The sequence below is a fragment of the Streptomyces sp. AC1-42W genome (genome assembly GCF_003248355.1).
Lineage (GTDB): Bacteria > Actinomycetota > Actinomycetes > Streptomycetales > Streptomycetaceae > Streptomyces.
This window is the reverse complement of the sequence record NZ_QKWY01000001.1, coordinates 3,541,351-3,598,724: the sequence shown is the minus strand read 5'-3', so window position 1 is coordinate 3,598,724 and position 57,374 is coordinate 3,541,351. Positions and strand designations below refer to the sequence as shown.

Here is a 57,374-nt window from a genome sequence, read left to right as displayed (position 1 = left end):
TACGCGCGTACAGCGGGCGGTCCGTCATGCCCCGGGTGGCCTCGGCGAGCCGGGCGCGTTCGGCGGTGACGTACTCGCGGGCCGCGGCGGCGGGGTCGTCCTCGGTGCTGAGGTCGATGACCGGGGGCAGGGCGACGGGGTCGGTGCCGACCGCCTGGCGCGGTCCGTCCGGGGTGTCGTACACCCGGAGCCGGAGGCTTTCGGCCTCCTCGGTGGTGGCCCGGACCGCGTGGGCGAGGGCGTTCGTGTCGACCGGTTCGCCGCCGGTGATCTCGATGACGTCGCCGACGACGTAGTAGGGCGAGTCGGGTTCGATGCGCTGGGCGTTCCAGATGCCGAGTTGGGCGCCGGTCAGGGGGAGAAGGCCGTCCGGGGACACGCTCGCGGTGGTCAACTTACTCTCCTTGCAGGGTGGGGACGACCATCGGAGTTCCGGTCACGGGGTCCGGGACGACGACGCTGGGCAGGTCGAACACGTCCTTGATCAGCGTGGCGTCCACGATGTCCGCGGGGTCGCCCTCGGCGACCACGGAACCGGCCTTCATGGCGATCAGGTGGTCGGCGAAGCGGCATGCCTGGTTGATGTCGTGCAGGACGGCGACGACGGTGCGGCCCTCGTTGCGCAGCCGGGCGAGCAGGCCGAGCAGTTGGTACTGGTGGGTGATGTCGAGGAACGAGGTGGGTTCGTCGAGCAGCAGGTAGGGCGTCTCCTGGGCGAGCACCATGGCCATCCAGACCCGTTGCCGCTGGCCGCCGGAGAGTTCCCGTACGAACCGGTCGGCGAGGTCGGCGACGCCGGCCGCGGCCAGCGCCCCGTCGACGGCCGCCTGGTCGCCGTCCGACCACAGGGCCAGCAGCGACTGGTGCGGGAAGCGGCCGCGGGCCACGAGCCGGCGGACCTTGATGTCCTCGGGCGCGGTGGGGTCCTGCGGCAGGAAGCCGAGGTGTTTGGCCAGCGCCTTGGTGCCGAAGGCGCCGACCTCGCGGCCGTCGAACTCGACGTGTCCGGAGTGCGGTTTCAGCAGCCGGACCAGCGCGCTGAGGAGGGTGGACTTCCCGCAGGCGTTGGGGCCGACGACGGCGGTGAACGCGCCGTCGGGTATGTCGAGGGTGAGCCGCGTGGACACGACCCGGTCTCCGTAGCGCAGGGTGATGTCCCGCGCAGTCAGGCGTGCGGTCACGCGCGCCTCACCTCCTTGGTCAGCAGCCAGATCAGGTAGCAGCCGCCGATCGCGGTGCTCACGACGCCCACGGGCAGGGCGACGGGCGCGAGCAGCATCTGGGCCAGCAGGTCCGCGCCCTGGAGCAGGACGGCTCCGGTCAGCGCGGCGGGGAGCAGGGGGATGCCGGCGGCACCCGCGAGCCGGCGGCCGATCTGCGGGGCGGCCAGCGCGATGAACGCGATGGGCCCGGCCACGGCGGTGACGGTGGCGGTGCAGCCGACGCCGACGAGGACCATCAGCAGCCGCAGCCGGTCGAGTCCGACTCCGGTGGTGACGGCGATCGGGTCGCCGAGTGCCGCCTGGTGCATGGCGTGGGCGCGGGTGGTCATCAGGAGCAGCAGTACGGCGATGACGGTGAAGGGGATGCCCAGATCCTCCCAGCCGACGCCGTTGAGCGAGCCGGCGCTCCAGCCGACGGCGGCGATCGCCACCTCCAGTTCGGCGCGGAGCACGATCCAGGAGTTGATCGCGGTGACCATGGCGTTGACGGCGATGCCGATGACCACGAGCCGCAGCCCGGAGAAGCCGTGTTCGAGCGAGAGCAGGTAGATGGCGGCGGCGACGACGAGCCCGCCGGCCACGGAGCCGATCGCGAGCTGTGCGGAGGTGCCCGACAGTACGGTGATGGCGACCAGGGCGCCGGTGTAGGCGCCGGCGTCGAGGCCGATGACGTCGGGGCTGCCCATGGGGTTGCGGGTGAGGTTCTGGAAGACGGCCCCGGCGACGCCGAGCGCGGCGCCGAAGACGAGACCGGCCAGTACGCGCGGCAGCCGCCAGTCCCGGATCACCACGGAGTGCTCCGTACCGGTGAGGACGGCGAACACCCGTGCGGGGGACGACCATGACGCCCCGTAGCAGAGGCCCAGCAGGCCGAGGCCGAGGATCAGGGCGAGCAGTACGGCGACGAGCGCCACCGTACGGCGTTCGGCGCGCAGTCCGAGCAGGTTCACAGCTCCCCCGCCCCGTGGCGGCGGACCGCCCAGATCAGCATGGGGCCGCCGAGGAACGCGGTGACGATGGCCACGGGGACCTCGCCGGTGGGCAGCAGGACGCGGGAGGCGATGTCGGCCACCAGCAGCAGGACGGGCCCGAGCACCATGGTGTAGAGGATCAGCCAGGGTACGGAGCCGGCGGCGGGTTTGCGTACGAGGTGGGGCACGATCAGTCCGACGAAGAGGATGGGCCCGGCCACGGCCGTCGCCGCGCCGCTGAGCACGGTGATGAGGACGAGGGTGACGACCCGGACCCGGCCGACGTGGGCACCCAGGGTGTGCGCCACGTTGTCGCCGAGGGTGAGGGCGTTGAGGGCCCGGCTCAGCAGCAGCGCGCCGGCCAGCGAGACCGCGATCGCGGTCAGCGGCCATTCCAGCGGGGCCTGTTCGCGCCCGGCGAGGGTGCCGACGGACCAGAAGCGGTAGACGTCGAAGGTGTCGGGGAGCATGAGGCGCAGCCCGAGTGAGACGCCGCTGAGCACGGCGGTCAGCGCCACTCCGGTGAGGACCAGGCGCAGGGGCGAGCTCCGGCCGACCGCGGCGACCAGCAGCGCCGCGATCGCGGAGCCGATGACGGCGAAGCCGAGCTGGCCGGTCTGGCCGGAGGCCAGACCGATCGCGGACCCGATGGTGACGGCGAACCCGGCACCCGCGGTGACCCCGAGGATGCCGGGCTCGGCCAGCGGGTTGCGGGCGAGCGTCTGGATCAGCGCGCCGGCCACGGCCAGCGCGGCGCCCACGGCGACGGCGAGCAGCGCGCGCGGTGCGCGTACGTCCCGTACGACGACGTGGTCGTCGGTGCCCGCGTAGTCGAACAGCGCGCGTACGACCTCGCCGGGGGCGACGTGGCGGGCCCCGACGCCCATGCTGAGGACGGCGAGTACGGCCAGCAGCACCAGTCCGCCGGCGAGGAAGGCGGTCCGGGAGACGGCCCGCCGGGTTCCCGCCGTCTCGGACGCGCGGCCCGCGACGGTCACCGGTTCAGCAGCGGAGCGAGCGACTTGTCGATCGCGTCCAGGGTCAGCAGGGCCTCGCCGTAGGTGGCGGCCTCGGTGTAGCGGTACGGGAAGACCTTGCCGGCCTTGACGGCGGGCAGGTTCTTCCAGAGCTTGGAGTCCAGGACGTACTTGACGGACTCCGAGACGCTGCCGTCGGCGTTGACCGAGTACGTCAGGACGTCGGCCTCGCCGAAGGCCTCGGGAAGCTCCTCGATGGAGGGGTACTCGCTGACCGCGCGGGAGCCCGGTCCGGGCTCCTTGACCTTGCCGTAGTAGGTGATGCCCAGGTCCTCGGCGATGTTGGTGCCCCAGGAGCCGTTGAACTCGCGCTGGAAGGTGCCCTTGGCGGTGTCGCCGTACGCTCCGACGTGGCCGAACTTGAGCTTCGGCAGGACGTCCTTGTACTTGTCGGCCAGCTCGGCGGCCTTGGTGTCGTACGCCTTCTTCTGGGCGTCGAACTGCTCCAGCGCGCCGGCGGCGTCGGCCTGCTTGCGGGAGAGGTCGCGCCAGGCGGACGGCACGCTGGGGCCGATCGCGACGACGGGGGCGATGGATTCGAGCCGCTTCATGTCGATGTCGCCGAGCACGGGGGCCGGCACGCCGATGACGATCAGGTCGGGTTCGGCCTCGGCGACGGCCTCGTAGTTGGTCTCGGCCGCCTGCTCGCCCGCCACCTTGGTGAGCTTCTTGTAGGTGGCCAGGTCCTCCTTGTTCATCATCGGTTCGCCGCGCTTCCACGACGAGATGCCGACCAGGGGTGCGTCGGCCTGGATGAGCGCGGGCACGGCGTAGCCGGTGGCCACCACACGCTTGGGGTTCGCCGGGATCTTGATCTTGCCGTTGTCCGCGGTGAACACCCGGGTCTTGCTCTTCTCCGGGGCGGAGTCCGATCCGCCGTCGGAGGACGACCCGCATCCGGTCAGTGCGAGGGCCAGCGCGACGACGCCGACCAGGCCGGACGATCTGCGTATGGACATTCCGAAGCTCCTTGCTACTTAGGTAAGGCTCACCTTAGTTGATGGCCTTTCGGCAGGACAACTCGGGGTGGCGGGGCCCCGGTCCGGCCGGTCGTTCAGTGGTCGTGCCCGTGCTCGTGGTCATGCCCGTGGTCGTGGTCGTCCTCGTCGAAGTCCGCGACGCCGCGCTTCCAGTAGCCGGTGATGTCGTAGTCCGCCTTGTCCAGGCGCAGTTCGTCCCGGACCCAGCGGCGCAGCGGCTTGATCTGCCCGGCCTCGCCGGCGACCCAGACGTAGGCCCGCTCCCCCTCGGGCACGGTCACCGCGGTCACGGCGCGGACCAGCGCGTCGCCGGAGCCGGCGGGCCGCTCGCCCCGGTGCAGCCAGCGCACCTCGAAGCCCTCGGGCGCGTCCAGTTCGATCTGCTCGCGGGCGCCCGCGACCTCGACGAAGGCCCAGCCCCTGGCCGTCCGGGGCAGCTCCTCCAGCCACCGCGCGACGGCGGGCAGGGCGGTGAGGTCGCCGACGAGCAGATAGCGGTCGTAGGTGTGGGGCACGATCAGTCCGCCGGGCGGGCCCGCGACATGGATGGTGTCGCCCGGCTGCGCCTTGCCGGCCCAGTCCGAGGCGAGTCCGCCCTCGTGCACGGCGACGTCGATGTCGATCTCGCCGGTGGCGGGGTCGTAGCGGCGCACGGTGTACTCGCGGGAGGTGGGCACCGGCCGGGGCCAGCGCAGCATCGACCCGTTGCGCTCGGGCAGCCGCAGGGTGCCGTCCGGCTCCCGGAAGATCAGTTTCACGTGCTCGTCGGGCGCGTGGGCCTCGAACCCCTCGGTTCCGGGTCCGCCCAGCGTCACGCGCAGCAGCCCGGCGCCGACGGGGGCCGTGCGTACGACCTCGGCCTCCCGGATGCCGATCGGGTAGCCGACCTTCTCGGCGTGCCGCCCCTCGCGCACCTCGGCGATCCGGGCCAGATGGCGGTCGCGGTGGTCGATCCGACTCATGCGCCCTCACCCGCCAGCAGCGTCTGCCAGTGGGCGAGTTCGGGCTGCTCGAAGAGGTCGGGGAACTCCAGCGTGGTCGCCCCCGCCGCACGCCAGCGCTCGACCAGAGTCATGATCCGCATCGAGTCGAGCCCGAGGTCGACCAGATTGTCGTCGGACGCGATCTCGCCGGGCTCACAGCCCAGCAGTTCGGCGATGTCGGCCCTGACACGGTCGGGCGACAAGGTCGGACTCATCGGGGTACTCCTTCGGGGGTGGGCCGCCGGCAGGCAGCCGAAGCGGCGGTTCTACGGGGCCCGGCGAGCGGTCCGATAAGCGAACGGGCGCCCCGAGCGGGACTGTTCGCGGGATACGGGGGCGGCGGAGGCGCCGGCGGGCCCGCCGGGGAACCGGGGCGCGCGGCGGGAGATCACGGACGCGGCGCAGCGCGGCGCGCGCGGCGTCGCCCGCCATGGGGCGCATCGGCCTCCCCCTGATTCCACGCCCACACAGTCCCCCTCAAGACAAGGCGAGGCTAACCTAACATCGACAGGTACGACACGGGCACCCCGCCCACCAACCGGGCGGCCGGAGTGCGCAGTTCGCGTACCGGACTCCACCGCACGCTTCACGCCATCCTCTGCACGAACAGGCGAACTTAGGTTACCCTCACCTAACCTACCGTAGGGGCTGCTCCGGGTGAAGACCCGCGGCAGGCGTACCGCCGCACGGCCCGGCACAGCTCCTCCCCCGCACCTTCATCCCTGGCTCCGCAGGACGGGGCCATCGAGATCGGAGTCCTCGTGTCGCCGGCATCCCGAGCCGCCACGCACATACCCACGGCCCACCCGGCCACCGGGGCCGCCACCTCCCTCCTGGACGCCTACGCACCCGGCGCGCGCTTCCTCGCCACACCGGGGCGCACCCTGCTGGCCGACGGCCCCGCGCGCCAAGTGCCGCACGGCGCCCGGCCGGTGGACCAGCGGGTGACGGCCGCCCTGGCCGAAGCGGCCGACGCCGGGCAGGACGCACCGGTGGTACTGGGCGCGATCCCGTTCGACCACACCGCCCCGGCCGCGCTGAGTGTGCCCGAGAGGCTGCGCACCGCCCCGCCGCTCTCCTGCGACCCGCTCATCGCACTGCCCTCGTCGCCGGCGGCCTCCCCCGACTGGGGCATCCGCCCGGTGCCGGAGCCGGACGTCTACGCGGCGGGCGTCGCCTCGGCGGTGGCCCGGATGTGGCGCGGCGAGTTCAGCAAGGTCGTCCTGGCCCGCACCCTCGAACTCACCTCCCCCGCACCGCTGGACGTGCCGGCCATGCTCCAGCGGCTGGCCCGCCGCGACCCCTCCGGCCACACCTTCGCGCTCCCCACCGGCCCCGGCCGCACCCTGATCGGCGCCAGCCCCGAACTCCTCGTCTCCCGCCGGGGCCGCCGGGTCGTCGCCAACCCGCTGGCCGGTTCCACACCGCGCAGCGACGACCTCGCCGAGGACGTGCGCCGGGCCGCCGCGCTCCTGGAGTCGGCGAAGGACCTCCACGAGCACGCCGTCGTGGTGGACGCCGTGCACCAGGCGCTCGCGCCGTACTGCTCCGGCATGACCGTGCCGCCCCGGCCGACCCTGACCCGTACCGCCACCATGTGGCACCTGTCCACCACGGTCACCGGCACGCTCACCGACCCGGCCGTCTCGGCGCTCACCCTGGCCTGCGCCCTGCACCCCACGCCCGCGGTGTGCGGCACCCCGACGGACCGGGCCCGGCAGGTGCTGGCGGAGACCGAGCCGTTCGACCGCGGCTACTTCACCGGCATGGTCGGCTGGGGCGACGCGAGCGGCGACGGGGAATGGGTGGTCACGATCCGCTGCGCCGAGGCGGAGGAGCGCACCCTGCGCCTCTACGCGGGCGCGGGCATCGTCGCCGCGTCCGAGCCGGAGGCCGAGACGGCGGAGACCGCCGCCAAGTTCCGCACCTTCCTGAGCGCGGTGGGCGCCGAGCTCTGAACCCGCTCCCCGCGCTCCCCGGTTCGGGGTTCAGGCCGCCAGGGCGGCGGGCTCCCCGAGCCGGGCGGCGGCGGTGCGCCAGGCCGCGGTGACGGCGAGCCGGGCCCGCGCGGTCGCCTCCGGTCCGTCGCCGTCCAGGACGAGCGGCGCGCCGACGTGGACGTGGAGGCGGGGCCGCCGCAGCGGGGCGGTGGCCAGTCCCGCGAGCTGCTTGACCGGTGAGCCGGAGGTGATGCGCCGGGCACCGGCCTGCCCGACCGGGACGACCGGTGCCCCGGTGCGGTGCGCGAGCCGGGCCAGCCCCCGCTGGAAGGCGCCGGGCGCGGCCTCGGCGGCGTCGTCGCGCGGCGGCAGTCCGCCCTCGGCGTAGATGAGGATGTGCCGGCCCTGTTCCAGCGCCCGCTGGGCGAGTTCGACGGACCGGCCGGCGCGGGGGTCGCCGCGGTGGACGGGGATATGGCCTTCGCGGGCGAGCGCCCGGCCCAGCACGGGCACCCGCCACAGCCCGGCCGCCGCCATGACGACGGGACGGGCGCCGAGGAGGCGGAGCGCGGCCAGCACGATCGCCGGGTCCGCGAGCGAGGTGTGGTTGGCGGCGATGATCCCGGCCGGCGGAAGAGCGGCCTCCGGGTCGGTGGTGAGCGTCAGCCGCCCGAAGGCGGGGACGAGTTGGCCGGCGCGGCGGCTGAGCATGGGGTTCTCCGGATTCGTTCGGGACGATGCCCCATCGTCGCGGTGGGCCCCGCCCGCACGCCTGAGTCGCCGTACTCATTCGCGCGTTCCCCCGCGCGTTCCTCTCGTGCCGGGAACTGCGGGCGGGCGTACGGGCATCCCCCTTCATGCCGGGTGATCGCGCGGAATGCCGGAGGGGTGCGGATGACGGTCGGGGACGAGCCGCAGGACGCGGTGCCGAAGGGCTGGGAGGACCGGTCGGGGCCGGAGCCGGAGGACGCGGTGCCCGACGGATGGAAGAACCGTCCGGGGCCGGAGCCGGAGGACGCGGTGCCCGAGGGATGGGAAGACCGTCCGGGACCGCAGGACGCGCCTCCGCCGTCGGAGCCCGAGGACGAAACCGCACCGCCGGAGCCGGAGGACGACGAGGAAGTGCCGCCTCAGCGGGTGGCTCTCGTGATGGTTCACCTGTTCGCCGCGTTCATGGTCTGCTTCATCCCCCGGAGAGTGCTGCGGGCGGGCCACTGCTCCTCGGAACCTGCCACGCCCACCGCCCCACCTGCCGTCATCGCCTCGCCGGCCGCGTCCGCTCCGGCGACGCGCCCCATGCCCCGGTCGGACCTGACCACCCCCGTGCGGATACGCGGGCCCCCGAACTGCCCGTGGAGCTGATCGGCTGGGTGGAGGCGCGCATCGACAGCACCGATACCGAGGTGCGCCGACCGGTGCGCTACGCGTTCTCCGCGCCTCCCTCACCGGATGCGACGGCGCCGACGGGCTGAGGCGGTATGGGCCGCCCGGCCCGCCGGCGTTCGCCGAATCCCCGGTCCCATGATCCCTTGAGGCCCCGCGAGATCCCGTACGGGCTATCGCTTGGCGGCGACGAAGCCCCACTGGTCGACCGGGTCGCCCTCGACCGGCCCCTCCGGACGCCACAGGCTGATCGAGCCGAAGCCCGGCTCCACCAGTTCGAGCCCGTCCGCGAAGGTGGCGACGACCTCCTTGGGGCGCGAGATGTACGGCATGGCGCCGCCGTCGGCGTACTCGTCGGAGCCGGCCCGCGTCTCCGGGGTCTCGATGGTGTCGCAGAGCATCAGATGGCTGCCCGCCGGCAGGGCGTCCAGGTAGCTCCGGAGCAGCGCCGCCGCCTCGTCCGAGTCCGCCACGTGTCCGAGCGTCGAGAGCACCATGACGGCCACCGGACGGTCGAGGTCGAGCGTGCGGGCGGCCTCGCGCAGCACGGTTCCGGAGTCCCTCAGATCCGCGTGCACATAGTCCGTCGCCCCTTCGGGGCGGCTCGTCAGCAGGGCGCGGGCGTGGGCCAGGACGATCGGGTCGTTGTCCACGTACACGATGCGCGAGGTGGGGTCGACGCCCTGGGCGACCTCGTGCGTGGAGTTGGCGGTGGGCAGTCCGGTGCCGAGGTCCAGGAACTGCCGTATCCCCGCCTCACCGGCCAGATAGCGCACCGCCCGCGCCTGGAACGCCCGTGAGGCGCGCGCTATGTCGATGATCTGCGGATACAACTCCTCCATCGTGGCCCCGAGTCGGCGGTCCACCTCGTAATTGTCCTTGCCGCCCAGCCAGTAGTTCCACACCCGCGCCGAGTGCGGTGTACTCGTGTCGATTCCGTCCACCGGCATCCGGCTGTCCCGCCCGTCAGTCATCGGCCCTCTTCACCTCGCGCACGGTCGGCACGGACGTTCGTTCTCCGTGCCGCGCGGGCCCCATGTTTCCTCACCTGCGACGACGGCACCAGGGCGGGGTACCGCACGCCTGCGGAGGCAATCGTTCCGCTCTACTGCGGGACGGTGGGCTCGAACCAGGTGGGTCCGTCGGTCAGTGCCTGCTTGATCCGCAGCAGCGCGAAGTCCGCCAGATCCGGCAGCGCGTCCACGGCGAACCAGCCCACGTCGAGGGACTCGTCGTCGTTGACCCGGGCCGTGCCCCCGGTGGCGCGGCAGCGGAAGGTGACGTCGAGGAACTGGCAGCGGTCGCCGTTCTCGTAGCGCACGGGCGGCAGCGCCTGGGTGAGCACGACGCGCTCCGCCACGCAGCGCACGGCGGTCTCCTCGTACACCTCGCGCTCCGCCGTCGTCGCGGGCTGCTCGCCCGGCTCGCAGATGCCGCCGATCACGGACCACTCGCCGGTGTCGGCCCGCCGGCCCAGGAGGACTCGGCCCTCGTCGTCGAAGACGACGGCGGTGACACCGGGCAGCAGCAGGAGCTGCTGCCCGGCGGTGGCGCGGATCTCTCGGATGAAGTCAGGAATGGCCATGGGTCCGACCCTACGCGGCGGGCCACCCGGTCAGCCGACGCGCCGGGCGCGCACCGCCCGCGCGCCCGCCCAGCCGAACGCGCCGAGCGCGAGGAGCACCAGCACGCCCTCGGGCAGCGGGCCCATCCGGGTCGCGGGGGTCAGCGAGGACCGCAGCGGCACCTCGTCCACCAGGGCGTCCGGGGTGAACATCTTCGTCTTCTCCACCACCGTGCCGTCCGGGCGGATCACCGCGCTGACGCCGCTGGTGACGGGGACGACGACGGACCGGCTGTGCTCGACGGCGCGCACCCGGGACATGGCGAGCTGCTGGTAGGTCATCTCGCTGCGGCCGAAGGTGGCGTTGTTGCTGGGTACGGCGATGAGCTGGGCGCCGTGTTCGACCGTGTCGCGCACGGCGTCGTCGAACGCGGCCTCGTAACAGGTGACGAGCCCGGTGTAGGTGCCCGCGAGGTCGAAGACGCCGACCTTCTCCCCCGGCCCGAAGTCGCGCCGCACGCGGTCCACGTCGGAGCTGAAGAGGCGGACGAAGGAGCGCATCGGCATGTACTCGCCGAACGGCTGGATGTGGCGCTTGTCGTACGTGTCCACCGGGCCCTTGTCCGGCTCCCACTGGATGAGGGTGTTGCGCAGGGGCCCCGATTCGGGTTCGACGACCGCGCCGACGACGGTCGGCACGCCGATCGCCCGCACCGCGTCGTCGATGACGGCCCGCGCGTCCGGGTTGCGGTACGGGTCCAGGTCGGAGGAGTTCTCCGGCCACAGGACGAAGTCCGGCTGCGGGACCTTTCCGGCCTTCACCTCGCGGGCGAGCTGTTCCGTGCGCTTCGCGTGGTTGTCCAGGACGGCGCGGCGCTGGGCGTTGAAGTCGAGTCCGAGGCGGGGCACGTTGCCCTGGATGGCGGCGACGGTCGCCGTGCCGTCCTCGGCCGCGTCGTCGACGAGCGGCAGCGCCGCGAGCGCCCCGGCCACCGGGACGAGCACGGCCGCCGCCGCGACGGCCGCGGCCGTGCGGCGCAGTTCGCCGGTGGTGCGGCGCAGGACGACGCGGCGGACCGCCTCGAACAGGCCGAAACCGCAGAGGACCACGGCGAAGGAGAGCAGCGGGGTGCCGCCGAGCGCGGCGAGCGGCAGGAAGATCCCGTCCGCCTGGCCGAAGGCGATCTTGCCCCAGGGGAAGCCGCCGAACGGCACCCGTGCGCGGACCGCCTCGTCCAGGGTCCAGACGGCGGCCGCCCACAGCGGTCCGCCGGGGAGGCGGGAGACGGCGGAGATGCCGATGCAGCCGACCGCGACGAACAGCGCCTCGGCGGCGGCGAGGGCCAGCCACGGCACCGGGCCGACCTCCTCGCCGGTCCAGTGCAGCAGGGGCAGCATGAAGCCGAGTCCGGCGAGCAGCCCGAGCCCGAAGGCGGCGCGCGCCCGGCGCTCGTACAGCACCCAGCCGAGCAGCGCGAAGCCGGGCAGAACCAGCCACCACAGGGGCCGGGGCGGGAAGCTGAGATACAGCATCGCCCCGGCGAGGACGGCGGCCGCAGGCCGTACGAGGCGCTTCGGCAGACCGCCCGTCCGGGCGGCGGGGGCGGGGCTCTGCGGTTCGCCGACCTGGGCGATGGTGGTGCTCACCCGGCGGAGTCTACGGTGGCCGGCGGGCCGCCGGGGAGTCCCGCCCGGGCGGCGGAGGGATGGCGGAATCCCGCCCACCGCATCATTTCTCCGCATCTTCCGCCCATATGCCCGGTCCGGCGGTTAGCCTGTGCGCCAGTCCCCCGCCGACGGGCCGGTTCCGGCCTTCGCGTACGGGACGGTCACCGCCGGGGGACGGACGTGATGAACGAATCAGCGGGGCGGGGGCACGGCGTCCCGGACACGGTGGACGCGCCGGAGGGTCGCGCTGCCTCCGATGTGGCCGGGGCCCTGATCCTCGCCGCGTGTGCGATCTGGACGCTGGTCAGCGCGGCGGGCCGGGAGACCAGGCCGGAGGGGGTGCTGCTGGCGCTGCTGGCCGTCGCGGCGGGCTTCGCCTGCGGGCGCATCTGCGGGACGCTGCTGCCGGTGGCCGGGGCGGCGGGCGCCGCGGTCGCGGCGCTGTTCCTGGCCCTCGTCTGGCGGCACGGCATTCCGGGGGCGGCGGCCGCCGCGGACCGGGCGCCGGGGCAGAGCGGGGCGGCCGCCGCGCTGCTGGTGCTCGCCGCCGGGGCCGCCTGCTGTGCGGCGGCGGGCGCCCGGCGCGGGCCGCCGCGCGCACTGCTGCGGCTGCCGGCGCTCGGGGCCGTCGGTCTCTCGCCGGCGCTGGGCTCGGTGGCCGGGTTCGCGGCGGCGCTCGGGGTGCTGCTGTGTTCGCTGGCCGCCGACCGGACGCGGCACCGGCGGCTCGGGCTGACCGGCCTGGCACTGGCGGCCGGGCTGGTGGTGGGCGTCTCCTGGGCCGTGGCGGAGGAGACGCTGCCCGAGGGGCTGACGATCACCCTGGAGGGCCGGCTCACGCAGAACCGGGTGGAGCTGTGGCAGGACGCGGCCCGGCTGGCGGAGGGCAACCCGGTGCGCGGGGTGGGGCCCGGCCGCTTCGACGAGCTGAGTCCGACCGCGCGCCGGAGCCTCGGCTCGGACGGGAAACCGCACTCGGCACCGTGGCAGCAGGCGGCGGAGCAGGGGGTCGTGGGGGTGGTGCTGCTGGGCGCCGCTTTCGGCTGGCTGCTGTACGCACTGGGCCGCTCGGCGCGTCCCACGGCGGTGGTCCTGTCGGCGGGCGCGGCGCTGACGGCGCTGGCCGCGCTGGCGAGCGTGGGCAACGCGCTGAGCTTCACGCCGGTGACGGCGGGGGCGGGGCTGCTGGCCGGGCTGGCGTCGGCGCGGCGCCCGATCGGGGCGGGCGGTCAGGCGCCTGCCGGATAGCCGGTGGACGGGAGGCGCAGCCGGGCGCGGATGAACCGTACGCCGGCCTCGGCGTCGTCCACCGTGATGGTGAACGTGCGCCCGTCGCCGAGCCGCAGCACCAGGCCCTCGCCCCGCCGCACCACCACGGCCGTGCCCTTCTCCGGGCGCCAGCGGTAGCCCCAGCCGCCCCACTGGCGCGGGGTGACCCGGGGCGCGAAGTCGGCGGCGACCACCTGGGTGAGCAGGATGCGGCGGCGCGGCAGGCCCATGTGGCCGCAGCGCACCTCCAGGGCGTCGCCGTCCACCCGGACCGCGACGTTCACGAAGGCGAGCGTGCCGAACAGCATGAGCAGCCCGGCCGCCACGCAGCCGATGACCGACATCAGCAGCGGGGCGATGCCGGAGGCCCAGCTGGAGCTGACGGCGAGCTGGATGCCCAGCGCCAGGCAGGCGGCGCCCAGCGCGGCGAGGACCCATTGGGTGCGGTTGGTGGCCCGGCCGACCCAGACCTGCGAGTGGGTTCCGGTTCCGGTGTGCTTCGGTTCTCCGGGGTGCTCCCTCATGCCCAGCAGCGTACTGAAGAACGGGCGCGCGGGACCGGTCCCGAACGCGTCGGCGGGGCCGTCCGGGGGTCAGCGCACGGAGTCGACGGCGGCCAGCCCGCGGCCTTGCGGGTAGGCCAGGGCGGCCCGCGGCAGCTCTGCGGCGCGGCCGCTGAGAATGACCGCGATGGAGGAGGAGGGTTCGGCCGACGGAGCGGGTTCGGCACCGATCCGGCGCAGCGCCTGGGCGGCGACGGCGCCGGCCGACCCGTACAGGGTGACCGGGGGGCCGCCGACGGCGGCGTGGATGCGCTCGGCGAGCAGCTCGTAGTGGGTGCAGCCGAGGACGACGGCCCGTACGTCGGGCGGGGTGAGCGCGGCGGCGGCGGCCACCGCCCTGTCGATGCGGTCCTCGTCGGCGTACTGGACGGCGTCGGCGAGGCCGGGGCAGGGCACCTCGGTGACGGTGGCGGAGCCGGCGAAGTCACGGATCAGCCCGCGCTGGTAGGCGCTGCCGGTGGTGGCCGGGGTGGCCCAGATCGCGACGGAGCCGCCGTCCGCGGCGGCGGGCTTGATCGCCGGGACCGTGCCGATGACGGGCAGGCCGGGCTCCAGCTCGGCGCGCAGGGTGTCCAGCGCGTGCACGGAGGCGGTGTTGCAGGCGACGATCAGCGCGTCGGGCCGGTGGGCGGCGGCGGCGCGGGCGACCGCGAGCGCGTGCTCGGTGACGTCCTCGGGGGTGCGGGGGCCCCAGGGCATGCCGTCCGGGTCGGAGGAGAGCACCAGATCCGCGTCCGGTCGCAGCCGGCGTACCGCGGCGGCGGCAGCGAGCAGTCCGATTCCGGAGTCCATCAGTGCGATCTTCACCCGGTCACCATAGTCGACCGCCCTTGCGGTCCCCGCTCAGTGGTGCAGACTTCCGCCAATGAGCGCCGTTGCCTGGATCGCCGTGGGTTCGCTTGTCGCGTGGGTGTGGCTGTTGCTGGGCCAGGGGTTCTTCTGGCGCGCCGACCAGCGGCTGCCGGGCCGGGCGGCCCCGGAGCGCTGGCCCTCGGTCGCGGTGGTGGTGCCGGCGCGCGACGAGGCGGCGATGCTGCCGGTGAGTCTGCCGTCGCTGCTGGCGCAGGACTATCCGGGGCCCGTCGAGATCTTCCTCGTCGACGACTGCAGCAAGGACGGCACGGGGGACGTCGCCCGCGCGCTGTCCGTGCGGTACGGGGGTGTGCCGGTGACCGTGGTCTCGCCCGGCGAGCCGGAGCCCGGCTGGACGGGCAAGCTCTGGGCCGTGCGCCATGGGATGACGCTGGCCCGGGCGCGGGAGCCGGAGTACCTGCTGCTGACGGACGCGGACATCGCGCACGAGCCGGACAGTCTGCGGGAGCTGGTGTCGGCGGCGGAGACGGGCGGCTTCGACCTGGTCTCGCAGATGGCGCGGCTGCGGGTGGCGAGTGTGTGGGAGCGGCTGGTGGTGCCGGCCTTCGTCTACTTCTTCGCGCAGCTGTATCCGTTCCGGTGGATCAACCGGAACACCGGGCGGACGGCCGCCGCGGCGGGGGGTTGTGTGCTGCTGCGGACGGAGGCGGCGGTGCGCGCGGGGGTGCCGGATTCGATCCGGCAGGCGGTGATCGACGATGTGTCGCTGGCCCGCGCGGTGCGGCGGTCGGGCGGCCGGATCTGGCTGGGGCTCGCGGAGCGGGTGGACAGTGTGCGGCCCTATCCGGGCCTGGGTGATCTGTGGCTGATGGTCGCGCGGAGCGCGTACGCCCAGCTGCGGCACCGTCCGTGGGTGCTGCTCGGCACGGTGCTCGGGCTCGCGCTGGTCTATCTGGTCCCGCCGGCCGCGCTGATCGCCGGGGTGCTGGGCGGGGACGCCGCGGCGGCGTGGGCCGGGGGGCTCGCGTGGGCCGTCATGGCGGGGACGTACATGCCGACGCTGGGCTACTACCGGCAGTCGCTGTGGCTCGCCCCGCTGCTGCCGTTCACCGCGCTGCTGTATCTGCTGATGACCGTCGATTCGGCGGTCAGGCACCACCGGGGGCGCGGTGCGGCCTGGAAGGGGCGTACGTACGCCCGTCCCGAGGCCGCACCGGATCAGTGATTCAGCGCGGGCTCACTTGCGGCCCGGCGTCCAGTTCATGCCCCAGCCGTAGGCGTGGTCGATGGTGCGCTGCGGGCTGACCCCGCGCTGCGGCACCAGGTAGCGGGCCTCGCGCTGCACGGTGAGGTCGTTGCCGGTGTTGGTGATGAGCGCGAGCGCGCAGACCGTGGACGGCACGGTGCACTCGTCGAGCGAGAAGTCGATCGGGGCGCCGTGCTGCGGCTGGAGGGTGACCGTGGCGTGCAGGTCGGCGAAGCTCCGGGCCCCCTCGTAGATGGTGACGAAGATCAGGACCCGGCGCAGCTGTGCCTTGTGGTCGAGGTTGATCGTCAGGTTCTCGCCGGTGCTGACGGCGCCGGTGCGGTCGTCGCCGTCGAGGTGGATGAACGGCGGCTGGTGGAGCGCGCCGAAGGCGTTGCCGAGGGCCTGGACGACGCCCTTGCGGCCGTCGGTCAGCTCGTACAGGGCGCACAGGTCGAGGTCGAGGTCGGAGTGGTTCGCCACGGCCCGGCCGAGCTTGCTGCCCCAGCCCTTGAACTGCTTGCGGACCTCCCAGTTGAGGTTGACGCGCATCGCGCCGGACGTGCCGCCCTGCTTGGTGAGCGAGACGGACGGCGCCTCCTTGGTGAGCGTCACCTTGGTCAGCCGGACGGGCTGGGTGACGGGCGGTGCCGGAGGGGCGGGCGGTACGGGCGGGGCCATCGGGGGCGCCATCGGCGCGGCGATGGTCGGCTGCTGGGGCTGCGGGTAGGACGGGGGCGGCGGGGCGGCCGGGGCCCGGTGGGGCTGCGGGGCCGCCTGGGGCTGCTGGGGCTCGTCCACGGAGATCCCGAAGTCGGTGGCGAGCCCTTCGAGCCCGGAGCCGTAGCCCTGGCCGACCGCGCGGAACTTCCAGGCGCCCTGGCGCCGGTAGAGCTCACCGAGGATGAAGGCGGTCTCCACGGTGGCGTCGGTGCTGTCGAACCGGGCGATCTCGGCGCCGCCCGCGGCGTCCAGGACGCGTACGTAGAGGCCGCTCACCCGGCCGAAGGTGCCGCCGTCCGCCGAGGCGGCCAGCACCACGCGGTCGATGGCCGGCTCCACCCGCGCCAGATCGACGGCCAGGGTGTCGGTCGCCGTGCCGCCCGCCGTGCGCTTGCCCTCGTGGCGCACCGCGCCGGAGGTGTGGGACGGCTGGTTGTAGAAGACGAAGTCCCCGTCGTTGCGCACCTTTCCGGAGCCGAGGAGCAGGAGCGCCGAGGCGTCCACGTCCGGTGCGCCCGGAGCGGTGCGCCACCCCAGTTCGACACGCACGGCCTGGGCCGCCACTGGGACATTGGTTCCCTTTTGCATGGTCATGCTCGCCCCCATCACGAGTCCGCTGCCGAGACCTTTCCGGGTCAACCTAATGCCCACCGCGCCGCTGTGCCCAAAGAGGGGCCGAGGCCGTGCGAAGGAGCCGGCGCGGCCGGGTCCGCCGGGGCTCCGCACGCCATCGCTCCGGGGCATATTCCGGTCGTTTTCGCTGCTCCGGCCCGGTACCGGGTTTGAACCGAACCACGGGCACTTTGGTCCAGACCATTGACCCGTCGTCCGACGTCTCTCTAGCATCTGCGGCATCACGGCCCCCCTCGGACCCCCGTCCCCCCCCTGCTCTCACGTCCCCCGCGCAGGCCGTGCATCCCCATGGTTTCGGCCAGTTCGGCCGGCCGCCCGCAGCCCGGCCCCCAGGAGCGTCATGTCCGTACCGGACCCGCAGCCCCACACCCCGGCACCCGCGGCACCCGCGCCCCCGGCGGGTCCGCACACGGAGGCGGTGCTCTCCGTCGGGCAGGAACGGCTGTGGTTCCTGGACCAGTTCGAGCCGGGGGACCCGGCGTACAACATCCCGCTGGTGCTCCGGTTCACCGGACCGCTCCACGAGGAGGCGCTGAGCGCCGCCCTGGACGCGGTGACCGCCCGCCACGAGGCCCTGCGCAGCCGGTTCCCCGCCGTCGACGGACGCCCGTACGTGGTGGTCGACCCGCCGGCACCCGTACCGCTGGACCGCGTCGACCTGCGCGACCAGCCGGACGCCGATGTCCTGGCGCGGATCGCCGAGTTCACCAACCGGCCGTTCGACCTGGCGCAGGGCCCGCCGCTGCGCGCCGCCCTGCTGCGCACCGGCGAGCACGCGTACACGTTCTGCCTCGTCGTGCACCACATCGCCGCCGACGGCTGGTCGCTCGGGCTGCTGCGCTCCGAACTCGCCGCGCTCTACTCGGCCCACCGCACGGGCACCGCAGCCGAACTGGCCGAACCCGGCTCGTACCTCGCGCACGCGGCCGGGGAGCGCGCCTGGCTGGACGGCCCCGAGGCCGCCGCCGCGCTCGACCACTGGCGGCAGCTGCTCCACGCCGCACCGCCCCTGGCACTCCCCCTGGAACATCCCCGCCCCGAGACGCCCAGCAGTCTCGGCGCCTACCACACCCGCGTCCTGCACGGACTGGGCGGCGCTGTGGAGTCCTTCGCGCGGGCCCGCCGGCTCACCCCGTTCATGGTCCTCGCCGCCGCCTACCAGGCACTGCTGCACCGCTGCACCGGCCAGGACGACTTCTGCGTCGGCGTGCCCACCGCCGCGCGGACCACCGTCGACAGCGAGCGGACCGTGGGCTACTTCTCCTCCACGCTCGTCCTGCGCGCGGACTTCACCGCGGCCCCCTCCTTCGACACCCTGCTGCGCCGGCTGCGGGGCGACTGGCTCCGCGCCCTGACGCACGGCCGCGTCCCGTTCGAGCGGCTCACCGAGGAGCTGCGGCACAACCGGGACACCGGCCGCACCCCCGTCTTCCAGACCCTGCTGACCGTGCACACCCAGAGCGGCGGCGCCCTCGGCGAACACCGCTTCGCCGACCTCGTCTGCGCCGAGGGGGACGGCGGACACACCGCGGCCAAGTTCGAACTGGGCCTGGACATCCGCCCGGACGGCGACGACCTGCACGCCGTCTTCGGCCACCGCACCGACCTCCTCGGCGCCGAACAGGTCGCCCAACTGGCCGCCCGCTTCGAGACCCTGCTCCGCGCGGCCCTGGCGGCGCCGGACACCCCCGTGCACCGGCTGCCCCTGCTCGGCGCGGACGAGGAGGCGCGGTGCCGGGCCGAGGCGACCGGGCCCGCGCTCGCGGCGCACCCGCCGACGGTCCTCGCCGCGATCGACCGGGCGGCGGAGCGGGTGCCCGGCGCCCCGGCCGTCGTCGGCCCCGACGAGAGCCTCACGCGCGCGGAACTCGCGGCGGCCGGCCGGGAACTGGCCGCCCGGCTGCTGGCCCGCGGGGTCCGCCGCGGCGACCTCGTCGCGTTCTGCCTGCCGCGCGGCCCGCGGCCGGTCGTGGCCATGCTCGCCGCCTGGCGCGTCGGCGCCGGCTACCTGGCCCTGGACCCGGAATACCCCGGCGCCCGGCTCGACTTCATGCTGCGGGACAGCGGAGCCGCGGTCCTGCTCACCGCGGACGGCGCGCCCGTGGACGGCATCGACACGGGCATCCCCGTCCTGTCCGTCACCCCCGGCCCCGTCGACCCGGCCGACCCCGCCGGCCCGCTGCCCGGCCCCGGCACCGAGGCGGGCCCGGACGACCCCGCGTACGTCATCTACACCTCGGGCTCCACCGGCACGCCCAAGGGCGTCCTCGTCCCGCACCGCGCCCTCGCGGCCCGGGTCGCCTGGATGCGCGAGGGCTACGGGCCGACCGGGGCGGACCGGGTCCTGCACAGCGCCTCGCTCTCCTTCGACACCAGCGCCGAGGAGATCTTCCCGGCCCTGGCGGCGGGCGCGGTCCTGGTCACCGCACGGCCGGGGGCCGCCCTCGCCGACCAGCTGGCCGAGCCCTACGCGGCCGGGATCACCGTCCTGGACCTGCCGACCCCCTACTGGCACCACCTCGTCGCCGACCTCGACGAGACCCCGTGGCCGGACACGCTGCGCCTGCTCGTCCTCGGCGCCGACCAGGTGCGCCCGGAGGCGGTCGCCGCCTGGCGGGCCCGGTTCGGCGACACCGTGCGGCTGATCAACTCCTACGGCCCGACCGAGACCTCGATCATCGCCACCACGGCGGACCTCGGCGCCGGCGACGAGCGGCGCAGGCCGCCCATCGGCCGCCCCATCGGCGGGACGACCCTGGCCGTGCTGGACCGCGCCGGCAGCCCCGTGCCGCCCGGCACGCCCGGTGAGCTGGTGATCGGCGGCGCCGGGGTCGGCGACGGCTACCTGGGCCGCCCCGGAGCCACCGCCCGGTCCTTCGTCCCCGATCCCGACGGGCCGCCCGGCGCCCGCCGCTACCGCACCGGGGACCGGGTGCGCCGCCGCGCCGACGGACAGCTGGAGTTCCTGGGCCGGCTGGACGGCCAGGTCAAGGTGCGCGGGTTCCGGGTCGAGCCCGGCGAGGTCGAGGTGGCGCTCGCCGCCCTGCCCTCGGTGGCGGAGGCCGTGGTGTCCGTCCGGGGCGACCGGCTGACCGCCCATGTCGTACCGGCCCCGGCACAGGACGCCCCCGACCCCGCCCGGCTGCGCGCCGAGCTGGCCGCCGTACTGCCGCCGCACCTCGTCCCCGACACCTGGGCCGTGCTCGACCGCCTGCCGCTCGGCCCCAACGGCAAGGTGGACCGGGCGGCCCTGCCGGACCCCGGACCCGCCTCGCTCATCCGTCCGGCCTTCGTGCCGCCCCGTACCGAGGCGGAGGAACTGGTCGCGGACATCTGGCGGCAGGTACTCGGCACCGGGCCGGTCGGCGCGCGGGACGACTTCTTCGACCTGGGCGGCCACTCGCTCCTGGCGACCCGCGTCATCGCCCGCGTCCGCGCCTCCGCGGACCTCACCGTCCCCCTGCGCACCCTGTTCACCCACCGCACCTGCGCCGCGTTCGCCGAGGCCGTGGAGGCCGCGCTGCTGGCCGAGATCGACGCCCTCTCGGACGCGGACGCCGAAGAACTGCTGGCCGCGCAGGACGCACTGGAAGGAACCCGGCCCCGCTCATGAGCGCCGACACCGCCCGCCCGGCGGACCCCGACACAGCCCACCCGGCGGACCCCACCGCCGACCGCCCCGCCCACACCGCCCGCCCGGCGGACCACGCCGCCGCACGCCTCTCCGCCGCCAAGAAGGAGCTGCTGCGCCGCCGCCTGGCCGCGCGCCCGACCGCCCGCACCACCATCCCGCGCCGCGACCCGGACACCCCCGTCCCGCTCTCGTTCGCCCAGGAACGCCTGTGGTTCATGGAGCAGTTCGCGCCCGGCACCGCCGCGTACAACATCCCGGTGGTCCGGCGGCTGCGCGGCCCGCTGGACGGCGACGCGCTCCGCGCCGCCCTGGACGCGGCCGTCGCCCGGCACGAGACGCTGCGCTCCCGCTACCCGGCCACCGACGACGGACGCCCACTGCTGGTCGTCGACCCGCCCGGCCCGGCCGCCCTCACCCTGGCGGACGCGGACTCCGCCGACGAGGCCGAACGCCTGGTGGACGAGGCGTCGGCCGTGCCCTTCGACCTGGAACGGGGCCCGCTGCTGCGCGCCCTGCTGATCCGGCTCGCGCCCGACGACCACGTCCTGCTCCTGGTCGTCCACCACAGCGTCAGCGACGGCTGGTCCAGCGAGGTCCTGCTCGGCGAAGTGCTGCGCCTGTACGCGGCGCACGCTGCCGGAGAACCCGACCCGCTGCCCGAACTTCCCGTCCAGTACGGGGACTTCGCGCTGTGGCAGCGGGAGCGGCTGAGCGGGGACCGGCTGGCCGCCGAGGTCGCCCACTGGGCCCGTGAGCTCTCCGGTGTCGAGCCGCTGGAGCTCTCCTTCTCCCGGCCCAGGCCGCCCCGCCAGACCTTCGAGGGCGCCGGCCACGCGTTCTCGGTGGACCGGGACCTGCTGGACCGGCTGACGGCGCTCGGCCGGCGGCACGACGCGACCGTCCACATGGTGCTCCTGGCCGCCTTCCAGCTCCTGCTCGCCCGGTTCAGCGGCCAGCGGGACTTCGCGGTCGGCTCCCCCGTCGCCGGCCGCGGCGAGCCGGAGCTCGAAGCCCTCGTCGGCATGTTCGTGAACGTCATCGCGCTGCCGGCCCGGCTGGAGGGCGACCCCTCGTTCACCGAGCTGCTGTCCCGCACCCGCGAAACCTGTCTGGACGCCTACGCGCACCAGGACCTGCCGTTCGCCCAGCTGGTCAGCGAGCTGAGGGTGCCCCGCGACGTCTCCCGCCCGCCCGTCTTCCAGGCCGTCCTGGCCGTACAGAACTACGCCACCCAGCGCGACGCGGCGGCCGACGGAGCGCTGAGCGCCGAACCGTTCGGGGTCCGGGCCAGCGGCACCCGCTTCGACCTCGAACTCTTCCTCCAGGAGTGGCCCGACGGGCTGCACGGCTCCTTCAACTTCAACACCGACCTCTTCGACCCCGCCGACATCGGACGCCTCGCCGACCACCTCGGCAGGCTGCTGCGGTCGGTGGCCGCCGCCCCCGACACCCGGTTGTCCGGCCTCGCCGGCCCCACCCCCGACGAGGCCGACACCGAGATCCTGCGGTACAACGACACCGGCCTGGACCGGCCGGCCACCACCCTGACCGCCCTGGTCGCCGAGCAGATCGCCCGCACGCCGAACGCGGTCGCGGTGGCCGTCGAGGGCCGGGCCGCCCTCACCTACCGCCAGCTCGACGAGCGGGCCGACCGGATCGCCGCCCGGCTGGCCGCCGAGGGCGTCGGGCCGGGCGGCCTCGTCGCCATCTGCTCCGAACGCTCGCCCGAACTCGTCGCCGGACTCCTCGGCATCCTGCGCACCGGCGCGGCCTACGTCCCGCTGGAACCGGGCTACCCGGCCGACCGCCTCGCATTCCTGCTCGCCGACAGCGACGCGCCCGTGCTGCTCACCCAGCGCGGACTGCCCACACCGCACGGCTGCACCGCGCAGATCATGCTGCTGGACGACCCGGTGGACCCGCCGCGTTCACGGCAGCGGCCGGCCGGGCCCACCCCCGACGACCCCGCCTACCTCATCTACACCTCCGGCTCCACCGGCCGCCCCAAGGGCGTGCACAACACACACCGGGCGATCGCCAACCGCATCCAGTGGATGCAGGACACCTACCGGCTGGAACCGGACGACGCCGTCCTGCAGAAGACCCCGGTCGGCTTCGACGTGTCGGTGTGGGAGTTCTTCTGGCCGCTGGCCACCGGGGCGCGCATCGTCCTCGCCAAGCCCGGCGGCCAGAAGGACGCCGGCTATCTGCTCGACCTCATCGCCGGGGCCGGGGTGACCGTCGCGCATTTCGTCCCCGCCATGCTGGCCGTCTTCCTCGCCGAGGAGGGCGTCGAGCGGTGCGGCACGCTGCGCCGGGTGATCAGCAGCGGCGAGGCGCTGCCCCCCGACGCGGCCCGCGAACTGACGGGCCGGCTGCCGCACTGCGCGCTGGCCAACCTGTACGGACCGACCGAGGCCGCCGTCGACGTCTCCTCCTGGGAGTGCGCCGGGCCCCTGGAGACGGTGCCGATCGGGCTGCCCATCGACAACACCCGGCTGTACGTGCTGGACGACGCCCTGCGCCCGGTGCCGCCCGGCGCACCCGGCGAACTGCACATCGGGGGCACCCCGGTCGCCCTCGGCTACCACCGCAGGCCGGGGCTGACCGCCGCCCGCTTCATGCCCGACCCGTACGGCCCGCCGGGCTCCCGGCTGTACCGCACCGGCGACCTGGCCCGCCGCCTCCCGGACGGCACCCTCCAGCACCTGGGCCGCGTCGACCAGCAGGTCAAGCTGCGCGGCCTGCGCATCGAACCGGGCGAGACCGAGGCCGCGCTGCGCGCCCAGCCCGGGATCGCGGACGCGGCGGTCCTGGTGCGCGAGGACCGGCCCGGCGACCGGCGGCTCGTCGGGTACGTGGTGCCCGCGGCCGGCGCCGACGAGCCCGAGCCGACCCGGCTGCGTACGGCCCTGAAACGGATGCTGCCCGACCACCAGGTCCCCGCGGTCGTGGCCGTCGTCCCCGCGCTGCCGCTCACGCCCAACGGGAAGCTCGACCGCCGCGCCCTGCCCGCTCCCCAGCTGCGGCGCGCGGCGGGCGCCACCAAGCCCGCGACCGAGATCGAGCGCCTGCTCGCCGGCATCTGGGGCGAGGTGCTCGGCGTCACCGAGGTCGGCGCGGACGAGGACTTCTTCGACATCGGCGGCCACTCCCTCCTGGCCACCCAGGTCGTCGCGCGGGCGCGCGGCCGGCTGACCGAGGCCGGCGCCCGGCCGGTCAGCGTCATGGACCTCTTCACCCACCGCACGGTCCGCGACCTGGCCGCCCTCGCCGCACGCGACGAACACGACGACAGCCCGAGGCCGCTGCTGCACCGGCTCACCCCGCCGGTGTCCCCGGCGCACCGCACCCGCACCTTCGTCTGCGTGCCCTACGGCGGCGGCAGCCCCGTCGTCTACCAGCCCGTCGCCGACGCGCTGCCCTCCGACACCGAGCTGTGGGCGGTCGCCGTACCGGGCCACGACGTCGGTGTCACGGAGGAGTCGGTGCCCTTCGACGAACTGGCCGAACGCATCGCCGCCGAGGTGCGGGAGCGGACCGGGGGCCCCGTCGTGGTCTACGGCCACTGCGCCGTCGGCACGGCTCTGGCCATCGCCGTCTCCCGGCTGCTCGAAGCGGCCGGGCATCCGCTGGAGGCCGTCTACGCCGGGGCGCAGTTCCCGTTCGCCCGGCCGCGCAGCCGGGTGCTCAGCGCGCTGAGCCGCGTCGCCTCGCTGGAACCGCTGCTCGGCGACCGGGTCTACGCGAACTGGCTGATCGGGCTCGGCGTGAACACCTCCGACCTCGACAAGGAACAGGCCGCCTTCATCATCGGCAACATGCGCCGCGACACACAGGCCGCCGAGGACTACTTCACCCGGGCCATCGCGGACGTCGCCGCCGGTGCGCCGAGGCTGCGCGCCCCGCTGGTGTGCCTGGTGGGGGACCAGGACCCGGCGGCCGACTTCTACCAGGAGCGCTACCGCGAGTGGCTCCTGCTGGCCGAGCGTTCCGCCGTCGCCGTGCTCGACCAGGGCGGCCACTTCTTCCTCAAGTACCGGGCCCAGGAAGTGGCCGAGGCGATCACGGCGGTGCACCCGGCCGTGCTCGACGGGAGCACCGGCGAGCTGCCCGCCCGTGACCCGCTGAACTCCTGGTGGTTCCAGGGCGACACGGGCCCCGCCGACGCGGTGGACGGCGCCGGTGACGCACCGGGCGAGGCGCCGGACGCGGAGGCCGGGACCGGCCCCGAGCCCAGCATGCGCCGGTTCCTGGCGGTGGCGAGCGGCCAGCTGGTGTCCATCACCGGCTCGGCGCTGACCGAGTTCGCGCTGCCGCTGTGGATTCTCCTCAACACCGGCTCCCTGACCCGTTACGCGCTGTACGCGGTCGTCGCGATGGTTCCCGGCATCCTGGTCGGCCCGCTGGCGGGGGCGCTGGTGGACCGGCTGGACCGGCGCAAGGTGCTCCTCGCCGGCGACCTCGCCGCCTGCACCACCCAGGCCGGGCTGCTAACCCTGCTCGTCACCGGGAACCTGCATTCCTGGGAGGTGTACGTCCTGCTCGGGTTCCTCTCCCTGGCCCTGACGTTCCAGCGGCTCGCCTACGCCTCCGCGGTGCCGCAGCTGGTGCCCAAGCAGTACCTCGGCCACGCCAACGGGATCGTCCAGCTCGCCTTCGGCACCGCGCAGTTCGTCGTACCGCTGGTGGCCGTGGCGCTGCTGGCCGGCATCGGTCTGCGAGGCATCCTCATCATCGACGTGGCCAGCTACGTCCTGGCGATCGGCGTCCTGCTGGCGGTGAAGTTCCCCCGGACCCTGCCGTGGACCCGGCGCGAATCGCTGGTCTCCGAGATCCGGAACGGCTTCGCCTACTCGTGGCGCAACCGGGGCTTCCGGGCGATGCTGCTGTGGTTCGCGGGGCTGAACATCTTCCTGTCGCCGCTGTTCCTGCTCGTCACGCCGCTGGTCCTCGCCTTCGACGATCTGCAGGGCGCGGCGCGGGTGGCCGTGGCGGGCGGTGCGGGCGCGATCCTGGGCGGGGTCGTGATGGGGTTCTGGGGCGGTCCGCGCCGGCACCGGCTGCGGGGGATGCTGGCGCTCGCGGCGCTCCTGGCGCTGGCCGGGGCCCTGACCGGTCTGCACGCCGGGCTGTGGGTGGTGGCCGCCGGGGCGTTCGGCATGTCCTTCGCGCTGTCCCTCGTCAACGGGGTCTACTCCACGATCGTCCAGGTCAAGGTGCCGCAGCGCTTCCACGGCCGGGTCTTCGCGCTGAACACGCTGGTCGCCTGGTCCACCCTGCCGCTGGGCCACGGCGTCATCGCCCCGCTGGGCTCCTCGGTCCTGGGGCCCCTGATGGAACGCGGCGGCGCGCTCGCCCCGGTCTTCGGCCCCCTGATCGGCACCGGCTCCGGACGCGGCATCGCCCTGATGTACGTGCTGTTCGGCTGCGCGATGCTCGGGCTGGTCGCGCTCGGGCTGCGGCTTCCGGTGCTGGCGCGCTTCGACCGGGACGTGCCCGAGGCGGAGCCGGACGATCTGGTGGGCCTGCGGGAGCGGGCCCGTATCGCCGCCGCCCGCCGCGCGAAGGCGGGCCGGTCATGACGGGAAACCCGGCCGCGGTCGCCACGCTGCCCGCCCTGCTCGCCCACCGCGCCGCCGCGCACGGGGAGCGCGTCGCCCTGGTCACCGGCCGCGACCGGCTCGACTTCGCCTCCTGGCAGGAGCGTTCGGGGGCGTACGCCGGCGCGCTGCGCGCCGCCGGGGTGCGGCCCGGGGACCGGGTGGTGCTGCACCACGGCACCGGCGGCTGGACGGACTACGCCGTCGCCTTCCTCGCGGTGCTGCGGGCCGGCGGGGTCGCCGTGCCGCTCTCCGACCGGTCCGCGCCGGCCACCGCCGCGTACGTGTGCGAGGACGCGGGGGCGAGGTTCCTGCTGCACGGCACGGGGGCGACGCCGCCCGCGCTCCCGGCCGGGACGACCGTGCTCACCGAGTCCGACGCCGCGGGGCACTCCCCGGCGCCGGAGCTGCCCGAGCCCGCGCCCGGCGACCTCGCGCAGATCCTCTACACCTCGGGCACCACCGGGACGCCCAAGGGGGTCGGGGCCGGGCACGCCAATCTGGCGTACGGCTGCACCCTCGACGAACGGCGACGGCCGCTGCGCCACTCCGCCGCGTTCCTCCACGCCTTCCCGGTCGGCACGAACGCGGGGCAGACCATGCTGGTCAACGCGCTGAACGCGCACGCCGCCTGTGTCACGGCCCCGCAGTTCACCCCGGCCCGCTTCCTGCGCCTGCTGGCGGAGCACGGGATCGGGAGCGTGTTCCTCGTACCCGCCATGGCGATCGAACTGCTGGCGTCCCCGGCCGTCACCGACGACAGGTTCGCGCAGGCGCGGCGGGCCGTGCGTCTGGTCGGTTCCACGGCGGCGGCGCTGCCGCAGCCGGTCGCGCTCGGGCTCGGCCGGGCCTTCCCGAAGGCGCAGATCGTCAACTACTACACCTCCACCGAGGCCGCGCCCGCCCAGATCACCCTGCTGTTCGACCCGGCCCGGCCCGACTCGCCCGGCCGGCCCGCGTCCCTGGCCGATCTGCGGGTGACCACCCCGGATGGCGGGCCGGTGGCGGCGGGCGAACCGGGCGAGCTGTGGCTGCGTTCGGCGGCGGCTCCGCGCGCGTACCTGGGCGAGGCGGACGGCGACGTCTTCCAGGGCCGGTGGATACGCATGGGCGACCTGGGCCGGGTGGACGAGGAGGGGTTCCTGCATCTGCTCGACCGGGAGCGCGACGTCGTCAAGTCGGGCGCCCACAAGGTCTCCACGCTCCAGGTCGAGGACGCCCTGCACGCCCATCCGGAGGTCCGCGACGCCGCCGCGGTCGGGGTGCCGCACCCCGTGCTGGGGAGCGTCGTCGCCGCCGTGGTCGTCGCCGGCGAGGGTCTGACCCCCGCCGCGCTGCGGACCTTCCTGCTCGACCGGCTGGCCGTCCACGAACTGCCCGCCACCGTGCTGTTCCGCGACGCCCTCCCCCGCAACGAGGCCGGAAAGGTCCTCAAACGCGAACTGCGCCGCATCCTCGCCCAAGACGAACCCGAGGCCATCCTGTGAACGCCACCCTCAGCTCCGCCCAGCACGGCGTCTGGCTCACCGAGCGCACCCTGGACACCGGCTCCGCCTACCACCTCACCCTGACCATCCGCCTCGACGGCCCCCTGGACTCCGGCCGCCTGGGCCGGGCCTGCGCCGCCGTCGCCGCCCACCATCCGGCCCTGCGCACCGCGTTCGGCGGCGACGGCACCCCCGTCCCGCTCACCGGCGAGGTGCCCATGAGCACGGTCGAGTGCGCCGCCGGGGAACTCGGCGCCCTCCTCGCCCGGGAACGCGCCACGCCGTTCGACCTCGGCCGCGGGCCGCTGCACCGCTTCGTCCTCGCCCGGCTCTCCCCCGTACGGCACGTGCTGCTGCTGACCGCCCATCATCTGGTCCTGGACGGGGAGTCCAAGGAGCGGCTGACCGCGGACCTGGCCGCCGCCTACCGGGGCGACCCGCTCGCCCCGGCCGTCCCGCTCCCCGAGCCGGCCCCGGCGCCGGACGCGCTCGCGGACGCCGAGGCGTACTGGGCCACCCGGTGGCACGATCCGGCCGCACCGCCGCTGCCGGGGCTCACGACCTCCGCGCTGCCCGGCACCTCGCCCGCGCCGGGTACGGAGATCACCTGGAGCCTCGGCACCGAGCGGGCCGCCCGGCTCGACGCGGTGGCGCACCGGCTCGGCCTCACCCGCTTCGAACTGCTCATCGCGTCCTGGCACGCGCTGCTCACCCGGTACGGCGACCCCGCGCCGGTCACCGCCGTCGAGCTGTCGTTGCGTCCGCGCGGCGGGCCGGCCGGCGTGGGGCTGGCCGTCAACGAGCTGCCGCTGTTCACCTCGGCGGCCCCCGACGTGCCCTTCGCCACCTGGTCGCGGAGCGTGCGCGCCGAGCTGCGCGCCCTGTACCGGCACCGGGCCGTCCCGCTCGGCCGCTGTGTGCGCGGGCTGACCCCGCGCACCGCGCTCACCCCGCTCTCCGTCAGCTACCGGCGGCGGCCGGCCGCGCAGCCGCGCCCCGACTTCGGCACCGGTCTGCGCGCCGAGGTCCGCTGGCTGGGGTTCTGCGGCACCGCGCGCAATCTGCTGCACCTCCAGCTCGTCGACTCCGGCCGCGAGGTGGACGCGAGCCTGCAGTTCCGTGCCGGCGCGCTCACCGCCGACGCGGCCCGGCGGGTGGCGGACCACTGGACGACGCTCCTGGACGGCGCGCTGGCCGACCCCGCGATCCCGGTCGGCGAGCTGCCCCTGCTGGCACCGGGCGAGTGGTCCGCGCAGCTCGCCGTTCCCCGGCCGCGCCCCGAGCTGACCGGGCGCACCGTGCCCGCGCTGTTCGCCGAGGCGGTGGCGGCCCGGCCGGACGTGATCGCCGTCGTCAGCGGCGACGAGACCCTGAGCTATCGCGGCCTGGCCGACCGGGTCGCCCACGCGGCCGCCGCGCTGGCCCGGCACGGGGCGGGCCCCGGCACCCTGGTCGCCGTCGAACTCCCGCGCGGCCTGGACCAGCTGGTGACCGTACTGGCCTCGCTGGCCTGCGGGGCCGCCTATCTGCCGCTGGACCCCGCCCATCCCGCGGAGCGCCTGGCGTTCCTGCGGTCGGACGCCCGCGTCCCGCTCCGCGTCACCCCGCGCCCGGAGAGCCCTGGCGACCTCGCCCCGTCCGCGCTCGCCCCGGCCGCCTCCCTTCCGGACGGTGCCGGGGCGCCGGACCTGCCGGCCGGGCCGTCGCCCGCCGATGCCGCCTATGTGCTCTACACGTCCGGATCGACCGGACGGCCCAAGGGCGTGGAGGTGCCGCACTCGGCGCTCGCCAATGTGCTCGGCGCCCTGCGCGACCAGCTGGGCTCCGGTCCCGAGGACCGCTGGCTGGGGCTCACCTCGCTGTCCTTCGACATATCGGCGGTCGAGCTGCTGCTGCCGCTGATCAGCGGCGGACGCGTGGTCCTCGTTCCGGAGGGCGGCCACCGCGACGGGCCCGCGCTCCTCGGCCTCGTCGACCGCGCGGGCGTCACCCACGTCCAGGCCACCCCCAGCGGCTGGCGGCTCCTGCTCGACGCGGGGCTCGGCGACCGCGCGGCCGGGCTCACCGCGCTGACCGGCGGCGAGGCGCTGCCCCCGGCCCTCGGTGCCGAGCTGGCCCCCCTGACCAAGCGGCTCGTGAACGTATACGGACCCACCGAGACCACGATCTGGTCCACCCTGGCGGAGCCGGCGGTGAGCGACGACGGACAGGTCCTCATCGGCGGGCCGCTCGCCAACACCCGCGCCTACGTCCTGGACGGGCGGATGCGCCCCGTCCCGTACGGGCTTCCGGGCGAACTGCACCTGGGCGGCGCGGGTCTGGCCCACGGCTACCGGCACCGCCCCGGACTGACGGCCACCCGCTTCGTGCCCGACCCGTACGGTCCGCCCGGATCGCGGCTGTACCGCACCGGTGACCTCGTGCGGCGGGGGCCCGACGGGGCTCTGGTCTACCTGGGCCGCTCGGACACCCAGATCAAGCTGCGCGGCCACCGGATCGAGCTGGGCGAGATCGAGGCGCGGCTCGCCTCCCACCCCGCGGTCGCCGCGGCCGCCGCCGCGCTGCACGGGACGGACGGCGACCGCAGGCTCTGCGCCTATGTCGTCCCGGCCGGTCCGGCGCCCGAGCCGGACGAGCTGCGCGCGCACCTCGCCGCCGTACTCCCGGACGCCGCGGTCCCGGCCTCGTACACGGTGCTGGACGCCTTCCCGCTGACGCCCAACGGCAAGCTGGACCGGGCCGCGCTCCCGGAACCCGCCCCGGACCGCGCTGCGGTGACGGCGGCGGACGGGGACGCCGCGCTCGACCCGACGACCGCGGCGGTGCTCGCCATCTGGCGCGAGGTCCTGGAGCTGGACGATCTCGGGCCGGACGAGGACCTGTTCGACCTCGGGGGCCACTCCCTGACCATCACCGCCATCGCCGCCCGTATCCATCGCACCCTCGGCGTGGACCTCCCCTTCGAGGTCTTCTTCGACGCCCCCACCGTGCACGGCGTCACCGCCGCCGTCACCGCACTGCGCAAGGAGTAGCCGCATGACCGCATCGACCCGCTACCTCGTGGCCGTCAACGACGAGGAGCAGCACGCCCTCTGGCCGGAGGGCACGCCACTGCCCGCGGGCTGGCGGGCGGAGGGCTTCGGCGGCACCGAGGAGGAGTGCGTCGCGCACGTCGACCGGGTGTGGCCGGACATCCGGCCGCTCAGCCTGCGCCGCCGGCTGGCCGACGAGGCCGCCCGGCAGGACGGCGGTGCCCGGTGACCGCGCCCGCCCCCACCCGCGACGGCGTCGCCCGGCTCGTCGAACGGGCCACGGACGGCCGGCTGACCGTCGCGGAACTCCTGGGCTCGGCCGACTCGCTGGCCGCGCTCGGGGTCGGCTCGCTGTCCCTGCTGCGGCTCGCCGACAGCCTGGAGTCGGAGTACGACGTCCTCATCGACCTGGGCGACCGGAGCCTGTACACGGACGGGCTCGACCAGCTCACCGACCGGGTGCGGGGCCTGGTCGCCAAGGACGCCCCGTGACGGCGGCGACGGCGGACACCACCGTGTCCTTCGCCTTCGCCGGCGGCCGCGCCGGGGACGCCCCGCTGACCTGGGGCCAGCGCGCCATCTGGCACGCGATCGGCCGTACCCGCCCCAACGACCACTACTTCAACATCGGCCGGGTGCTCCCCCTCGCCGACCGGGGCGCGCCGGTGGACCTGGCGCGGCTGACGGACGCGCTCGCCGCGCTGGTCCTCCGGCACGAGGCGCTGCGCACCGTGGTGGCGGAGGAGGGCGGCGAGGTCCGTCAGCGCCTGTCCGGGCAGGGGTCCGCGGAGGTCCTGGTCCAGGACGTGGCCGATCCGGGCGAGGCCGCGGCGGCGGCCGACGAGCTGCTGTCGTCGCTGACCGCCCGGCGCTTCGGCTACGCGGACGAGTGGCCGGTGCGGTTCGGCGCCGTCCGGCACGCGGGGCGGATCACGCACGCCGTGCTGGCGCTGTGCCATCTGGCGGCCGACGGGCACGCGGCGGAGGTCCTGGTCCGCGATCTGCGGCTGCTGGTCCGCCGGGGCTCGGCCGGCCCCGTCTGCGCGGACACCCCGCTGGACCTGGGCCTGCGTCAGGCGTCCCCGGCCGGCCGGCGTTCGGGCCGGGCCGCCCTCGACCACTGGGAGCGGGGGCTGCGGGCGGCGCCCCCGACGATGTTCCCGGAGCCGGTCGCACCGCCGCGCGCGCCCCGGTTCTGGACGGGCCGGCTGAGGTCGGCCGCACTCCCCCGGGCCGTCGACGCGGTGGCGGCCGCGCACCGGGTCAGCGGTTCCACCGTGCTGCTGGCCGCGTCCGCCGCCCTGGTCGCCGCCGGGCAGGGGCACTCGGTGGCGGCAATGATGCCGATCGCGGGCAACCGTGCGGCCGGCGGCCACCGCACCCTGGTGAGCACCCTGTCCCAGGACGCGCTGTTCGTCCTGCGCATGGACCAGGTCGCGGGCCCGGAAGCGGACTTCACCGATCTGCTGGCCGACGCCTGGCCGGCCGCGCTCGCCGGGTACCGGGCCGCCGCCTACGATCCGGCGGACTGGGACGCCCTGCTGGACCGGGCGGCCGCCGAGCGCGGCACCGAGGTGCATCCGTACTGCTGCTTCAACGACATGCGCCTGGTGGAGCGGGTGGGGCCGCCCCGCCCGGCACCGCGCCCGGACGAGCTCGATCTGCTCCGCCGCCGCAGTGTGCTCGACTTCCCCGCGACCCAGGACCGGGTCGCCTGCCGGTACTGCCTGCATGTGAGCGGCGACGACGACGAGCTGACCGTCACCCTGACCGCCGACACCGCGTATCTGCCGTCGGACACCATCCACGCCCATCTGCGCGCCATCGAGGAGGTCGTGGTGAACGCCTCGGCCGGACACCCGCACCGTCTGACGGAACTGCCCGCACTCCTCACGGCCGCGAGGGCCGGCCGGTGAGCGCCCGGCCGGTCGCGCGCCCCGTGGCGCGGGCCGGGACGACCTCGTGCGCCCAGGGCGGAACCATGCGCTTCGAGGTGACCGCGGGCGGGGGCGGGCCGCTGACCGGCCGGGTCGTCGTCGCCGACGCCGTGACCGGCCGCCCGATGACCCGCGCGGCCGTGCGCGGCACCCGCTGGACCCTGGACGTCCCGCACGACTGGCCCAGTTCGCTGTACGTGGCCCGCTTCCACGACGACCGCCCCGAGACACCGGAACCGGAGCGGGACCCCGAGCACGAGGTCTGGTTCGCCGTCCGCGCGGCGAGGCCCGCGACGGCATCGGCGGTGCTGGTCTCCATCCCCTTCGCCACCTGGCGGGCCTACCACCGCGCCGGCCAGCCGGGCCGCAGCATCTACTACGCCGAGGAACCGGGCCGCGCCGCGCGGGTGTCCTTCACCGATCCGGGCGGCGGCCCGCCGCCCGAGCGCTGGGAGGAGCCGCTGCTGCGCTGGCTCCCCGAAGCCGGGTACCCGGTCGAGTTCTGCTCGGGCCTCGATCTCGACGACGGCGGCGAACTCCTGTCCGCCTACCGGCTGCTGATCGTCAACGGCCACGACGAGTACTGGTCGGCCGGGATGCGCGACAACGTCGAGGAGTTCGTCCGCAGGGGCGGAAACCTGGCCGTGTTCGCCGGCAACACGGCCTGGTGGCAGATGCGGCTGGAGGACGGCGGGCGCACGATGGTGTGCCACCGCGACGCCACCACCGACCCGGTCGCGGCCACGGACCCGCGCCGCACGACGGTCGAGTGGTCCAGCTCGCCCGTCGACCGTCCCGAGAACTCCATGACCGGGGTCAGCTTCCGCAACGGCGCCGGTTCCTGGGGCGAGGGCATGTCCCTCATCGGCCGCGAGTCGTACACGATCCGGTTCGCCGACCACTGGGTGTTCGAGGGCACCGGCCTGGGCGACGGAGACGCCTTCGCCCGGGGCGCCCTCGGCTACGAGACGGATGCCGCCGAACTCGACTGGTCGTCGGGGGTGCCCCGGGCCACCGGGCGGGACGGCACCCCGCGCTCGTTCACCGTCCTCGCCACCGCGGACCTGCGTCACTGGCGGACGTACGGGCAGGGCGGCTGGGCCACCATGGGCGTCTTCCGGCTGGGCGCCGGCACGGTCTTCAACGCGGCCACCATCAACTGGGGCCGTGCCCTGGACGATCCGGCCGTGGACCGGGTCACCCGCAATGTGCTGGACCGCCTCGGCGGCGCGGTGCCCGTCCCCTCCTGGCACACCGTGGGACGGGCGCCCGGAGTGCGCGCGCTCGCCGCCTGCGAGGGGCTGCTCTTCGCGGTCGCCGAGGACGGCAGGACGCTGCTCCACCGCGAGCCGTGCGACCAGAACCTGCCGTGGACCGCCTGCCCGCCGGTGCCCGGCGGGCATGAGCCGGAGATCCGCTGCCTGGCCGCGCCCCGCGAGGCGTGCCATCCCACCCCGCTCGCCCTGCTGGCCGTCGGCACGGACGACCGGCTGCTCGTACGCGACCCGGTACCGGGACCGGCCCCGTGGACCCCGGCCGGCACGGTCCCGGCCGGCACGACGGCGCTGGCGATGTGCGACAACACGCTGTTCGCGGTGACGCCGCACGACGACACCCTGCACCACCGGCCGGCCCTGCGGCCCGAAGCGCCGTGGACTCCCCTGGGGCCGGCCGGCAAGGCGGTCTCGCTGGCGGTGCTCAACGCGCGTCTGTACGCCTGTGGTCCGGACGGGTTGCTGACCCGGCCCCCGGTCACCACCGAAGCGCCCTTCGTCCCCGCGGGCGCCTTTCCCGCCGCCACCGCGCTCGCCGCGTACGCGGGCCGGCTGCTCGCGGCGACGGACGACGGCCTCCTCGTCAGCCACCGGCCGCGGTCCGTCGCGACGGGGTGAACTCGGGCCCGCGCGGCCCGGATCGAGGGGGCCGGGCCCCGGCCGGCGCGGGCCCCGCCGCACGGTCCCGGCACCGGAAAGCTACCTGGCGGTACTCGGCACACTCCGCAGAGCGACGCGGCACGGCCGGGGCCCAAGTACCGCACCGCGGAAAGCCCTCTCCCGACCGACTCTTCACCGTTCTTTCACCTGCTCGGACAGCGGGAAACTCAGTCCGTACGACAACCGGGAAATTGGGACTCCCCAATCTGCACATCGTGGGCTTAACTTAGGTGTCATGACCTCCCCTCGCTCCACCTACGGTGGCGGCTACTACGCCGCGCCGTCGTTCCCCGACACTCCGATCTACGACTCTCTGGTCGCGGAGCGGGGCACCCCTCAGATCGCACCGATCCGAGTGCCCGCCGCCTACGACACCGGCAGCAGCTATCTGCCGGCGCTCCCCGCGGCCCTGCCGGCTCTTCCCGCCGCGCCCTCCCAGCCCCAGCCGTCCTACGGTTACCCGCAACAGGCGGCGCAGCAGCAGCACTACGCGCCGATGCAGCCCCCGCAGTTGCAGCACGCGCCGGCGCCGTACATCCCGCAGCAGCCGGCCGGCGGCCGGGGGATGTACCAGGCGCCCCCGCCGCAGCAGCAGCAGCGGCCCGCGCAGAGCACGGGGTACGAGTCGATGCGCCCGGCGGCGCCCCGGCCCGCGCCCGTGCAGTCCCCGTACGACCCGTACGGCCAGCAGCCCTACCAGGGCGGCCGGGGCTACCAGGGCGGCCAGGGCTACTAGGACCTGATCCGGCGTCGCCGCACGGGCGGCGCCGGGGGCGGCTTCCCCCCCTGCCGCCCCGTGCCCGCACCTCGATCGATGCCCGAACGCGCCCGTCGCGCGGCGACCACCCCAGGGGAGGGGCCGTCCGCGACGGGCCGTTTCCGGCCGCTGTCACGCGCCCGGGAACTCACGGCGACGTGCCGTGCGTTGGGACCGATGGGCCGCTTACGACGCGCGGCCCGGCCATCCGTACCGGGTCAGTACGGACACGGAAGGGGGTGCGGGACCGTGCGAGCGATGACCGGTGTCGTGCGCTGGCGCCACAACCCGCTGCGCCGGGCGACGGACCGGTTCGAGGCCTGGCTGGCCCTGGTCGCGTTCCTGCTGCTGATGCTGGCGGCTCCGGCCCTGGGCCGGCTCTGCGGAACGCGGACGGACGCGGCGCTCCAGGCGGTGGTGCGCGCCCAGCGGGCCGAACGGCATCCCACGACCGCCGTGGTGGTGCGCCGGGTGGCGGCCGCTCGTTTCACCGCCGACCCGGAGACGTCCACCGACAGCATGCGGCGCACCGCCGTGGTGGCGCGCTGGCGCGCCCCGGACGGCAGCGCCCGCACCGCCGAGGTCAGGACCGCCGGGCGGAACGCGAGACCGGGGACCCGGGTCCGGATCTGGACCGACCGGCGCGGAGAACCCGCGACCCGCCCGATGGACGCGGCGACCGGGCACACGCATGCCGCGCTGGCCGGGTTCGGCGCGGCGCTGCTGGCCGCGCTGCTGATCGAGTGCGGCCGGCGCCTGATCCTGTGGCGGATGACGCTGCGCCGGTACGAGCGGATCGACCGGGCCTGGGCTGCGGTCGGCCCGGACTGGGGCAGGACGGGCGCGGGCAGCTAGGGCGGGTGCCCGGACCTGCGGATCGGGTCAACTCCCGGCCTCCGCGCGCGCTACGGTGGACCGGCCCGCCCGTCGCTTCCCCGGCAGGCGGACCCCGGCTGGTCGGCGTCGCGAGGCGGCTGACACGGGCATCACACACGCACCACGAGGCGGGGGCACGACAGCGCCATGGCACAGGGCACGGTCCAGGTGACGCACACCGGCACATCGCGGTGGCGGCGCCGCACGGGTGAATACGCCTCCCTCACCGCGGCGCTGGAGGCGGCGGCCGACGGTGACGTGCTCACCGTCGCGCCCGGCACCTACCGGGAGAACCTGGTCATCGGCCGCGCGGTGACGCTGCGCGGGCCCGAGGGCGCGGTCGGCTCCGTGCGCATCGCCCCGGCGGACGGGGTGCCGCTGACGCTGCGCGCCTCCGCCATCGTCCAGGACATCCATGTGGAGGGCCAGGACTCGGCGGCCCCCGCCGTGCTCGTCGAGGAGGGCGCGCCGGAGATAGCGGATGTGCGCATCGTGACCCGCTCGGCCGCCGGGGTCGAGGTGCGGGGCTCCGCCCGGCCCACCGTCCGGCGGTGCACGGTGGACAATCCGGCCGGCGTCGGCATCGCCGTGCTCGACGGCGCGGGCGGGGTGTTCGAGGAGTGCGAGATCGTGTCGGCCGGCCAGTCCGGGGTCACCGTGCGCGACGGCGGGCATCCCCGTCTCGACCGCTGCCGGGTGCACCACGCCTCGGGCGCCGGACTGTCCGTCACCGGGGAGGGCAGCGGCCTGGAGGCCCTGGGCTGCGAGGTGTACGAGATCAAGGGCAGCGGTGTCCAGGTGACCTCGCGCGCCGCCGCCCATCTCACCGACTGCACGGTGCACCGCACTTCGGCGGACGGCGTCACGCTGGACACCGACGCGGTGCTGACGCTGGCCGACTGCGACATCCATGACATCCCGGAGAACGCGGTGGATCTGCGCTCGCGGGCGGTGCTGACGCTGACCCGGTCGACGGTGCGCCGCTTCGGCCGCAACGGGCTCTCCGTCTGGGACCCCGGCACCCGGGTGGACGCCAACCAGTGCGAGATCCACGACAGTACGGGCGACTATCCGGCGGTCTGGGTCAGCGACGGGGCGACGGTGATACTGGATTCCTGCCGGGTCCACGACGTGCCGGACGCCCTGTTCGTCCTCGACCGGGGCTCCCGCGCCGACGTCGTGGACAGCGATCTCTCCCAGGTCCGCAACACCGCGGTCTCCGTCAGCGACGGCGCGACCGCGCAGCTGGACGACTGCCGCATCCGGGAGGCGTCGACCGGTGCGTGGTTCCGCGACCACGGCAGCGGCGGCACGCTGAACAACTGCACCGTAGACGCCGTCCAGACGGGGGTGATCGTCACTAAGGGGGCCGACCCGGTCATCGAGCGGTGCACGGTGACCTCGCCCGCCGAGGCCGGGTTCTACGTGTCGGCCGAGGGCCGGGGCACGTTCAACGGCTGCCGGGTCACGGGCAGCGAGGGTTACGGCTTCCATGTGATGGAGGGCTGCCGCACGACGCTCACCCGGTGCCGTACCGAGCGGTGCGCGCGCGGCGGCTACGAGTTCCCGGAGGGCGCCGGCCAGCAGGACGGCACCGGAAGCGGGCCGGTCGTGGAGGACTGCACCAGCGACGAGAGCGGGCTTCGGACCACCGCTCCCCCGCCGGCCCCGGTCCTGACGGCCACCCAGTCCGCGCCCGGGCTGCTCGGTTCCGTCCCCGCGCCGCGCCCGGTGGAGCCGCGGCCGGCCGCGCCGGCCGCCCCCGCGCGCACGTCCGGCGAGGTGCTGGGCGAGCTGGACGCGCTGGTGGGGCTGGACAGCGTCAAGCGGGAGGTGCGGGCGCTGACGGACATGATCGAGGTGGGGCGCAGGCGCCGGGAGGCCGGGCTGAAGGCGGCCTCGGTCCGCCGCCATCTGGTGTTCACGGGTTCGCCGGGGACGGGCAAGACGACGGTGGCCCGGCTGTACGGGGAGATCCTGGCGGCGCTCGGGGTGCTGGAGCGCGGCCATCTCGTGGAGGTGTCCCGCGTCGATCTGGTCGGTGAGCACATCGGCTCGACCGCCATCCGTACGCAGGAGGCGTTCGACCGGGCGCGCGGCGGGGTGCTGTTCGTCGACGAGGCGTACGCGCTGTCGCCCGAGGACTCCGGCCGGGACTTCGGCCGGGAGGCGATCGACACGCTGGTGAAGCTGATGGAGGACCACCGGGACGCGGTGGTCGTGATCGTCGCCGGGTACACGCGGGAGATGGAGCGGTTCCTGACCGTCAATCCGGGGGTGGCGTCCCGCTTCTCGCGGACCATCACCTTCAGCGACTACGCGCCGGACGAGCTGCTGCGGATCGTGGAGCAGCAGTCGCGGGAGCAGGAGTACAGCCTGGCGTCGGGCACCGGCGAGGCGTTGCTGAAGTACTTCGCGGAGCTGCCCAAGGGTCCGGCGTTCGGCAACGGGCGCACCGCTCGCCAGACGTTCGAGTCGATGGTCGAGCGGCACGCGGGCCGGGTCGCCCAGCTCGCCGATCCGAGCACGGACGACCTCACTCTGCTGTTCCCGGAGGACCTCCCGGCACTGCCCTGAAGTCCTCGCGGGCGGGTTCCGTCTGCTGGGGCAGGACGGGCACGAGCCGTTCCAGGAGGGCGGCGCGCTCCTCGGCGAAGACGGGGTCGGCCTGGTAGTCGGAGTGGCCGAGGACCGGCTCGGGCAGCGGATGCTCGGGGGTGCGTCCGTAGACCAGCGGGTCCTCCAGCGGGCCCCGGTCGACTTCGGGGCCGGATTCCAGGCCGAGCCTGATCGCGCCGCCGATGGGGTCGGTGGCCCGCCACAGGTTGCGCCAGCAGTGCACGGAGCGGTGCAGCCCGTGGAGCTGCTCCGGTCCGAAGTAGGCCGGGAACCAGCGGCCGTAGAGGCGTTCGAGCGGGGAGCCGTAGGTGAGCAGGGCGACCCGGCGGCGGGTGCGGGCGGGCAGCTGCCAGACCGCGGAGGCCGCGAGGACGCTGCCCTGGGAGTGCCCGGAGATGACGAGGCGGCCGCGGGTGAGGGCGGTCCAGCCGGACATCCGGGAGGCCAGGTCGGGTACGGCGCGCTCGGCGTAGCAGGGCGGTGCGAAGGGGTGGGCGGCGCGCGGCCAGAACGTACCGACGTCCCACAGGATGCCGATGGTGCGCCGGGCGGATTCGTCGCGGTAGGCCCGTCTGCCGCAGGCGACGAAGACGAGGAAGCCGAAGCCGATGAGCCAGGAGCCGGTGGACTGGGCCGCCTCGGCCACCGATTCGGCGAAGGAGCCGCTGCCGTCGAGGGCGCGTCCGGGGACCTCGCCGGTGGCCCAGGCACCGGCGACCGCCGCCGCGCCGAGCAGGAGCGTGGCGCCGGAGACGAGTCCGAGCATGCCGGGGGCGGAGTCGGTGAGCGCGGCCGTGGCCCGGATGCGGGCGATCTGCTTGGTCCGGGACGGGTCGGGGCAGGGCTCCCCGTACTCGGCGTCGATGACCGGTTCCAGCCGGCGGGCGGTCAGCCAGGTGCGTACGCCGAGGACGGCGCCCGGTACCAGGAGCAGTGCGAGGAGGACGGGGATGACGGACGCCTGCCAGCTGAGCAGGACCGGCGGTCCCGCTATGAAGGCGCTGCGGCCCATGCCGGGGCTGCCGGGTCCGTCGAGCCAGTCGGCGACGCGCTGGGCGATGCCGCCGGTCATCACGCCGCCGAGGGCACAGGCGAGCATCGCGACGGCGGGTCCGCCGAGGCCGCGCAGGACGGTGCGCGGCTCGGGGCAGCGCCGGTAGAGGTCGAGGGAGACGGCGGCGAGGGAGACGATCAGGATGCCCTGGGCGAGGGTGACCACCCGGAACGTGGTGTCGCCGGGGAGGGTGCCGGAGGAGGTCCAGCCGGGGCGGGACCAGCCGGCGTGCACGGCGGCCAGGACGAGAAGGGTGAGCGCGGCGCCGGGCAGCCAGGTGATGAGGGCGCGGTCGAGCCGGTTGTCGAGGCGGCGTTCGCTGCGGCCCCGGCGGCAGACGACCCAGAGCACGACGATCAGCCCGGCGGCGAGCGCGACCTCGATGAGCCGGCCGAGGTACGGGGCCACGGGTCCGCCGGCCGCGCGGTCGTGGCGGGCGGCGGCCTCGGTGACGGACGCGGTGACGGTGAGGAAGCCGGCGGCGGTGTGGGCGGCGCGCAGCCGGGCGACGAGGCGGCGCCCGTACCAGAATCCGGGCCGTCCGAGCGCGGGGCGGACGATTTCGGGGGCGGGCGCGGGGTCGGTGCCGTCCTCGTCGTCCGCGTGGGCGCCGGTCAGCGGGCGCTGGGATTCGTAGGCGCTCCAGGTCCGGTTGGACAGGAACCAGAGCAGTCCGACGAGCGCGGCCGGTACGACGGCGGCCAGGGCGAGGCGGCGGCCGGGCTGCGACCACCAGCCGCCCTGGTCGGCGGCGAGGAAGCCGAGCCAGGAGCGCTGGTCGGAGCAGGCGGCGACGCCCGCGCACTGCCAGGCGGTGAGGTCGAGGGCGACCTCGCAGGCGGCGGCCGTGAGCAGCACGGTGAGGCTGAGCGCGATGAGCCGTACGAGGACTCCGTAGAGCCGGACGGCGCGGGGGCGCCGCCGGGCGACGGGGCGCATCCAGTGGGCGAGGTTGATCACCATGAACGGCAGGAGCAGCAGCCACAGCGCGCGGGAGCCGTTGCCGGAGGTGAGGTTGGACCAGCAGTACGCCTCGGCGACGGGCTTGTCCCGGTAGCGCTCGGGGTGCTGTTCGGCGTCGGTGTCGGCGGAGCGGCGGTAGATGGCGGCGGTGGCGTCGCCGGTGATCCGGACCGTGCGCGGGTCGACGAGCATGTCCTGGGGGGTGGTCCCGCCCACCCCGTGGACCAGTAATTCCAGCGCGGGCCCGGTGGGGTGCGGGGCAGGGGTGGCAGGGGGCACGGGCGTCTCGCTCTCGGAGGGGGAAGGCGGCTGATGCCCGGTCACCGCGGAAGCGGACAGGCGCGGTGCCGTGGTCGTCGTCCGTCCTGTCGAATCTTCCCCCGGCGGACGGTCGCCGACACCGCGTGGCAGGATGACTCCGTCGATACGGACTCCTGTACGGCCAGAGGGAAGGGCGAGGGCCCCGGCGTTGAGCGAGAATCAGAATCTGCTCGCGGAGCAGCGGCGTGCGCTGATCCTCGACGAGGTGCGCCGGCGCGGCGGGGTGCGGGTCAACGAGCTGACCCGGAAGCTGAGTGTCTCGGACATGACGGTCCGCCGGGATCTGGACGCGCTGGCCCGGCAGGGTGTGATCGAGAAGGTGCACGGCGGCGCGGTGCCGGTGGTCGAGGCGAGTACGCACGAGCCGGGTTTCGAGGCGAAGTCGACGCTGGAGCCGACCGCCAAGGAGGACATCGCGCGGGCCGCGGCCGCGATGGCCGTGCCGGGCAGTGCGATCGCCCTGTCCGGCGGCACCACGACGTACGCGCTGGCGCGGCGTCTGCTGGACGTGCCGGATCTGACGGTGGTGACGAATTCGGTGCGGGTCGCAGACGTGTTCCACGCGGCGCAGCGGCCGGCCGGTTCGGGAGGGCGTCCCGGAGCGGCGACGGTGGTGCTCACGGGCGGGGTGCGTACGCCGTCGGATTCGCTGGTGGGCCCGGTCGCCGACCGGGCGATCGCCGAGCTGCATTTCGATGTGCTGTTCCTCGGGGTGCACGGGATCTCGGTGGAGGCGGGGCTGTCCACGCCGAACCTGGCGGAGGCGGAGACGAACCGCCGGTTCGTGCGGTCGGCGCGGCGGGTGGTGGTGGTCGCCGACCACACCAAGTGGGGCACGGTGGGCCTCAGTTCGTTCGCCACGCTGGACGAGGTGAGCACCCTGGTGACCGACGCGGGGCTGCCGGCGGCGGCACGCGCGGAGATCGAGGAGCATCTGCCCGGCCTGCTGGTGGCCGGCGCCGCCGAAACGACCGACGGCGGCTGACGGGAAAAGGGATTCCGCTCCGCTCGCGACAGCGCTGTCACCCCCTAGGATCGGGGGGTGGCCGTCTTCCGGATCGAGCGTTTCACTCCGTTGTCCGCAGCCGAGTCCTGGCGCCGGGTGACGGACTGGGAGCGGCATGCGGCGCATGTGCCGCTGACCACGATCACGGTGCCGACGGGGTTGCCGACGCGGGTCGGGACGGTTTTCGTGGCGCGGACGGGTGTGGGTCCGCTGGCGTTCGACGATCCGATGGAAGTGGTCCGCTGGTCGCCGCCGGCCGGGGGCCGGGCGGGGACGTGCCGGCTGGAGAAGCGCGGCCGGGTGGTGCTGGGCCGGGCGTCGATCGATGTGTATCCGAACCGGGCCGGTTCGCATGTGGTGTGGGTGGAGGAGCTGAGCCTGCGGTTGCTGCCGCGCTGGGCGGACCCGGTGGTCGCCGGTGCGGGGCGGCGGGTCTTCGGGCGGGTGCTGGACGCCGTGCTGGACCGTCCGGTGCGCCGGTACGGCTGAGACCGGCCGGCGAATGGAGGGCGGCCGGTGCTCCCGCACCGGCCGGCCGGTCCGTGCGGTCAGTTCCGGGGCCAGCTGCCGGTGGTCAGGAAGTGGTCGATGGTGCGGGTGTACGGGGCGATGTCGAGGCCCTGTTCGGTGAGCCAGGCGTCGGAGTAGTACTTGTCGAGGTAGCGGTCGCCGGGGTCGCAGATCAGGGTGACGACGCTGCCCGCGACGCCCTCGGCGAGCATTTCGGCGACCAGTTTGAACGCGCTCCACAGCCCCGTGCCGGTGGAGCCGCCCGCCTTGCGCCCGATGGCGCGTTCCAGGGTGCGTACGGCCGCGACGCTGGCCGCGTCCGGGACCTTCATCATCCGGTCGATGGCGCCGGGCACGAAGCTGGGTTCCATGCGAGGCCGGCCGATGCCCTCGATGCGCGAGCCGCAGTCGCTGGTGACGTGCGGGTCGTTGTGGGTCCAGCCGTCGAAGAAGCAGGAGTTCTCCGGGTCGGAGACGCAGATCCTGGTGTCGTGCTGCATGTAGCGCACATAGCGGGCGATGGTCGCCGAGGTGCCGCCGGTGCCCGCGGTGGCGACGATCCAGGTGGGTTCCGGATACCTTTCGAGCCGCAGTTGCTGGTAGACGGACTCGGCGATGTTGTTGTTGCCCCGCCAGTCGGTGGCCCGCTCGGCATACGTGAACTGGTCCATGTAGTGGCCGCCGGTCTCCGCGGCGAGCCGTGCCGATTCCTCGTACATGCGGCGGGAGTCGTCCACGAAGTGGCAGCGCCCGCCGTGGAATTCGATGAGCCGGCATTTCTCCGGGCTGGTGGTGCGGGGCATGACGGCGATGAACGGCACCCCGATGAGTTTGGCGAAGTACGCCTCCGATACGGCGGTCGACCCGCTGGACGCCTCGATGACCGGTTTGCCGGGCCTGATCCAGCCGTTGCAGAGCCCGTAGAGGAAGAGCGAGCGCGCCAGCCGGTGCTTGAGGCTGCCGGTGGGGTGTGTCGACTCGTCCTTGAGGTAGAGGTCGATGCCCCAGGTGTCCGGCAGCGGGTAGCGCAGCAGATGGGTGTCGGCGGAGCGGTTGGCGTCGGCCTGCACCTTGCGGACGGCGTCCTTGAGCCAGGTGCGGTAGGCCGGGTCGGAGCGGTCGATGTCGAGGGTGGTCGCGGCTGCGCCGCCGTGCCCGTGCTGGGGGGTGTCCATCTGCGCGCTTCTCCTCGTACGGCCGGTTCGGGTGGCCCCACGATAGGCCCCCCACCTGCACAAACGTTGACTTTGATGGTCCATAGCACTGCCTTGGTGTCGGGGCGGGGAGCGGCGCGGCACGGCGGCGCGAATGCGCCGTGCACCCACCGGCCCGCTCTGGTGCGCGGGGGCCGGTATGTGCACACTTTTCTCAGAGGCATGACGAAGGGGGCGAAGAGGCCATGTCCGAGACGGAGTTCAGTGCTACGGGTGTGCGCATCGACCGGTGGGCGCGTTCGGTCACGAGGGCCGGGCAGGTGACCGTCAAGGACGGCCGGGTGGCCCTGCTGACGAGTTACGGGCGGGAGATCGACAGCGCGCCGGTGGGGACGGTGCGCGCGGGCCGGCCGTGGTTCGCGGGGGCGGACGCCACGGTCGCGCGGGTCAACGGGACACGGTACCGGCTGACGATGCGGCCGCCGGAGGGCAAACCCGGTGACGCGGCGCCCTCGCACCGGTTCCTGGAGGCGCTGTACAGCGCGGGGGGCAGGCGGAGCTGACGGCGCCGGGGCCGGGGGCACCGCGAGTTGCGCGGGTGTATGCCCTGAGCGACATTGGAGTCACGTCACTCATGGTGTACCGGCGGTGACACTGCGATCCAGGCCCGCCGGCCCGGACTCAGCAGCGGTCGTGGGCTGAATCCGTTCCTTCGTCTTCTTCCGGACCTATTTCGGGGAGTCGCAGCCGTGATCAGCGAGCCAAGCAGGCACTGCACGGTGGAGCTCCAAGCCCTGCCGTCGCGGATCGGTCAGGTCCGCAGAATCGTCTCGGCGCAACTGCGCCACTGGCATCTCGATGCTCTGATCGACCAGACGACACTGGGCGTCACCGAGCTTCTCACCAATGTCCACCGGCACGCACAGCCGGACAAGGCGTGCACCGTCGAGATCGAGTTGCTGCTCGAACGGCTCATGGTGTCCGTCCATGACCACGATCCGCGGCTGCCGACCGTGCGCGAGGCCGACGAGTCCAGCACGTCGGGGCGCGGGCTCGCGCTGATCGCCGCGGTCAGCGAGAGCTGGGGGGTACGCCCCCGGGGCGGCGCGGGGAAGGTCGTGTGGTTCACGCTCCCCACCCCGGCCGCGCCCGGCCGGCCGCCGCGGGAGGTGTACGGGGCGACCGCGGACGGGCCGTTCGACCTGGTCGTCCTGGAGCCGCCGCAGGGCGCGCCGCCCCCGGCGACGCGTTCGGCGGTGGTGGGCTGAGACCGCGGAGGCGGGGCGCTCCCGGGGTGCCCCGCCTCCGTGCCTATGCGTACGGCAGCCGCGCCGGGCTCAGGCCAGGGCGCCCAGCGGGTCGTCCAGGACCGGCTGCCAGGCCAGCTCCGCCGCGCCGACCAGGCTGTTGTGGTCGAGGGTGCAGGGCAGGATCGGAACGCTGCCGCTGCGCCCCCACAGGCTGCGGTCGGCCACCACCGCGCGCAGGCGTTCGGGGTCGGCGTCGAGCAGGGCGCGGTGCAGTCCGCCGAGGATGATCCGGTCCGGGTTGAGGATGTTGACGAGGCCGGCGAGCCCGAGGCCGAGCCGGTCGATCAGCTCCTCGGCGGCTGCGCGCACCGCCGGGTCGTCGTACTCGTTGCGCAGCAGGTCACCGGACTGCTTGAGCAGCGACTCCTCGGGGCCCGGGGTGCGCCCGGCCGCGGTGAGGAAGGCGAGCGGGTCGGTCTCCACGTCCAGGCAGCCGCGTCCGCCGCAGTGGCAGGGGCGGCCCTCGGGGTGGACGGTGAGGTGGCCGACCTCCAGGGCGAGGCCCGAACTCCCGGTGTGCAGGCGGCCGTCGAGGACGAGGGCGCCGCCGACGCCGCGGTGTCCGGTGGCGACGCAGAGCAGGTGCTGGGCCTCGCGTCCGGCGCCGTGCCGGTGCTCGGCGAGCGCGGCCAGGTTGACGTCGTTGCCGGTGAACGCCGGTCCCTCGATGCCCGCTTCGCGGACGCGGGTGGCGAAGATCTCACGGACCGGGGCGCCGGCCGGCCAGGCGATGTGGAGCGGGTTGAGGGCGGTGCCCTCCGGTTCGGCGACGGCCGACGGCACCGCGAGCCCGGCCCCGACGCACCGCAGTCCGCTGTCCCGCAGCAGCCGGGCGCAGTGGTCCACCACCTCGCCGATGACCTGGGCCGGGTCGGCGGTGATGGTGACGCAGCCGGGCGCGGTCGCCACGAGCCGGCCGCCGAGGCCGACGAGCGCGGCGCGGAAGCCGTCCGCGTGCACCTGGGCGGCGACGGCCACCGGGCCGGACTCCCGGACGGCCAGCCGGTGCGAGGGCCGGCCCTGGGAACCGGCCGCCGAGCCGGGTCTGGAGTCGACCTGGATCAGGCCGAGCGCTTCGAGTTCGGAGGCGACCGCGCCCGCCGTGGCGCGGGTGACCCCCAGTTCGGACGTGAGAACGGCGCGCGTGGGCGCGCGTCCGGTGTGGACCAGTTCCAGTGCGGGTCCGAGCGCGCTGCGGCCCCTCTCCAACTTCGTCCGGGTGGTGGTCCCCTTGCCGTTCATGGGGGCGAGTCTCCCATGGTCCGGGGGTGCCTTTGACCCCGTGGTGGCCGACTTGCCCCGGGTGCGGCACCCCGGCGCGCCCCTGGTACGCGCGGTCCGGGCCGGGTCGGTCAGCCGTGTTGCGCCGGCTGTCGGGCCGCCCCTATGCTGAGTTTGTGCCGCAACTAAACAAACTGCGGACGGCACTACCGGGGGGACCGGGCGGCAACACCGCCCCGCTCTCGTCGGCCCGTCTCCGTACCGCGCTGACCGTGTTCTTCGCCCTCGACGGCTTCCTCTTCGCCGGCTGGGTGGTCCGTATCCCGGCCATCAAGCAGCAGACCGGCGCCTCGGCCGCCACCCTCGGCCTCGCGCTCCTCGGCGTCTCCGCCGGTGCCGTGGTCACCATGACGCTCACCGGCCGGCTCTGCCGCCGGTTCGGCAGCCACGCGGTGACCGTGGCCTGCGCCGTGCTGCTCTCCCTCGGCATCGCGCTGCCCGCCCAGACGCACTCGGCGCTCTCGCTGGGACTGGTGCTGCTGGTCTTCGGCGCCGCGTACGGCGGGATGAACGTGGCGATGAACAGCGCGGCGGTGGACCTGGTCGCCGCGCTGCGCCGGCCCGTGATGCCCAGCTTCCACGCCGCGTTCAGCCTCGGCGGGATGCTCGGCGCGGGGCTCGGCGGCCTTGTCGCGGGCGGTCTCTCGCCCGCCCTGCACCTCTTCATCCTGACCGGAATCGGACTGCTCGTCACCGCCGTCGCGGGCCCGGCCCTGCTGCGGCACCCGGCGCCCCGGCTGCCGGAGACCGCGGACGCCCCCGGGCACTCCGGCGCCCGGTTGTCCGGGCGGGCCCGGAGGGTGGTGCTGCTGTTCGGCGTGATCGCGCTGTGCACCGCGTACGGGGAGGGCGCCCTGGCCGACTGGGGGGCCCTGCACCTGGAGCAGGACCTGCACGCCCGCCCCGGTGTGGCCGCCGCCGGATACTCGCTGTTCGCGCTGGCCATGACGGCGGGCCGGCTCAGCGGCACGGTCCTGCTGGAACGGCTCGGGCAGACCCGCACCCTGGTGGCGGGCGGCGCCACCGCGGCGGCCGGAATGCTGCTGGGCTCGCTCGCCCCGACCGCCTGGCTCGCGCTGCTCGGCTTCGCCGTCACCGGACTCGGCCTGGCGAACATCTTCCCGGTGGCGGTCGGGCGGGCCGGTGAGCTGGCGGGCCCCGGCGGGGTCGCGGCGGCCTCGACGCTCGGTTACGGGGGCATGCTGCTCGGGCCGCCCGCGATCGGCTTCCTGGCCGACTGGTTCTCGCTGCCGGTGGCCCTGACCACGGTGGCGGTGCTGGCCGGCGCGGCGGCGGTCCTGGGGTACGGGGCCCGCGGGGCGGCGGCGCGGGCCCGATGAGCCTGCGGCGCGCGCGGCCCGCTGGCACAATCCGTCCATGAAAACCACGGAGCACATAGAGACCCTGGCCGCCGAGGGCCGCCTGCTGGCGGACGCGGCGGACGGGGCGGGGCTCGGAGCGCCGGTGCCCACCTGTCCCGACTGGCGGGTGCGCGATCTGCTCCGGCACACCGCGATGGTGCACACCTGGGCCGCCGCCCTGGTGCGCGAGGGGCGTGCCTCGTACATGCCCGACGCCAGTGAGCCGGAGCTGGACGGGCCGGAGCTGTCGGCCCACTTCCGGGCCTGCCACCGGAATCTGGTGGAGGCGCTGGGCAGCGCGCCGCAGGATCTGGAGTGCTGGACCTTTCTGCCCGCCCCGTCGCCGCTCGCCTTCTGGTCCCGCCGCCAGGCGCACGAGACGACGATCCACCGGGTGGACGCCGAGTCCGCGCGCGGCGGCGCCCTCTCCCCCATCTCCGCGGCCCACGCGCTGGACGGGGTCGACGAGTTGCTGCTCGGCATGCACACCAGGCCCAGGAGCCGGGTGCGCACCGAGTCCCCGCGCACGCTGCGGGTGCGGGCGACGGACACGGGCACCGTGTGGACCGTACGGCTGTCCGCCGAGCCGCTGTCCGCGGTGCGCGAGGAGGCGCCCGGCCCCGGGGGCGACGCGGACTGCGAGTTGAGCGGCCCGGTCGCGACGCTCTACCTGGCGCTGTGGAACCGGCTCCCGCTGACGGACCTCACGGTGACGGGGGACGAGGAGCTGGGCCGGCTCTGGCGCGACAACTCCGCGATCACCTGGTCGTGAGGCCCACCGTGCGGGCCAGCTCCGTGACGGCCCGGCGGAAGAAGACCTCGCGGGCCTCCACCACCTTGTGGAACTGGCCGAACACCTCGAAGGAGACCAGGCCGAACAGCTGCGACCAGGCCGCGACCAGCGGGGCGGCCACCTCCGGCGCCAGACCGGGGGCCACATCGGCGGCGATGCGTTCGGCCTCCGGGCGCAGTTCGTCGGGGAGCGGCGGGAGCGCCGTCTCCTCGTCGCGGTAGGCGTCCTCGACCACGGCGATGAGCACCATGCCGACGCGTGCGGCGGGGCCGACCGTGTCCTGCGGGGCCGTGTAGCCGGGCACGGGCGAGCCGTAGATGAGCGCGTACTCGTGGGGGTGGGCCAGCGCCCACGCGCGTACGGCGAGGGCGACGGCGACCCAGCGGGCGGTGCCGGTGGTGCCGGGCGTCCCGGCGGCGGCGCGGTGGGCGCGCTCGGCTGCCTCGCCGGCCGCGTCGTACGCGTCCACGATCAGGGCCGTCAGCAGCTCGTCCCGACTGGGGAAGTAGCGGTAGAGGGCGGAGGAGACCATGCCCAGCTCCCGCGCGACGGCGCGCAGCGACAGCTTGGCCGCGCCCTCGGCGGCGAGCTGTTTCCTCGCCTCGTCCTTGATCGCGGCGGTGACCTCGGTGCGGGCCCGTTCCCTGGCTCCCCGGATAGCGCTCATGGGGTTCAGTCTGCCACGCGATCGGAGCAGCGACCAATAACGAGAGCAGTGCTCTTGCTTTTGAGCACCCATCCCGTGCACACTGATCCGGAGCGAGAGCAGTGCTCTCGGAAATCACTTCTCCACCGTGGGGGTCACACCATGTCGCACACCGAGCCGTACTACCTGCAGGGCAGCCCGCTCAACATCCGCCTCAACAGCGTCGTCGGCCGGCTCGCGCGGCACGGGATCAGCCTGGCCGGTTCCCAGGAGCTGTCCGTGCGGGGCCGCAAGAGCGGCAGGATGCAGCGCGTTCCGGTCAACCCGCACACGTACCGGGGCGAGCGCTACCTCGTCTCCGCCCGCGGCCACTCGCAGTGGGTGCGCAACATGCGGGCGGCCGGCGGCGGCGAGCTGCGCACCGGCCGCAGGACGCGGGTCTTCACCGCCGTGGAGATCGCGGACGACGCGCACAAGGCGGCCGTCGTCCGGACCTACCTGGAGCGCTGGGGCTGGGAGGTCAAGGACTACTTCCAGGGCGTCACCGCGAAGTCCACGGACGCCGAGATCCTGGCGGCCTGCCCCGACCACCCCGTCTTCCGCATCACCGAGGCGGGCTGACGCACCGAACGGCACGTCAGCCCCGGCGGGCACGGAAGGGCTTCGCGCGGACGGCCTATTCGGCGGTCTGCGCCTTGCGGTCCATCACCGAGAGCGCCCGCTGGGCCAGCGGGTGCGAGCGGACCAGTTCGGCCAGCGAGGTCGTGCCGCGGGTGATGCCCGCGAACGCGTTCCACGCCGGGCGGAAGCCCGTCAGCACGGCGTGCAGCAGGCCCGGACGCCGCTCGAACAGCTTCAGCATGCGCCGGCCCACGCTCATCTCGACGCCGAGGCCGGCCTTGATGGCGAAGGCGTAGTTCAGCGCCTGGCGGCGGGCGTCCACCGCGTCGTGCGCCTCGGCGACCCGCACCGCCCACTCGCCCGCGAGCCGGCCGGAGCGCAGCGCGAAGGAGATGCCCTCGCGGGTCCACGGCTCCAGCAGACCGGCCGCGTCCCCGCACACCAGCACCCGGCCGCGCGAGAGCGGCGAGTCCTCGCTGCGGCAGCGCGTCAGATGGCCGGAGGAGATCTTCGGCTCGAACCCGGCCAGGCCGAGCCGCGCGACGAAGTCCTCCAGATACCGCTTGGTGCCCGCGCCGTCGCCGCGCGCCGAGATCACCCCCACGGTCAGGGTGTCGCCCTTGGGGAAGACCCAGCCGTAACTGCCGGGCATCGGGCCCCAGTCGATCAGGACGCGGCCCGCCCAGTCCTCGGCGACCGTGGGCGGGACCGGGATCTCCGACTCCAGGCCGAGGTCGACCTGGTCGAGCTTCACCCCGACATGTGCCCCTATCCGCCCGGCGCTGCCGTCGGCGCCGACCACCGCGCGGGCCAGCACCGTCTCGCCGCCGGCCAGCACGACCGCGACCGTGCGCCGGTCGGGCACCGCGGCGCCGTGCTGCTCCACCCGTGAGACGGTCGCGCCGGTGCGCAGTTCGGCGCCGGCCTTCTGCGCCTGCTCGACCAGCCCCGCGTCGAACTCGGGGCGGTTGATGAGCCCGAAGAGCATCCGCTTCGAGCGGCGGGTGCGCGCCAGCCTGCCGTTGAGCGAGAAGGTGACCGCGTGAATCCGGTCCCGCAGGGGCAGTTCGAAGCCGGGCGGCAGGGCGTCGCGCGAATATCCGATGATGCCGCCGCCGCACGTCTTGTAACGGGGCAGCTCCGCCTTCTCCAGGAGCAGTACCTTGCGTCCCGCGACGGCCGCCGCGTATGCCGCCGAGGCTCCCGCCGGTCCGGCGCCGACTACGACGACGTCCCACACGGACGACTCTTCGTGCTCATGTCCGGCGTCTGCGTTCTCGCTGCTCACGATGTGCTTCTGCTCCCGATCCGACCAGTGGCCCAAGCTGCTCACGGCATCCTACGGCGCGTCGCGGCCGAGATCCCCTGTGGGAGGATCGGCCGAGTCTCCGACGTACCCGCGACGCCACACTCCGGGCGGGCGGGTAACCGGAAACGTACACATAACGTCGCACCTACCAGGAGCGTGCCCCATGACCCGCCGTCCGATCCCCGAGACAGTCGCCTCGCTGATGCCCCGTGCCAAGGCGGAGCTGACCGAGTTGGTGGCCTTCCAGTCGGTGGCGGACCCCGCGGTCTTCCCGAGGAGCGAGTGCGAGGCCGCCGCCGAGTGGGTCGCCGCCGCCCTGCGCGCCGAGGACTTCCAGGACGTGGCCCTGCTCGACACCCCGGACGGCAGCCAGTCCGTCTACGGCTACCTGCCGGGCCCGGCCGGCGCGCCGACCGTGCTGCTCTACGCGCACTACGACGTGCAGCCGCCGCTCGACGAGTCGGCCTGGATCTCCCCGCCCTTCGAGCTGACCGAGCGCGACGGCCGCTGGTTCGGCCGCGGCGCCGCCGACTGCAAGGGCGGCTTCATCATGCATCTGCTCGCGCTGCGGGCGCTGAAGGCGGACGGCGGGGTGCCCGTCGGCGTCAAGGTGATCGTGGAGGGCTCGGAGGAGCAGGGCACCGGCGGGCTGGAGCGGTACGCCGAGGCGCACCCCGGACTGCTCGCCGCCGACACCATCGTGATCGGTGACACCGGCAACTTCCGGGTGGGTCTGCCGACCGTGACCTCGACGCTGCGCGGCATGACGATGCTCCGGGTGCGGCTGGACACCCTGGAGGGCAATCTGCACTCCGGGCAGTTCGGCGGCGCCGCGCCGGACGCGCTGGCCGCGCTGATCCAGCTGCTCGCCTCGCTGCGCGCCGAGGACGGCTCGACCACGGTGGACGGTCTGACCGCGGACGCCGGCTGGGACGGCCTGGAGTACGCGGAGGAGGAGTTCCGCCGGGACGCCAAGGTCCTCGACGGGGTCGGGCTCATCGGCACCGGTACGGTCGCCGACCGGATCTGGGCGCGGCCCGCCGTCACCGTGATCGGCATCGACTGCCCGCCCGTCGTGGGCGCGACGCCCTCCGTGCAGGCGAGCGCCCGCGCGCAGATCAGCCTGCGGGTGCCGCCGGGCCAGGACGCGGAGCACGCGACGAAGCTGCTGACCGCGCACCTCCTGGCGCACACGCCGTGGGGCGCCCGGGTGTCGGTCGAGCAGGTCGGCCAGGGGCAGCCGTTCCGCGCGGACGTGACGAGCCCGGCGTACACGGCGATGGCGGACGCCATGCGGGTCGCGTATCCGGGCCAGGAGATGCAGTCCTCGGGCATGGGCGGCTCGATCCCGCTCTGCAACACGCTGGCGGGGCTGTACCCGGAGGCGGAGATCCTCCTGATCGGGCTGAGCGAGCCGGAGGCCCAGATCCACGCGGTGAACGAGAGCGTGTCGCCACAGGAGCTGGAGCGGCTCTCGGTGGCCGAGGCGCTGTTCCTGCGCAACTACGCGGCGTCCAAGGCGGTCTGAGTCCCGGCAGGCCGCGGACTACGCGTCGAGCGAAGCTCGCCCAGAGCGTAGATCCGTGCGGCGGCCGGACGTTCGCGCGTACGTTCGCCGCATGGATCTCGTCGAGGTGCTTCCGCAGCTGCACATGTTCCGTTTCCCGATCGGCCAGGCGTATCTCTGGTCCGACGGGCCCGAGCTGACCCTGATCGACGCGGGCGACGTGAACGCGGCGCCCGCCATCGAGGAGGCGGTGCGCGGCCTCGGCCACGACCCCGCCGACATCGCCCGAATCGTCCTCACCCACGGCCACCGGGACCACTACGGCGCCGCCCGGGAGCTGGCCGACCGCCACGGTGCCGAGATCCTGGCCCACCGGCTGGACGCGCCGGTGATCCGGGGCGACGAGGAGGTCGGGGAGCCGGTGCTCCTGGACTGGGAGCGCCCGCTGTACGCGCATGGGCTGACGGTCCCTCCGGCTCCCCCGACCCGGGTGGACACCGAGCTGTCGGACGGGGCGGTGCTGCCGTTCGGCGGCGGGGCGCGGGTGGTGCACTCCCCCGGTCACACACCGGGCTCCATCGGTGTGCATCTGCCCCGGCACGGTGTGCTGTTCACGGGCGACTGCGTGGCCGCCGTCGGGCAGGTGATGCTGGGCGTGTTCAACATCGACCGGGCGCGGGCCGTGGACTCGTTCCGGCGGCTGGCCGCCCTGGAGCCGGCCACGGTCTGCTTCGGGCACGGCGACCCCCTCACCGAGGACGCCGCGGCGGTCCTGCGGGCGTCAGCCCACGGGGACGCCGGCTTCGAGGTTGAGCACGGCTGAGCGTTCGCGGGCCCGCAGCGCCCAGCGCAGCCGTGCGTAGCGGGTGGGCGGCAGCAGGGCGGCCGCCTCCTCCTCGGTGACGAAGCGCCAGCCGCGCAGTTCGGAGCCGGGGAGCAGCAGCCCCTCGGCGTCCGCGCGGGGCAGCAGCCCGCCGTCGAACAGCAGCCGCAGCCCGCCGTATCCGGGTGGTTCGGGCGCCTCCCAGTCGATGACGAGCAGCTTGGGCACCCGGTCGAGGTGGATGCCTATCTCCTCGGCGACCTCCCTGATACCGGCCTGGGCGGGCGCCTCTCCGGACTCGACCACACCGCCGGGGAACTCCCAGCCGGGCTTGTAGGTGGGGTCGACGAGCAGGAACCGGTCGTGCTCGTCGAAGAGCAGCACCCCGGCGGCGACGGTCTCGGCGGTCGGCTCGGGTGTCTGGACGATCTCGCAGGCCGGGGCGGTCCCGCTGCGCACGGCCTCGGCGATGCGCTCGGCGGTCTCGCGCGGGGTGAGGGCGCCGTTGTCGATGGTGTGGGCGTCCCCGGTGATCCAGTGGAGCGCCGAACGGTAGGTTTCGATGCGGTCGTACGCCCAGCGGCCGGTCGGGTCCACACCCTCGGCCTCGCCGGGGCATTCCGCCCGGTGGGCGACGCGCGCACGCAGGATCGTTTCCTCCGGGGCGAGCAGCACATGGCGTACCGGAATGCGCCGGGCGGCGAGCCCGCCGAACATCTCGTCGCGGTACTCCTGGCGCAGCAGCGTCATCGGCACGACCAGGACGCCGCCCAGCTCGGCGAGGAGCGCGGCCGCGGTGTCGACCACGAGGCGCCGCCAGATGGGCAGGTCCTGAAAGTCCGTCACTTCGGCGAGCTTCTTCTGGGGCAGCAGGGTGCGCAGCCCCGTCCCGGTGAGTTCCGGGTCGTACAAGGTGCTGTTCGGGATCAGATCGATCAGTTCACGCGCGGCGCTGGTCTTGCCGGCGCCGAACGCACCGTTTAGCCAGACGATCACGGTTCCCCCTCTTCCGTAGCAGCCCCCTGTGGCTTGCCCGCAACACCCCGCTGCGGAAACACCCCCGGGGCGACGCGTTGTTACGGGGTGTCGCCCCGCCAGTCCCACTTGTCCGGCTCGTCCTGGCGCGGCCCGTACTCGGCGCGGCCGCCCGGACCGTAGGCGCCGATCTCGGTGACCAGGGCGGACCCGTCCGCCAGGGCGACCGGCGTCCACCCCGTCACGTCCAGGAGCAGGCCGTCGAGCGGACCGCCCACCAGTTCCCGGTACACGCGCCCCGGACGGGGGCCGGGGTCGGGGTCTTCGTGGTCGGCGCCGTACACCCGCCGTCGCATGATCTCGTCCATGGGTGCAGGATCGCACCCGCCACTGACAGCGACCGCGGTGCGCGGTGCCCGGCGGGTCACCGGCTCCACGCTTCGGTCACAACTCCATCACTTGCGGAGGAACTCGCTCACGGCCGCGCCGCCCGCTGGCTACGGTCGGGCTCTCCACGCAAACCCTGGGGGGTTCCATGTCGCACAACCCGTCCCCGCAGCCGCCGCCCTGGGGGCCGCCGCCGCCCACTCGCACCGGTCCATCGCCTTCCGGCGCCGCGCCGGGCTGGGCAAGGAAACGTATCGTCATCCCGGTCGCGCTGGGCGTCTTCCTCATCGGCACCGTCATCGGCGCCGCCGGGGGCTCCGGTTCGGACAGCGAGACCGCGGCGAAGGCGTCCCCGGCGCCGACCGTCACCACGACGGTCTCGGTCACCCCGTCACCGGCGCCGGCCGTGACGGAGACGGTCACCGCGAGCCCCGAGGTGGTGCCGACCGTCACGAAGACGAAGACGGTGAAGGTCACCGTCACCCCCGAGGCGCCCGCCGACACCTCGGACGACTCCGGCGACTACGGCTCGGGCACCTCCGGTTCGAGCGGCGGAGGCGGCTCCACCTACTACGCGAACTGCAGCGCCGTCCGCGCGGCCGGCGCGGCCCCGATCCGCCGGGGCGACGCCGGTTACGGCCGCCACCTCGACCGCGACGGCGACGGAGTCGCCTGCGAGTAGGGGGGCACGCCGCACCCCGCGACCGGGGCCCGTCCGGCTGTTTCGGCCCGGACGGGCCCCGGCCCGTACCACCGCGCCCCGCCCTCAGCGCGTGCTCAGCACGCTCCCGGCCGCCCGCGCCGTGAAGGCCGCCGCCGCGGCGCCCACCAGCCCCGCGTCGTTGCCCATGAGGGCGGGGACCACCGTCAGCCGCCGCACGAACGACAGCGTGGCGTAGCGGCGCAGCGCGGTCCGCAGCGGCCCGAACAGCGGCTCCCCGGCACCGGCCACCCCGCCGCCGATCACCGCGATGTCGATCTCGACCAGGGTGGCCGTGGCGGCGATCCCGGCGGCCAGGGCCTGCCCGGCGCGTTCGAAGGAGGCCGCGGCGACCGGATCGCCGGCCCGTGCCGCCGCGGCCACGCCCACCGCGCTCGCGTCCCCGTCCGGGCCGGGCCGCCAGCCGCGCTCCAGCGCGCGGCGCGCGATGTTGGGGCCGCTGGCGATGCGCTCGACGCAGCCGCGCGACCCGCACGGGCAGGCGTCGCCGTCGAGGTCCACGCTGATGTGACCGATGTGGCCGGCGTTTCCGCTGGGGCCCGGATGCAGGGCGCCGCCGAGGACGAGCCCGCCGCCGACGCCGGTCGAGACGACCATGCACAGCGCGTTGTCGTGGCCGCGCGCCGCACCGAGCCAGTGCTCCGCCGCGGTGATCGCGACACCGTCGCCGACCAGGGTGACCGGCAGGCCGCCGGTGGCCGCGGCGACCCGCCGCACCAGCGGGAAGCCGCGCCAGCCGGGCACGTTGACCGGGCTGACCGTGCCTCCGGCGGCGTCCACCGGGCCCGCGCTGCCGACCCCGACGGCCGCCGCCTCGTCCCAGCGCGGCGACGCGGCCAGCTCGGCCAGGACGCCCTCCACCGCCTCCATGACCCGCTCACCGCTCTCCCGCGCGGGCGTGGGGCGCCGCGCGCGGGCGACCAGCGCGCCGTCCCGGTCCACCAGAGCGCCGGCGATCTTGGTGCCCCCGATGTCCAGTGCGGCGACGAGATGGGTTTGCATCGGTGCGGCTCCGGTGGTGTGGACGGAATGTGCGGCTCAGGTGAACAGTTTGCCCAGTCTCCATTCCCTTGACAACGTTGTCCAGGGCCTATGCTCGTGCCCAAACTCTCCGGAAGCCCCCGCGGCAGCCGTCGCGACCCGCCGGACTGCCCGCACCGACGACAGGACAGCGCATCGTGGCCGAGACCACCCGTCATTCCGAGCACCGCTACGGCAACCGGCCGACCATGAAGGATGTGGCCGCGCGGGCCGGGGTGGGCTTGAAGACGGTGTCCCGGGTGGTCAACAGCGAGCCCGGGGTCACCCCGGACACCGAGCGCCGGGTGCAGGAGGCCATCGAGGCCCTGGGCTTCCGCCGCAACGACAGCGCGCGCGTGCTGCGCAAGGGCAGGACCGCGTCCATCGGCCTGGTCCTGGAGGACCTCGCGGACCCGTTCTACGGGCCGCTGAGCCGGGCGGTGGAGGAGGTGGCCCGTGCGCACGGGGCGCTGCTCATCAACGGTTCCAGCGCCGAGGACCCGGAGCGCGAGCAGGAGCTGGTGCTCGCGCTGTGCGCCCGCCGGGTGGACGGGCTGATCGTGATCCCGGCCGCCGACGACCACCGCTATCTGGAGCCGGAGATCAAGGCCGGGGTGGCGACCGTGTTCGTGGACCGTCCGGCGGGGCGGATCGAGGCGGACATGGTGCTCTCGGACAGCTTCGGCGGGGCCCGCGAGGGTGTCGCCCATCTGATCGCGCACGGCCACCGCCGGATC

Annotated in this window: 47 protein-coding genes and 1 pseudogene (2 of these 48 only partly in view); 26 read left to right on the top strand and 22 right to left on the bottom strand. The window is 74.6% G+C overall.

Features of this window, described 5'->3' with window-relative positions:
• The 7 genes from DNK56_RS16515 to DNK56_RS16485 form a co-directional block, all read right to left on the bottom strand.
• Window positions 1-394, bottom strand: the beginning of a protein-coding gene (locus tag DNK56_RS16515) for a non-ribosomal peptide synthetase (protein WP_111334776.1). It extends 9,578 nt beyond the left edge of the window; 394 of the gene's 9,972 nt are visible here — the first part of the coding sequence; the start codon lies at window positions 392-394; the stop codon falls past the left edge of the window.
• A gap of 1 nt (window position 395) precedes the next feature.
• Window positions 396-1,181, bottom strand: coding sequence for an ABC transporter ATP-binding protein (locus DNK56_RS16510; protein ID WP_111334774.1), 786 nt, complete (start codon window positions 1,179-1,181; stop codon window positions 396-398).
• Window positions 1,178-2,173 (bottom strand): FecCD family ABC transporter permease, encoded by a 996-nt coding sequence (locus tag DNK56_RS16505; RefSeq protein ID WP_111334771.1) that lies wholly within the window; start codon window positions 2,171-2,173, stop codon window positions 1,178-1,180. Before DNK56_RS16505 ends, DNK56_RS16510 begins: the two co-directional genes overlap by 4 nt.
• Complete coding sequence (locus tag DNK56_RS16500) at window positions 2,170-3,192, bottom strand: FecCD family ABC transporter permease (protein ID WP_111334769.1); 1,023 nt, start codon at window positions 3,190-3,192, stop codon at window positions 2,170-2,172. The genes DNK56_RS16505 and DNK56_RS16500 overlap by 4 nt, the downstream gene beginning before the upstream one ends.
• The gene (locus DNK56_RS16495) at window positions 3,189-4,190 is read right to left on the bottom strand and encodes an ABC transporter substrate-binding protein (protein ID WP_111334767.1); all 1,002 of its coding nucleotides are present in this window, start codon (window positions 4,188-4,190) and stop codon (window positions 3,189-3,191) included. Before DNK56_RS16495 ends, DNK56_RS16500 begins: the two co-directional genes overlap by 4 nt.
• A 95-nt stretch (window positions 4,191-4,285) precedes the next feature.
• Window positions 4,286-5,173, bottom strand: a complete 888-nt coding sequence (locus tag DNK56_RS16490; RefSeq protein WP_111334765.1) for a siderophore-interacting protein — start codon at window positions 5,171-5,173, stop codon at window positions 4,286-4,288.
• The gene (locus DNK56_RS16485) at window positions 5,170-5,409 is read right to left on the bottom strand and encodes a phosphopantetheine-binding protein (protein ID WP_111334762.1); all 240 of its coding nucleotides are present in this window, start codon (window positions 5,407-5,409) and stop codon (window positions 5,170-5,172) included. Before DNK56_RS16485 ends, DNK56_RS16490 begins: the two co-directional genes overlap by 4 nt.
• A gap of 546 nt (window positions 5,410-5,955) precedes the next feature.
• On the opposite strand from DNK56_RS16485, the gene dhbC reads away from it, so the two are divergent.
• Complete coding sequence (gene dhbC / locus DNK56_RS16480; protein ID WP_111334759.1) at window positions 5,956-7,152, top strand: isochorismate synthase DhbC; 1,197 nt, start codon at window positions 5,956-5,958, stop codon at window positions 7,150-7,152.
• Between the two features lie 30 nt (window positions 7,153-7,182).
• Here the strand turns inward: dhbC and DNK56_RS16475 are convergent, their stop codons facing one another.
• Window positions 7,183-7,845: a lysophospholipid acyltransferase family protein gene (locus tag DNK56_RS16475; RefSeq protein WP_111334756.1), complete on the bottom strand. Its 663-nt coding sequence runs from the start codon at window positions 7,843-7,845 to the stop codon at window positions 7,183-7,185.
• 183 nt (window positions 7,846-8,028) lie between these two features.
• Between DNK56_RS16475 and DNK56_RS16470 the strand changes: the two genes are divergently transcribed.
• Window positions 8,029-8,496: a hypothetical protein gene (locus DNK56_RS16470; protein ID WP_111334753.1), complete on the top strand. Its 468-nt coding sequence runs from the start codon at window positions 8,029-8,031 to the stop codon at window positions 8,494-8,496.
• A gap of 194 nt (window positions 8,497-8,690) precedes the next feature.
• Here the strand turns inward: DNK56_RS16470 and DNK56_RS16465 are convergent, their stop codons facing one another.
• The 3 genes from DNK56_RS16465 to lnt all read right to left on the bottom strand — a co-directional run bounded on the left by DNK56_RS16465 (window position 8,691) and on the right by lnt (window position 11,728).
• Window positions 8,691-9,491 carry an SAM-dependent methyltransferase gene (locus DNK56_RS16465; protein WP_111334751.1) on the bottom strand — a complete coding sequence of 267 codons (801 nt, stop codon included), beginning with the start codon at window positions 9,489-9,491 and terminating at the stop codon, window positions 8,691-8,693.
• A 131-nt stretch (window positions 9,492-9,622) separates the two neighbouring features.
• Window positions 9,623-10,102 carry an NUDIX hydrolase gene (locus DNK56_RS16460; RefSeq protein WP_111334749.1) on the bottom strand — a complete coding sequence of 160 codons (480 nt, stop codon included), beginning with the start codon at window positions 10,100-10,102 and terminating at the stop codon, window positions 9,623-9,625.
• 30 nt (window positions 10,103-10,132) lie between these two features.
• Window positions 10,133-11,728: an apolipoprotein N-acyltransferase gene (lnt, locus tag DNK56_RS16455; RefSeq protein WP_111334747.1), complete on the bottom strand. Its 1,596-nt coding sequence runs from the start codon at window positions 11,726-11,728 to the stop codon at window positions 10,133-10,135.
• Window positions 11,729-11,932: 204 nt separating this feature from the next.
• Here lnt and DNK56_RS16450 point away from each other — a divergent pair, with 204 nt between their 5' ends.
• Window positions 11,933-12,997, top strand: coding sequence for an O-antigen ligase family protein (locus tag DNK56_RS16450; RefSeq protein WP_111334744.1), 1,065 nt, complete (start codon window positions 11,933-11,935; stop codon window positions 12,995-12,997).
• On the opposite strand, the gene DNK56_RS16445 is transcribed toward DNK56_RS16450, so the two are convergent.
• Both DNK56_RS16445 and DNK56_RS16440 read right to left on the bottom strand, forming a co-directional pair.
• A complete protein-coding gene (locus DNK56_RS16445) occupies window positions 12,979-13,542 on the bottom strand; it encodes a hypothetical protein (protein ID WP_111334742.1) in 564 nt (187 codons plus the stop codon). The two genes, DNK56_RS16450 and DNK56_RS16445, sit on opposite strands and share 19 nt — an antisense overlap.
• A gap of 69 nt (window positions 13,543-13,611) precedes the next feature.
• On the bottom strand, window positions 13,612-14,388 hold the full coding sequence (locus DNK56_RS16440; RefSeq protein ID WP_111334739.1) for a glutamate racemase: 777 nt from the start codon (window positions 14,386-14,388) through the stop codon (window positions 13,612-13,614).
• 58 nt (window positions 14,389-14,446) lie between these two features.
• Between DNK56_RS16440 and DNK56_RS16435 the strand changes: the two genes are divergently transcribed.
• Entirely contained in the window at window positions 14,447-15,619 is a 1,173-nt protein-coding gene (locus DNK56_RS16435) for a glycosyltransferase (RefSeq protein ID WP_111334736.1), read from the top strand.
• A gap of 12 nt (window positions 15,620-15,631) precedes the next feature.
• Here DNK56_RS16435 and DNK56_RS16430 read toward each other — a convergent pair whose 3' ends face one another.
• Entirely contained in the window at window positions 15,632-16,969 is a 1,338-nt protein-coding gene (locus DNK56_RS16430; protein WP_111334734.1) for a TerD family protein, read from the bottom strand.
• A gap of 367 nt (window positions 16,970-17,336) precedes the next feature.
• Here DNK56_RS16430 and DNK56_RS16425 point away from each other — a divergent pair, with 367 nt between their 5' ends.
• The 11 genes from DNK56_RS16425 to DNK56_RS16375 all read left to right on the top strand — a co-directional run bounded on the left by DNK56_RS16425 (window position 17,337) and on the right by DNK56_RS16375 (window position 38,833).
• Window positions 17,337-20,609, top strand: coding sequence for a non-ribosomal peptide synthetase (locus tag DNK56_RS16425; RefSeq protein ID WP_111334731.1), 3,273 nt, complete (start codon window positions 17,337-17,339; stop codon window positions 20,607-20,609).
• Complete coding sequence (locus DNK56_RS16420; RefSeq protein WP_199563741.1) at window positions 20,606-26,215, top strand: non-ribosomal peptide synthetase/MFS transporter; 5,610 nt, start codon at window positions 20,606-20,608, stop codon at window positions 26,213-26,215. The genes DNK56_RS16425 and DNK56_RS16420 overlap by 4 nt, the downstream gene beginning before the upstream one ends.
• Window positions 26,212-27,720, top strand: coding sequence for a class I adenylate-forming enzyme family protein (locus tag DNK56_RS16415; protein WP_111334728.1), 1,509 nt, complete (start codon window positions 26,212-26,214; stop codon window positions 27,718-27,720). Before DNK56_RS16420 ends, DNK56_RS16415 begins: the two co-directional genes overlap by 4 nt.
• Window positions 27,717-30,752, top strand: a complete 3,036-nt coding sequence (locus DNK56_RS16410) for a non-ribosomal peptide synthetase (protein ID WP_111334725.1) — start codon at window positions 27,717-27,719, stop codon at window positions 30,750-30,752. The genes DNK56_RS16415 and DNK56_RS16410 overlap by 4 nt, the downstream gene beginning before the upstream one ends.
• Window positions 30,753-30,756: 4 nt before the next feature.
• Entirely contained in the window at window positions 30,757-30,981 is a 225-nt protein-coding gene (locus DNK56_RS16405) for an MbtH family protein (protein ID WP_111334722.1), read from the top strand.
• The gene (locus tag DNK56_RS16400) at window positions 30,978-31,244 is read left to right on the top strand and encodes a hypothetical protein (protein WP_111334719.1); all 267 of its coding nucleotides are present in this window, start codon (window positions 30,978-30,980) and stop codon (window positions 31,242-31,244) included. Before DNK56_RS16405 ends, DNK56_RS16400 begins: the two co-directional genes overlap by 4 nt.
• On the top strand, window positions 31,241-32,668 hold the full coding sequence (locus DNK56_RS16395; protein WP_111334716.1) for a condensation domain-containing protein: 1,428 nt from the start codon (window positions 31,241-31,243) through the stop codon (window positions 32,666-32,668). The genes DNK56_RS16400 and DNK56_RS16395 overlap by 4 nt, the downstream gene beginning before the upstream one ends.
• A 65-nt stretch (window positions 32,669-32,733) precedes the next feature.
• Entirely contained in the window at window positions 32,734-34,581 is a 1,848-nt protein-coding gene (locus DNK56_RS16390; RefSeq protein WP_111334713.1) for a N,N-dimethylformamidase beta subunit family domain-containing protein, read from the top strand.
• Between the two features lie 277 nt (window positions 34,582-34,858).
• Window positions 34,859-35,359 (top strand): DUF6643 family protein, encoded by a 501-nt coding sequence (locus tag DNK56_RS16385; protein ID WP_111334711.1) that lies wholly within the window; start codon window positions 34,859-34,861, stop codon window positions 35,357-35,359.
• 279 nt (window positions 35,360-35,638) lie between these two features.
• The gene (locus DNK56_RS16380; protein WP_111334708.1) at window positions 35,639-36,235 is read left to right on the top strand and encodes an Rv1733c family protein; all 597 of its coding nucleotides are present in this window, start codon (window positions 35,639-35,641) and stop codon (window positions 36,233-36,235) included.
• 168 nt (window positions 36,236-36,403) lie between these two features.
• Window positions 36,404-38,833 (top strand): right-handed parallel beta-helix repeat-containing protein, encoded by a 2,430-nt coding sequence (locus DNK56_RS16375; RefSeq protein WP_111334706.1) that lies wholly within the window; start codon window positions 36,404-36,406, stop codon window positions 38,831-38,833.
• On the opposite strand, the pseudogene DNK56_RS16370 reads toward DNK56_RS16375, so the two are convergent.
• A pseudogene (locus tag DNK56_RS16370) lies at window positions 38,806-41,171 on the bottom strand (hypothetical protein); the annotation flags it as partial. The gene DNK56_RS16375 and the pseudogene DNK56_RS16370 overlap by 28 nt on opposite strands.
• A 190-nt stretch (window positions 41,172-41,361) precedes the next feature.
• Here DNK56_RS16370 and DNK56_RS16365 point away from each other — a divergent pair.
• Window positions 41,362-42,198, top strand: coding sequence for a DeoR/GlpR family DNA-binding transcription regulator (locus DNK56_RS16365; protein WP_111334700.1), 837 nt, complete (start codon window positions 41,362-41,364; stop codon window positions 42,196-42,198).
• Window positions 42,199-42,255: 57 nt separating this feature from the next.
• On the top strand, window positions 42,256-42,708 hold the full coding sequence (locus DNK56_RS16360) for an SRPBCC family protein (RefSeq protein WP_111334698.1): 453 nt from the start codon (window positions 42,256-42,258) through the stop codon (window positions 42,706-42,708).
• Window positions 42,709-42,767: 59 nt separating this feature from the next.
• Here the strand turns inward: DNK56_RS16360 and DNK56_RS16355 are convergent, their stop codons facing one another.
• Window positions 42,768-43,904 (bottom strand): PLP-dependent cysteine synthase family protein, encoded by a 1,137-nt coding sequence (locus DNK56_RS16355; protein ID WP_111334695.1) that lies wholly within the window; start codon window positions 43,902-43,904, stop codon window positions 42,768-42,770.
• Window positions 43,905-44,128: 224 nt separating this feature from the next.
• Here DNK56_RS16355 and DNK56_RS16350 point away from each other — a divergent pair, with 224 nt between their 5' ends.
• Window positions 44,129-44,446 carry a hypothetical protein gene (locus DNK56_RS16350; protein ID WP_111334692.1) on the top strand — a complete coding sequence of 106 codons (318 nt, stop codon included), beginning with the start codon at window positions 44,129-44,131 and terminating at the stop codon, window positions 44,444-44,446.
• A gap of 186 nt (window positions 44,447-44,632) precedes the next feature.
• Window positions 44,633-45,151 (top strand): ATP-binding protein, encoded by a 519-nt coding sequence (locus DNK56_RS16345; protein WP_199563742.1) that lies wholly within the window; start codon window positions 44,633-44,635, stop codon window positions 45,149-45,151.
• 69 nt (window positions 45,152-45,220) lie between these two features.
• Here the strand turns inward: DNK56_RS16345 and DNK56_RS16340 are convergent, their stop codons facing one another.
• Window positions 45,221-46,435 carry an ROK family protein gene (locus tag DNK56_RS16340; protein WP_111334687.1) on the bottom strand — a complete coding sequence of 405 codons (1,215 nt, stop codon included), beginning with the start codon at window positions 46,433-46,435 and terminating at the stop codon, window positions 45,221-45,223.
• Between the two features lie 155 nt (window positions 46,436-46,590).
• On the opposite strand from DNK56_RS16340, the gene DNK56_RS16335 reads away from it, so the two are divergent.
• Window positions 46,591-47,814 carry an MFS transporter gene (locus tag DNK56_RS16335; protein ID WP_111334684.1) on the top strand — a complete coding sequence of 408 codons (1,224 nt, stop codon included), beginning with the start codon at window positions 46,591-46,593 and terminating at the stop codon, window positions 47,812-47,814.
• Window positions 47,815-47,851: 37 nt separating this feature from the next.
• Window positions 47,852-48,607 carry a maleylpyruvate isomerase family mycothiol-dependent enzyme gene (locus tag DNK56_RS16330; protein ID WP_111334682.1) on the top strand — a complete coding sequence of 252 codons (756 nt, stop codon included), beginning with the start codon at window positions 47,852-47,854 and terminating at the stop codon, window positions 48,605-48,607.
• Here the strand turns inward: DNK56_RS16330 and DNK56_RS16325 are convergent.
• Window positions 48,594-49,295: a TetR/AcrR family transcriptional regulator gene (locus DNK56_RS16325; protein ID WP_111334679.1), complete on the bottom strand. Its 702-nt coding sequence runs from the start codon at window positions 49,293-49,295 to the stop codon at window positions 48,594-48,596. The two genes, DNK56_RS16330 and DNK56_RS16325, sit on opposite strands and share 14 nt — an antisense overlap.
• Before the next feature lie 141 nt (window positions 49,296-49,436).
• On the opposite strand from DNK56_RS16325, the gene DNK56_RS16320 reads away from it, so the two are divergent.
• On the top strand, window positions 49,437-49,895 hold the full coding sequence (locus tag DNK56_RS16320) for a nitroreductase/quinone reductase family protein (protein ID WP_111334677.1): 459 nt from the start codon (window positions 49,437-49,439) through the stop codon (window positions 49,893-49,895).
• Window positions 49,896-49,950: 55 nt separating this feature from the next.
• Here DNK56_RS16320 and DNK56_RS16315 read toward each other — a convergent pair whose 3' ends face one another.
• Window positions 49,951-51,183 carry a geranylgeranyl reductase family protein gene (locus DNK56_RS16315; protein ID WP_111335891.1) on the bottom strand — a complete coding sequence of 411 codons (1,233 nt, stop codon included), beginning with the start codon at window positions 51,181-51,183 and terminating at the stop codon, window positions 49,951-49,953.
• Window positions 51,184-51,367: 184 nt separating this feature from the next.
• Here DNK56_RS16315 and DNK56_RS16310 point away from each other — a divergent pair, with 184 nt between their 5' ends.
• Both DNK56_RS16310 and DNK56_RS16305 read left to right on the top strand, forming a co-directional pair.
• The gene (locus tag DNK56_RS16310; RefSeq protein ID WP_111334674.1) at window positions 51,368-52,732 is read left to right on the top strand and encodes a dipeptidase; all 1,365 of its coding nucleotides are present in this window, start codon (window positions 51,368-51,370) and stop codon (window positions 52,730-52,732) included.
• A gap of 91 nt (window positions 52,733-52,823) precedes the next feature.
• Entirely contained in the window at window positions 52,824-53,534 is a 711-nt protein-coding gene (locus tag DNK56_RS16305) for an MBL fold metallo-hydrolase (RefSeq protein ID WP_111334671.1), read from the top strand.
• On the opposite strand, the gene DNK56_RS16300 is transcribed toward DNK56_RS16305, so the two are convergent.
• Window positions 53,493-54,530 (bottom strand): NUDIX hydrolase, encoded by a 1,038-nt coding sequence (locus tag DNK56_RS16300; protein WP_111334669.1) that lies wholly within the window; start codon window positions 54,528-54,530, stop codon window positions 53,493-53,495. The two genes, DNK56_RS16305 and DNK56_RS16300, sit on opposite strands and share 42 nt — an antisense overlap.
• 80 nt (window positions 54,531-54,610) lie before the next feature.
• A complete protein-coding gene (locus DNK56_RS16295; protein ID WP_111334666.1) occupies window positions 54,611-54,877 on the bottom strand; it encodes a hypothetical protein in 267 nt (88 codons plus the stop codon).
• 167 nt (window positions 54,878-55,044) lie between these two features.
• Here DNK56_RS16295 and DNK56_RS16290 point away from each other — a divergent pair, with 167 nt between their 5' ends.
• Window positions 55,045-55,578 (top strand): excalibur calcium-binding domain-containing protein, encoded by a 534-nt coding sequence (locus DNK56_RS16290; RefSeq protein ID WP_111334663.1) that lies wholly within the window; start codon window positions 55,045-55,047, stop codon window positions 55,576-55,578.
• Between the two features lie 84 nt (window positions 55,579-55,662).
• Here DNK56_RS16290 and DNK56_RS16285 read toward each other — a convergent pair whose 3' ends face one another.
• The gene (locus tag DNK56_RS16285) at window positions 55,663-56,619 is read right to left on the bottom strand and encodes an ROK family protein (RefSeq protein WP_111334661.1); all 957 of its coding nucleotides are present in this window, start codon (window positions 56,617-56,619) and stop codon (window positions 55,663-55,665) included.
• A gap of 176 nt (window positions 56,620-56,795) precedes the next feature.
• Between DNK56_RS16285 and DNK56_RS16280 the strand changes: the two genes are divergently transcribed.
• Window positions 56,796-57,374, top strand: the 5' portion of a protein-coding gene (locus DNK56_RS16280) for a LacI family DNA-binding transcriptional regulator (protein WP_111334658.1). The gene runs 453 nt beyond the window's last position; 579 of the gene's 1,032 nt are visible here — the first part of the coding sequence; the start codon lies at window positions 56,796-56,798; the stop codon falls past the right edge of the window.

Bases quoted from the DNA above. Each gene is read 5' to 3' on its own strand.
- DNK56_RS16450 (WP_111334744.1), top strand. From the start codon at position 11,933: ATGAACGAATCAGCGGGGCGGGGGCACGGCGTCCCGGACACGGTGGAC.
- DNK56_RS16435 (WP_111334736.1), top strand. From the start codon at position 14,447: ATGAGCGCCGTTGCCTGGATCGCCGTGGGTTCGCTTGTCGCGTGGGTG.
- DNK56_RS16295 (WP_111334666.1), bottom strand. From the start codon at position 54,877: ATGGACGAGATCATGCGACGGCGGGTGTACGGCGCCGACCACGAAGAC.
- DNK56_RS16425 (WP_111334731.1), top strand. From the start codon at position 17,337: ATGTCCGTACCGGACCCGCAGCCCCACACCCCGGCACCCGCGGCACCC.
- DNK56_RS16460 (WP_111334749.1), bottom strand. From the start codon at position 10,102: ATGGCCATTCCTGACTTCATCCGAGAGATCCGCGCCACCGCCGGGCAG.
- DNK56_RS16385 (WP_111334711.1), top strand. From the start codon at position 34,859: ATGACCTCCCCTCGCTCCACCTACGGTGGCGGCTACTACGCCGCGCCG.
- DNK56_RS16415 (WP_111334728.1), top strand. From the start codon at position 26,212: ATGACGGGAAACCCGGCCGCGGTCGCCACGCTGCCCGCCCTGCTCGCC.
- DNK56_RS16305 (WP_111334671.1), top strand. From the start codon at position 52,824: ATGGATCTCGTCGAGGTGCTTCCGCAGCTGCACATGTTCCGTTTCCCG.
- DNK56_RS16465 (WP_111334751.1), bottom strand. From the start codon at position 9,491: ATGACTGACGGGCGGGACAGCCGGATGCCGGTGGACGGAATCGACACG.
- DNK56_RS16330 (WP_111334682.1), top strand. From the start codon at position 47,852: ATGAAAACCACGGAGCACATAGAGACCCTGGCCGCCGAGGGCCGCCTG.
- DNK56_RS16290 (WP_111334663.1), top strand. From the start codon at position 55,045: ATGTCGCACAACCCGTCCCCGCAGCCGCCGCCCTGGGGGCCGCCGCCG.
- DNK56_RS16310 (WP_111334674.1), top strand. From the start codon at position 51,368: ATGACCCGCCGTCCGATCCCCGAGACAGTCGCCTCGCTGATGCCCCGT.
- DNK56_RS16355 (WP_111334695.1), bottom strand. From the start codon at position 43,904: ATGGACACCCCCCAGCACGGGCACGGCGGCGCAGCCGCGACCACCCTC.
- DNK56_RS16490 (WP_111334765.1), bottom strand. From the start codon at position 5,173: ATGAGTCGGATCGACCACCGCGACCGCCATCTGGCCCGGATCGCCGAG.
- DNK56_RS16485 (WP_111334762.1), bottom strand. From the start codon at position 5,409: ATGAGTCCGACCTTGTCGCCCGACCGTGTCAGGGCCGACATCGCCGAA.
- DNK56_RS16325 (WP_111334679.1), bottom strand. From the start codon at position 49,295: ATGAGCGCTATCCGGGGAGCCAGGGAACGGGCCCGCACCGAGGTCACC.
- DNK56_RS16390 (WP_111334713.1), top strand. From the start codon at position 32,734: ATGCGCTTCGAGGTGACCGCGGGCGGGGGCGGGCCGCTGACCGGCCGG.
- DNK56_RS16430 (WP_111334734.1), bottom strand. From the start codon at position 16,969: ATGGGGGCGAGCATGACCATGCAAAAGGGAACCAATGTCCCAGTGGCG.
- DNK56_RS16420 (WP_199563741.1), top strand. From the start codon at position 20,606: ATGAGCGCCGACACCGCCCGCCCGGCGGACCCCGACACAGCCCACCCG.
- DNK56_RS16405 (WP_111334722.1), top strand. From the start codon at position 30,757: ATGACCGCATCGACCCGCTACCTCGTGGCCGTCAACGACGAGGAGCAG.
- DNK56_RS16350 (WP_111334692.1), top strand. From the start codon at position 44,129: ATGTCCGAGACGGAGTTCAGTGCTACGGGTGTGCGCATCGACCGGTGG.
- DNK56_RS16285 (WP_111334661.1), bottom strand. From the start codon at position 56,619: ATGCAAACCCATCTCGTCGCCGCACTGGACATCGGGGGCACCAAGATC.
- DNK56_RS16475 (WP_111334756.1), bottom strand. From the start codon at position 7,845: ATGCTCAGCCGCCGCGCCGGCCAACTCGTCCCCGCCTTCGGGCGGCTG.
- DNK56_RS16340 (WP_111334687.1), bottom strand. From the start codon at position 46,435: ATGAACGGCAAGGGGACCACCACCCGGACGAAGTTGGAGAGGGGCCGC.
- DNK56_RS16495 (WP_111334767.1), bottom strand. From the start codon at position 4,190: ATGTCCATACGCAGATCGTCCGGCCTGGTCGGCGTCGTCGCGCTGGCC.
- DNK56_RS16470 (WP_111334753.1), top strand. From the start codon at position 8,029: ATGACGGTCGGGGACGAGCCGCAGGACGCGGTGCCGAAGGGCTGGGAG.
- DNK56_RS16445 (WP_111334742.1), bottom strand. From the start codon at position 13,542: ATGAGGGAGCACCCCGGAGAACCGAAGCACACCGGAACCGGAACCCAC.
- DNK56_RS16375 (WP_111334706.1), top strand. From the start codon at position 36,404: ATGGCACAGGGCACGGTCCAGGTGACGCACACCGGCACATCGCGGTGG.
- DNK56_RS16320 (WP_111334677.1), top strand. From the start codon at position 49,437: ATGTCGCACACCGAGCCGTACTACCTGCAGGGCAGCCCGCTCAACATC.
- DNK56_RS16380 (WP_111334708.1), top strand. From the start codon at position 35,639: ATGACCGGTGTCGTGCGCTGGCGCCACAACCCGCTGCGCCGGGCGACG.